The sequence below is a fragment of the Oerskovia jenensis genome, from assembly GCF_016907235.1.
Taxonomy (GTDB): domain Bacteria; phylum Actinomycetota; class Actinomycetes; order Actinomycetales; family Cellulomonadaceae; genus Oerskovia; species Oerskovia jenensis.
The window spans coordinates 2,291,173-2,348,618 of record NZ_JAFBBO010000001.1 but is presented as its reverse complement, the minus strand read 5'-3'; the positions used below and the strand labels follow the sequence as shown (position 1 = coordinate 2,348,618).

The window sequence follows — 57,446 nt, the reverse complement described above, 5'->3', positions numbered from 1 at the left end:
CGTCGTCCCCGGAGAAGATCGCGAGCGGCCCGTGCGCCGACGCCGTCGGCTCGGCCGAGGGGGCGGGAGCGGGGAGCGGGACGGCCGGGCCGGGGGCGTGCACACCGACGCCGGGGGCCCCGGCGGCACCGTTGACGACCGGCAGGATCATGGTCGAGGACGGCGACTCGACCGGGCTGCCGCCTCCGCTGCCGACGTCGCGCAGCGAGCGACGCGTCGGACCCGACGGGGGGCTCGTGGGTGACGGTGCCGAGGGGGACGCGACCTCGTGCCCCGACGTCACGGGCACGACCGCGGTGGGGAAGTGGAGCGGGATGCCGCCGCCGGGGGTCTGCCGCGACCACGCCTCGGCCCCTGAGGGCGGCGGGGGAGGCGGTGTCGGAGCCGCCTCGACCCAGAAGACCCAGCCCGCGGGGGCAGCCGGCCAGGCGGGATCCGGGTGCCAGTCGGACGAAGGGGAGAAACCGGGAGGTACCAACCAGCCGGGCGGCGGGTTGAAGTGTACGGCCATGGGTGATCTCCTTCGACGGTTCCTGCGCGCTCACTATGCTGCAGAACGGCCCGAAGACGCTAATTCCGTCCTGTCTCGGGAGGGGACGGCCCACCCGGCGAACGACGAGACGGCGCCGGGATGTGGGCGGCGCCGGGTACAAAGGAACTGGGTCGGGCCCGAGCGCGGCGGGCGACGATCGACAGGTCGTCAGTGATCGACACCGTCCGTGAGTGATCCCGAGGAGTCGCCGTGTTCCTGATGGACCAGCAGGACCCGTCCACCGAGCCGCTGCTCGTCTTCTCGGCGAGCGACCTCGTGGCCGCGAGCGAGTGCGAGTACCGCCTCCTGCGCACGCTCGACGAGAAGGTCGGCCGCGCCGCGCACCCCGCGACCGAGGTCGACGACATGCTCGAACGCACCGCGACCCTCGGGGACGTGCACGAGCAGCAGGTCCTCGCGGGCTTCGTCGACCTCGTGGGGGCCGACGCGATCCGCGAGATCCCCGTGCCGCGCACCGTGCGGCGCGCAGACCTCGAGGCCGCGCACGTCGCGACGCTCGACGCCCTGCACGACGGCGTCGACGTCGTCTACCAGGGCTCGTTCTTCGACGGCCGCTTCCACGGCCGCGCGGACTTCCTGATCCGCACGGACAGCCGGGCGGCCCGTGCCGGGCACCACGCGGCCGGCCCGACGACGTCGGGCACCCTGGGCGTCCCGGGAACCGGCGGCCCGGAGTACGCCGTGTACGACGCCAAGCTCGCGCGCCGCGCGAAGGTGCCCGCGCTGCTCCAGCTCGCGGCCTACGCCGACCAGCTCCTCGCGGCCGGGGTCGAGACGTCCCCGGTGCTGCACCTGATCCTCGGGACGAGAGCCGTGACCGATCACCGGCTCGCGGACGTCCTGCCCGTCTTCCGCGAGCGGCGCACCGAGCTGCTGCGGCTCCTGGACGCGCACCGGGCGAGCGGCGAGCCCGTGGCCTGGGACGCGCCCGGCCTGCGCCAGTGCGGCACGTGCGCGTACTGCGCGCAGCAGGTCACCGAGCACGACGACGTGCTGCGCGTCGCCGGGCTGCGCAGCACCCAGCGCGTCCGGCTCCGCGCGGCCGGCATCACGACCATGACCCAGCTCGCGAGCGCGACCACGCCGCCCCAGGGCCTCGCCGCGCGCACGTTCGAGACGCTGCGCGTCCAGGCCAGGCTCCAGGCCGGGCTCGTCGACGTGCCGGTCGACGGGGGAGGGGTGCCCGACGTCGGGCCCGGCCCCAGCGGGTCGGTCACGTGGAGCACGCCTGCGGACGGGGGCGACGGCGGAGCCGGCCCCGAGGGCACGGCCGAGCCCGAGCGGCACACGCTGTCCTACGTCGTCGTCGACCCGACCCCGCTGCGGGACCTGCCGCGCCCGGACCCGGGCGACGTGTTCTTCGACTTCGAGGGCGACCCGTTGTGGTCCGCGCCCGACGCCTCGCCCGAGGGCATCGTCTGGAACATCGACTACCTGTTCGGGCTCGTCGAGCGACCGGGCAGCCCCGGCGAGAAGCCGCCCTTCACCGCGTTCTGGGCGCACGACCTCGACCAGGAGAGGCAGGCGCTCGTCGACTTCGTCGACTACCTCGCCAAGCGCCGCGCGCAGTACCCGGGGCTGCACGTCTACCACTACGCACCGTACGAGAAGACGCACCTGCTCTCGATCGCGGCCCGGCACGGCGTGTACGAGCAGGAGGTCGACGACCTCCTGCGCGAGGGCGTCCTCGTGGACCTCTACTCGACCGTGCGGCACTCGCTCAAGGTCTCGGCGCCGTCGTACTCGATCAAGAAGCTCGAACCCCTCTACATGGGCGACCAGCTCCGCGGCGGGGACGTCACGGACGCCGCCGCGTCCGTCGTGGCGTACGCGACGTACTGCGCGGCGCGCGACGCGGGCCGCACCGAGGAGGCCGAGCGCCTGCTGCACGGCATCGCCGACTACAACGAGTACGACTGCCTCTCGACCCTGCGCCTGCACGAGTTCCTCCTGGGGCTCGCGGGCCGCGCCGCTCCCGCGACCTCGGCCCCTGGCCCGGTCGCCGCCCCCCTCGGCACCGGCTGGGAGGACGACCTGCCGCCCGCGCTCGAGCTCTCCGACGCGGAGGTCGCGCGGCGCGCCAAGCGTGCCGAGGCCGAGCAGGTCGAGCTCGACGTCCGAGCGCTCGCGGGCGGCGTGGACGGTCGCTCGGGGGAGGGACGGACCGACGACGAGGAGGCAGTCGCGCTCCTGGGTGCGGGCGTCGGGTACTACTGGCGCGAGGCCAAGCCGTTCTGGCAGGAGTTCTTCGCCCGCCTCAAGGAGCCGGTCGACCAGTGGCAGACGCCGCGCGCGTACTTCCTGGTGGAGCGCGCCGAGGTGATCGAGGACTGGGCGAGGGCCACGCCGCGCAGCAACCCGTCGCGGCGCCTGCGCCTGTACGGCGAGCTGCCGGACGGCTCGGAGCTCAAGGCCGGGTACGACGGCGCCACCGCGCTCTTCGAGGGACCGGCACCCGACGGGATCGAACCCGCCCGCGGTGCGGCGCGGTGGTCGACGGGGAGCGTGCGCGTCCACGGCGTCGAGCGCGGACGGCTGGGGAACGGGCGCGAGGTCGACGTCCTCGACGTGCGCCTGCCCGTGCCCAAGGGGGTCTCGCCGCACGACGTGCTGCCCATGGCGCTCACGGTCGGGCAGGTGCTGCCGACGCCGCAGCAGGAGGCGTCGATCCGGGCGCTGGCCACGGCCGTGCAGGCGCAGAACCCCGGCGGGCCCCAGGCGCCCCTGGTGCTCCCGGACCACCCGGCGATCGACCTGCTCCGCCGTCGCCCGCCCCGCACGGTGTCCGGCGCCCCGCTGCCCGTGGTGGGTCACGGGCCGGAGCGCTACGTCGACGCCGTGACCGACGCGGTCAGGGACCTCGACGGTTCCTACCTCGGCGTCCAGGGACCGCCCGGCACGGGCAAGACCCACCTCGCCTCGAAGGTCATAGGCCGCCTCGTGGCCGAGGGGTGGCGCGTGGGCGTCGTCGCGCAGTCGCACGACGTCGTCGAGAACGTCCTCGCGGGGGTCATCACCAAGGGGGGTGTGCCCGCGGACCGCGTGGGCAAGAAGGCCTCGGGACCCAAGGGGCGCGACGTGTCGACGGTCGGGCGGGACGGGGGTCCCCTGCCCGACGACGTCGCGGCGGCCTCCCTGCCCGACGGCTCGCGGCTCGTGCCCTGGCGCCTCGTCGACTCCCCGCAGACCGCGGCCTTCGTCGCCGAGGGGCCCTGCGTCGTCGGCGGGACGGCCTGGGACTTCGCGCACGCCGAACGGTTCGGCGACGGCGAGCTCGACCTGCTCGTGATCGACGAGGCCGGGCAGTTCTCGCTCGCCAACACCGTCGCGGTCTCCCGGGCCGCGCAGAGGCTCCTGCTGCTCGGCGACCCGCAGCAGCTCCCGCAGGTCTCGCAGGGACAGCACCCCGAGCCCGTCGACCAGTCGGCGCTCGGTTGGCTGACCCGCGCAGGCGGCGGCCACGACGTGCTGCCGCCCGAGTTCGGGTACTTCCTGGCCCGCTCGTGGCGCATGCACCCCGCGCTGTGCGACGCGGTGTCCGAGCTCGCGTACGAGGGGCTGCTGCACGCCGAGGCCGCAGCGGGCGAGCGGCTCCTCGTGGGCGTCGAGCCCGGGGTGCACGTCGTCGAGGTCGAGCACGCGGGCAACGCGGTCTCCTCGGTCGAGGAGGCCCAGGAGATCGTGCGACAGGTCAAGGCGCTGCTCGGGACGACCTGGTACCCGGGAGGGCCCGGTGGGCCGGACGGCGCCGCACGTGCCTCACGAGAACTCACGGAGGACGACTTCGTCGTCGTGGCCCCCTACAACGCGCAGGTGTGGACCGTGCGCCACGCGCTCCAGGCCGCGGGGCTGGGGGACGTGCGGGTGGGCACGGTCGACAAGTTCCAGGGCAAGGAGGCGCCGGTCGCGATCGTCTCGATGACGGCCTCGGCCCGCGAGGACGTGCCGCGCGGAATGGAGTTCCTGCTCTCGCGCAACCGCGTCAACGTCGCGGTCTCGCGCGGCCAGTGGTGCGCCGTCGTGGTCCGCTCGCCCCGGCTCACGGACTACCTGCCGAACCACCCCGAGGAGCTCGCCGAGCTGGGTGCGTTCATCGGGCTGTGCCGGTCGGGCGTGGCGCCGCTCCGCTGAGTGCGGGGTAGTTGTCGTCGTGTCGGGCTTCCGACGACAACTACCCCGCACTCAGGCGGTCGGCGGCGTGAGGTCGGTCCAGGTGCTGGTGCCCGTGGGGGAGAGGGTGCGGACCCTCGGTCCAGGGTGCAGCCGGGCGTCCGCGACGTAGCGCGCGGCGAGCTCGGCGTCGGCCGCGTGGTCGCCGTGGTCGGCCCGGACGAGCAGGTCCGCGATCTCGTCGACCAGTGCGAGGTCGAGTCCCTCGAGGGTGTCGTCCTGGCTCATCGCCCCCCAGGTGTCCCAGAGGAGCAGCTCGTCACCCTGGCGGTGGGCGAGCTCGAACAGGACGTAGTCGTGGACGAACCAGTCGCCCCGGATCGGCAGCCCCGGGTCGACCCCGAACAGGTCGACGTCCACGAGCCCGGCCCGGAAGGCGAGCCAGGCGATCGACGCGGGGACGAAGGGCAGGGCCAGGTCCTCGGCGACGTCCCCCGTGCCTCGCGGCAGGTCCAGGGGGTCGAACGGGAAGGTGGCGGTGCCGGCCGTGAGCTCGGGGTCCCAGCGCACCCACCGCCCGTCGTCCCAGTGCTCCACGACGACGTGGTCGTGGTGGAAGCCCGCGGTGAAGTACCCGGCGAAGCCCACGCGGGTGCGCGCCGGGACGCCGTGCTCGCGCAGGACCCCGACCGCGAGGAGCGAGTGGTCCCGGCAGCAGCCCGCGACCCGGTCGCTCGCCGCGCGGGGGTCGATGAGCGTGGTCCCGTTCCGCGCGTGGTCGAGGTCGAGGATCGTCGCGAGCCATCGGCTGTTCACGTCGGCGGCGCGCTCCGGTGGGAGCGAGGCGGCCTCGCCGCGGTAGTGCGCGATCACGTTGCACACCACCTGGCCCAGCGGACCAGGTTCGGTCGGGACCCCTCGCAGGAGGACGGCACGGTCGCCGGGGGACGAGTAGGCCGAGTGGGCCGCGTAGTGCGCGACCTCGGCGGGAGTGGCCGAGGTGTCGCGTCGGGCGATCGTGCCCGGGACAGGGACGGACGGCGTGGCGCGGGACGTGGGCAGGTCGGTCATCGAGTCCTCCGGAACGGTTGGGCGACCAGGCAGACGGCGTCCTCGGCGTGCCCGGGACGCAGGGTCGGGTAGATCTCGCGGGCGCTGCCCACCGGTGTGCCGTGCTGCTGGACCCACCAGCCCACGGCGTCGTAGGCGCGCAGGATCCGCGGGTACCGGCACTGCTCGGCCGTGACGGGAGCGAACGCGAGCTCCCGGGACGGCTCGACCCGGGTCCCGATCTCCTCGGTCGGCTCGACGGTGCCGCTGAACGGGAGGCACACCTCGACCTGGCCGTCGTCGTCCGGGCTCACGATCCCGCGGTACAGCACGTGGAACTCGTCACCGGGGGTCGCGCCCGACCGCTCGACGTGGCGTCGCAGCCCGATCACCGAGAAGTTGATGGCCGCGAGAAGCGCGTGCTGGTCGACGTGCGACGTGATCACCGCGAGCTTGAGCGGAGGATCGGTGCGGACCTGGACGGGGAAGCCCGTCCCGGCACCCGCCGCGCCATCGGCCGGGCCGAGCACGCCGAAGGGCTCGTGCGGGCTCCCGGCGCCCTCCGGAGCGGACAGCAGGTGCGCGAGGTACTCGACCACGGCGCGGCGTTCCACGACCTCGGCCTCGCGCGCGGCCCACCAGCCGCGGAGCCGCTGCTCGGCGTCGGGCGACGCCTTGTCGAGCAGGTGCGCGACGTCGGTGAGCGGCATCCCGACCCGCCGCAGGAGGGCGACGAGCCGCGCGCGCTCGAGCTGCGCCGGGAGGTAGTACCGGTAGCCGGTCCCGCCGTCGACGAAGGCCGGGCGCAGGAGCCCGCTGTCGTCGTACAGGCGCAGAGCCTTCGCGGAGAGGCCGGACCGGCGGGAGAACTCGCCGGTGGTCAGGGCCGTGGAGTCGGGCACCGTGCCAGTCTCGACCCTGCCCCTGGGGCAAGGTCAACGCTCGGGTCGGAGGTGTGGTGCCGCCGCACGCCGCACTCAGCGGGCCTGGACGGCCGAGGGACTCAGAAGTCCCCGAAGCCGCCGAAGTCCCCACCACCGAAGTCGCCGAACCCGCCGAAGTCGCCGCCTGCCTCGGTGAAGTCGCCGCCGCCGCTGTCGCCGGCCCCCGTGTCGCCGGCTCCCGGGTCCGTCTCGCCGCCGGCCTCGGCCGCGCCGGGGTCGCCCTCGCCCGAGGTCCCGCCGTCGCCGGCGAAGTCCGCGGCCGGGTCTCCGAACATCGGGCCGAACAGCATGTTGGCGACCGCTGAACCGATCACGACGCCCGCGATGGTGCCGAGCATGCTGGACCCGATCATCGAGCCCATCCCCGGTCCGCCCTGGCCGCCCTGCCTGCCGCCGAACGACCGCTCGAGCGTGCCGGGGTTGCGCATCTCGGCGCGGGTGGCCATGCGGGCGAGCGACTGCGGGTCGTCGGAGGTCGCGCGCTCGGCGGGCGGCAGGTTCTCGCCGAGGTCGGTCAGCACCCGGCGCCGCTGCTCGGGTGTCAGCCGCTCGAACGCCTCGGCGTGAGCCTGCTCGACGGCCTCGGGGGGAGCCGTGCGCAGCAGGTAGCGGTAGCGGTCGATCGCGACGTCGTCCTCGCTGCGCCCCGGACCCGTCGGAGCGGGGGGAGGGGTGCCGTACACGGGGGATTCGTGGCCGTCGTAGGTCGCGTGGCGGCGCGGCGTCCCCTCGTCCTGCGGAGTGCGGCCGAGGAGGCGGTCGAGGAATCCCATGAGCGTGTCCTTCTGGTCGAACCGTCGAGGGCGGACGCCCTCACCGGTTCAACGTGGCGGCCGGCCGGCACGTTCCGCCGGGTGCATGGTTCGGCGGAGAGGCGCCCGGCGAGTCGCAGAAGAGTCACGCAGTCAGCGAGGCGCGGGCTCCGGCACGCTGCCCACCCCACCCAGGAGCCGGACGTTGAGCGCCCGCCCCGCGAGCTCGAGCGCGTGGTACTGCTCGTGCACGCGCACGGTGGTGCCGGGGTCGAGGTCGAGCCCCGTGTGGTGCCACACCCGGCACGCTCCCTCGCCCGTCGCGTACTCGACGACGACCTCCTCGCCCCCGTCGCGCGCCCGCACCGCGAGCACGACGCCCTCGCGCCAGCCCCAGGGCCGGTTGCGGAGCATGCGCCCGTGGACGTCGTGGAGGAGGTGGCCGGGGTCGAACTGTCGGCACACGACGGACGGGGTGCAGGCGACGACCGTCGCCCGGCGTTCCATGACGCGCTCGGCCATGGTGCTCCTTCTCTCCGTGCCCGACGGCGGAGCTCGCCTCCGTGCCGGTACGCACCCGGGACGGTCCCCGGGCGAGGGGCACGAGGAGGCGCCCTACGGCGTCGGGCCTCGCTCTTCCCCCACGATCGTGGGGGCGGGTCTTCCTCCGGGAGCACCGTGCGCGTCGCGCGGTTGCCGGACCAGCACGCCGGAGGGCGGTTCGCTGGTCCTCTGGACCGTTCTCAGTTCTACCACGGCGTCACCGACCGGGCACAGGGGTACCTGGTCCTGGACGCACGAGTGCCCCCGACCGGCGAACCGGTCGGGGGCACTCGTTCAATGATCAGCTACGCCCGGAGGCGAGTGAGATCAGAGCGGGCGGATGTTCTCCGCCTGCGGGCCCTTGGGGCCCTGCGTCACGTCGAACTCGACGCGCTGGTTCTCCTCGAGCGAGCGGAAGCCCTGCGTCTGGATGGCGGAGTAGTGCGCGAACACGTCGGCGCTGCCGTCCTCAGGTGCGATGAAGCCGTAGCCCTTTTCGCCGTTGAACCACTTCACGGTTCCCAATGCCATGGGGATCTCCTTCTAGAGTTTCAAACAGCTCCATGATCTGGAGCCGAACATCACGGTGTTCGTCGTCAACTCTTGGGTAACAAGGTTCGCGGTGGCATGGGGCCGTTGCGCAAGGACAAGCGAGGCACTGCAATCTCACCGGCTACGGTACAGGGGTTACCCCGACTGTGCTAGCCCTGATGCTAACGATTGAAGTACGCATGCCCGCCAACCAGGTCAGGGCCGAGCAAATCGGGCACGGTCACGAGCGTGTAGCCGGCGGCCCGCAGGCCGTCCACGATGCCCGGGACGGCGTCCACGGTCGAGGCGTGGATGTCGTGCATCAGCAGGATAGCCCCAGGTCGCACGCCTGCGAGGGCCCGTTCCGAGGTCTGGACCGAGTCCTTGTTCTTCCAGTCCTCGGTGTCCACGTTCCACAGGATCGACGGCTCGTTGCGCTGGGAGAGGACACTCGTCACAGTGTCGCTCGTGGCGCCGTACGGAGGGCGCACGAGGGTCGGTCGGACACCCGACGCGGCCTCGACCGCGTCCGCCGTCGACGTGAGCTCGTCGGTGATCTGGTCCGTGCCGAGCTTCGAGAGATCCGGGTGGGACCAGGTGTGGTTCCCCACGACGTGCCCTTCCGCGACCTCGCGGCGAACCACGTCAGGGTGCGTGCCGACCGAGCGGCCGACGAGGAAGAACGTGGCCTTGACCTGCTTCTCGGCGAGGGTGTCGAGCAGGCGGGACGTGTGCTTGCCCGGACCGTCGTCGAAGGTCAGCGCCACGCAGCTGAGCACCGAGCAGTCCGGGGCACCGGGGGACGCCGGCGGGACGGGCTGGGTCGTCACGGGCGGCGGCTCGACCGGGGGCGGCGCGATCCCCGTGAACGGGGTGCCGCTCGCCGCGGCGTCCGCGATCTGCTTCCCGACCGCGGACAGGACCGTGCGCGTCGCGTCGGGCTCGATGCGCACCGCCAGCTCGCCGTCCGAGCGGGCCGAGACGAGGCCGGGGGAGAAGACCAGGGTCGCGGCGCCGTCGGGCCCCAGACGGACGTCCCGGAACGTGTCCTCCGCGGCGGGCACGGGGTCCTCGAACCCGAGCCCCGCGGCGTCGAGCGAGGCGTCGACCCACTGCGCGGCCTGCTTGCGGCCGTCGGCCGTGAAGAGGTCCGACGACCACGTCGTGGTGGCACGCGGGATGTCGGTGTAGAACGTCTGCGCGCCGACCTCGCCGTTCGCCCCGCCCGTGAAGGCGTACGTCGTGGCGCGAACCCCCAGCACGTCACCCTGCGCGAGGACCAGGTCCCACCCCACGTTGAGCTCGTTGCCCACCCCGTCGGGGTCGATCGCGGCGTCGTAGACCTTCTCGGTCTGGTCGACGAACGTGCCGAAGGCGCGCGAGAGCGAGTGCTCGCCCGGGATCGAGACGGTCGAGATCGAGCGTGCGTCACCGGCGTCCGCGGTCGACTCCTGGTGGACCGTGAGGTTCTCGACCGACGCCGGGTCCAGGACCGTGGGCGGGTCGACCCGCTCGGCGGGGAGCGGGGACGCCGTCGGTGACGGGGCACCCGTGGGGGAAGCCTCCCCGGACGGGTCCGCCGAGGCGCGCGTCAGGTAGAACATGACCCCCGCGACCACGACCAGGAGGGGAACGAGCACGGCGAGGACCCAGACGGCTCGGTTCCGCGGGCGCGCGGGAGCGGAGCCGCCCGGCGTCAGGTCACGGGACGGAGGAAGCGACTGGGGCATCGAACCACCGTGCCACCCGTACCCGGTGCTCGTCGCGACCGGCACGGTGTATGAGAGCAGCGCCACAGTCGCGTGCGACACCTTCTCGCACGGTCGTCGCAACGACTCCACGGCCTTCACCGACCGGTCACCGTTGCCCGGCCCCTCCGTGGCCGCTCCGGCGCGACCACCAGGGGCCCGCCGGACGGGTGGTGCGCGCGGCGGACGTCGAGGTAGAACTGGGTGATGGTCTCTCCCACGCAGGTCCCCGACGTCGTCCTCAACAACGGAGTCACCGTCCCGCAGGTCGGGCTCGGCGTCTTCAAGGTGCCCGACGACGCGACCCAGGCGAACGTCGAGCAGGCGCTCGAGGCCGGCTACCGGCACATCGACACCGCGGCGGGCTACTACAACGAGGCCGGCGTCGGTGCCGCGCTGCGCGCGAGCGGTCTGCGGCGCGACGAGATCTTCGTGACGACCAAGCTCCGCAACGGCGACCAGGGGTTCGAGTCGGCGCTGCAGGCGTTCGAGGACTCGCGCGAGGAGCTCGACGTCGAGGTCGTCGACCTCTACCTCGTCCACTGGCCCGTCCCCAGCAAGGACCTCTACGTCGAGACCTGGCGGGCCTTCGAGAAGCTCTACAGCGACGGTGCGGTCCGCGCGATCGGCGTCTCCAACTTCCTGCCCGAGCACCTCTCGCGCCTGCTCGCCGAGACCGACGTGGTGCCCGCCGTCAACCAGATCGAGGTCCACCCGACCTACCAGCAGCGCGCCACGCAGGCCGCGACCCTCGCTGCGGGGATCGCGGTCGAGGCGTACTCCCCGCTCGGCCGCGGCGCCGACCTCGACCACCCTGCGGTCGGCGCGATCGCGGCATCCCACGGCGTCACGCCCGCCCAGGCGATCCTGCGCTGGCACGTCCAGAGCGACCGGATCGTGATCCCCAAGTCCGTGAACCCCGAGCGCCTCGCGGCCAACATCGACCTGTTCGGCTTCGAGCTCTCGCCCGACCAGGTCGCGGCGATCGACGCGCTCGACTCGGACGCCCGGCTCGGCTCCGACCCGGCGACGGCCGCGTTCTCGCAGTACCCGTCCTGAACTGGCCGCGGGGCCGCGGGCTGCGGGTTCGCGGTCTGCGGGGCCGCGGTCTGCGGGCCGCGGGTGGCCGGGTGGCGAGGCCGCCGGTCGGCCGACCTGCCGGAGCCCGGCACCGGATCGAGACGTTCCCGTGACGGCGCCGTAACGCGGGACGGAGTCTCGCGTAACCGTGCCCGCGTACGTTCCAGGCACTCAGGTCGTCGGACCCGGGGCCCGGGACCTCGGGCGCCTTGTCCGGTTCGCCGGGTGTGCCTCCCCGGTTGCAATTGTGCATCTGGGGTTTCGCGCTCGTCCGACCTGTGCCATCGTCAGCACGTTATTCAGTGCTGAATATCAGGTGATCCACCGCGGGTGCGAGGTCTCTGAGCACCCTGGGTGCGATCTGGGCGCACGGAGGTTCGGAATGCAACGCACAGCACGTCGAACGACGGGTGGGCTGGCTCTCGCGCTGGCCGCCACCCTCGCCATCACCGCATGCGGTACCCAGTCTCAGGGGGACAACGGAAGCTCGACGGAGTCGTCGAGCGAGTCAGGGTCGGCCGATCTGAAGATCGTGCCGTCCGTCCAGATCGACATCGACGGCAAGGAGGTCCCGGTCGAGACCTCGGGCGACCCCGTCGACCCGGCCGGAGACGGCACGGCAGAGTGTGCCGAGGGCACCTCGATCGCCGTGGCCGGCGCCTTGACCGGCCCCAACGCGGCGCTCGGGCAGAACATCCTCTACGGCGCCAAGGTCGCGGTGGACGCGTTCAACGCCGCGAACGCGGGCTGCCAGGTCACGATCAAGGAGTTCGACACCGAGGGCGACCCGCAGAAGGCCACCCAGGTCGCGCCGCAGATCGTCGGCGACCCGAGCATCATCGCCCTCCTCGGCCCGGCGTTCTCGGGCGAGACCTCGGCAACGGGCGACGTCTTCAGCCAGGCGGGGCTCCCGTCGCTGTCGGCGTCCGCCACCAACCCCGACATCACCAAGAACGGCTGGAAGACGTTCTTCCGCGGTCTCGCGAACGACGCGGTCCAGGGCCCGGCCGTCGCCAAGTACATGGTGGACACGCTCGGCTACGAGAAGGTCTGCGTGGTCCAGGACAACTCGGACTACGGCGTGGGTCTCGCGAAGGAGATCACCGCAGGGCTCGGCGACGCGGTCGACGACTCGTGCTCGGCCGAGGTCAAGGTCGGTGACAAGGACTTCGCGGCCGCGACGCAGCTCATCTCGAGCTCGGACGCCGACGCGGTCTTCTACGCGGGCTACTACGCCGAGGCCGCGCCGTTCGCGCAGCAGCTGCGTGACGCGGGCGTCGACATCCCGTTCGTGTCCGCGGACGGGACCAACGACCCGCAGTTCGTGACCCAGGCGGGCGCGGCGTCCAAGGGCGCGATCCTCTCGTGCCCGTGCGGCCCGGCCCCTGACGAGTTCGCCTCGGCCTACGAGGCGCTCAACGGTCAGGCTCCCGGCGTCTACTCGGTCGAGGGCTACGACCTCGCGACGATCATGCTCACGGGCATCGCGTCGGGCGTCACGGACCGTGCCGGGATGCTCGACTTCGTGACGAACTACGACGGGGAGGGCCTGGCCCGCACCTACAAGTGGGACGACACGGGCGAGCTCTCGTCCGCGCTGATCTGGATCTACGAGGTCCAGTAGCCGGTCGGCGCCTGCCGGTCCGGAGCGCCGCCCCCTTCCCGGCCGAGGACGGCCGGGTCGGGGGCGGTGTGCCCTGACGGCAGGTGCCGAGCGGGCCGTGGTGCGTCCGCCTCCTCGCGAGGAGGGCGCGCCGCGGTCGGTCGACCGCCCTCCCACCGGCTCGAAGGAGCACCCATGTCGATGCTCGTCCACGACGTCCTCGCCGCAGACCCACTCATCGGATTCGACCTCGCGGCCCTGGGCCGCAACTTCTGGGCCCTCACCGTCGACGGCCTGACCTACGGCGCGGTCTACGCGCTCGTCGCGGTGGGCTACACGCTCGTCTACGGCGTGCTGCGCCTCATCAACTTCGCCCACTCCGAGATCTTCATGCTCGGCATGTTCGGGCAGTACGCCACGCTCCTCGCCCTGGGCTTCTACCCGAGCGGTGACGCGTTCGACAAGGGCATCCTGCTCACGGTGGTCTACCTGGGGATCGCGATGATCGGCGGCATGGTGGTCGCGGGAGGGGCCGCCGTCGGGCTCGAACGCGTGGCCTACAGACCGCTGCGCAAACGCGGGGCCCCGTCGCTCGTCTTCCTCATCACCGCGATCGGCGCGTCGTTCGTGATCCAGGAGTTCGTGCACTTCGTGCTCCCGGCCCTGACGGGTGGGGAGCTGGGCGGCGTGAACGCCGAGCAGCCCATCCGCCTCGTCGAGCCCGAGGTGCAGTTCACGCTCTTCGGCGCCAACGTCACCAACGTCACGCTCATCATCATCCTGTCGGCGCTGATCCTGGCGCTCGCGACCGACATGTTCATCAACCGGACCAAGTTCGGCCGCGGCATCCGCGCGGTCGCGCAGGACCCCGTGACGGCGACCCTCATGGGGGTCTCGCGCGAGCGCATCATCATGCTGACGTTCCTCATCGGTGGCGTCCTGGCCGGGGCCGCGGCGCTGCTGTACACGTTGCGCGTCCCCAACGGGATCATCTACTCGGGCGGCTTCATCCTGGGGATCAAGGCGTTCTCGGCGGCGGTCCTCGGTGGGATCGGCAACCTGCGCGGGGCGCTGCTCGGCGGCCTGCTGCTGGGGGTCATGGAGAACTACGGCCAGGTCGTGTTCGGGACGGAGTGGCGCGACGTGGTCGCGTTCGTCCTGCTGATCGTGGTCCTGATGTTCCGGCCGACCGGCATCCTCGGCGAGTCCTTGGGGAGGGCACGAGCATGAGCACCAGCACTCCTGCGCAGAACGACGGGGTCCCCGGCGGCAAGGCCGCGACGAACGGCACGACCCAGCCTGCACGTCCTCGCCCCGAGCTCCCGCCCGCAGGGCAGACGCCCGTGGCCCAGCGTCCGCACGGCGGCGTGGGGGACCGGTTCCGGCTGTGGTGGGACGCGCTCGCGCGGCCCGCGCAGTGGGGGTTCGGGGTCCCGTTCATCCTGTTCATCGCGCTCCTGCCGATCCTGAACATCCCGGTCCTGACCACGGTCGGCACCAACTTCGGGGCCGTGATGGCGCAGTTCGGGATGTATGCGCTCATCGCGATCGGCCTGAACGTCGTGGTGGGGCAGGCGGGCCTGCTCGACCTCGGCTACGTGGGCTTCTACGCGATCGGCGCGTACACGCTCGCGATCATGACGAGCCCCGACAGCCCGTGGAACGTGACGCAGCCCGAGGGCTGGCTCTCGGACGACTGGGCGTGGCTCGCGATCCTGCCGGTGGCGGTCGCGATCACGGCCATGTCGGGCCTGGTCCTGGGGTCCCCGACGCTGCGTCTGCGGGGTGACTACCTCGCGATTGTGACGCTCGGCTTCGGCGAGATCGTGCGCCTGCTCGCGGACAACCTCGACGAGGTCACGGGCGGTGGACAGGGGCTCAAGTCGGTCGCCTACCCGCGGCTCGGGGTCACCGAGGAGCTGCCGAACGGGGTGTTCTCGGCGGGCAACGTCGGGACGACGCTCAACTCGGGCGTGTGGTGGTTCTGGCTGTCGCTCGTCTTCATCATCATCTCGCTCCTGCTCGTGGGAAACCTCGAGCGTTCGCGCGTGGGGCGGGCGTGGGTCGCGATCCGCGAGGACGAGGACGCGGCCGAGATCATGGGCGTGCCGACGTTCCGGTTCAAGCTGTGGGCGTTCGTCATCGGGGCGTCGATCGGCGGCGTCTCGGGCGCGATCTACGCGGGCCAGGTCCAGTTCGTCATCCCGACGAACTTCAACATCATCAACTCGGTGCTGTTCCTGTGCGCGGTCGTGCTCGGCGGCCAGGGCAACAAGCTGGGCGTGATCCTGGGGGCGTTCATCATCGTGTACCTGCCGAACTTCTTCCTGGGGCGTACGTCCCTGTTCGGCATCCCCATCGACGGCAACGAGATCGCGAACTACAAGTACCTGTTCTTCGGGGTCGCTCTCATGGTGCTCATGATCTTCCGTCCGCAGGGGCTCATACCCGTCCGGCAGAAGCTCCTCACGTACGGGCGGGAGCTGTACGTCGCGGCGCGCCGCACGCTCGCCAAGGTGCCCGACGGCGGCCCGCAGGCCGCGTACGCGACGTCGGCTCCGGCGTCGGGCACGGGGAACGGGGCCGGGCGCGGTGCCCCCGGGGGCGGGACCGACGGTCCCGCCGGGAACGGTCCCGGGGACCACGACGAGACCACCGACGGGAGGAACCGATGAGCAACGATCCTGGTGGCATGGGGGCCGGCGGCGACGTCGGCGACGCACACCTGTCGCTGTCCGCGGACGCGGGCGAGCCCCTGGCCGAGAAGTACCTGCCCGGTGCCGGGCTCGCCGAGCCCGTGATGGTCGACGTGACCGAGGTGCGGCCCGAGCTCGCGGACTCCGCGCTGGTCGACGCGATCGTCGCGGCCGACCGCACGGTCCGCACCGAGGTGGGCGAGCCGCTGCTGCGCATGGAGGACGTGTCGGTCGTGTTCGGCGGCCTGACCGCGCTCGACGCCGTGACGTTCGACATCCGCCGTGGCGAGATCCTGGGGCTCATCGGTCCCAACGGGGCCGGGAAGACCACGGCCTTCAACGCCATGACGGGCGTCTACCGTCCTACCAAGGGGCTCGTGCGGTTCGACGGGCAGGTCCTGGGCAAGGCCAAGCGCAACGAGATCACGCGCCTCGGCATCGCCCGGACCTTCCAGAACATCCGCCTGTTCAACGAGATGACGGCCCTGGAGAACGTGGTCGTGGGGACCGACGCGCGGCACCGGACCTCGGTGCCGGGCGCGCTGCTGCGCACCCGGCGCCACCGGCAGGAGGAGCGCGACGCGATCGACCGGTCCATGGCGATCCTCGAGTTCGTCGGGGTCGGGGCGCGCGCCACCGAGAAGGCGCGCAACCTGTCCTACGGCGAGCAGCGGCGCCTGGAGATCGCGCGGGCGCTCGCGACCGAGCCCAAGCTGCTGTGCCTCGACGAGCCCGCGGCGGGCTTCAACCCGGCGGAGAAGGAGGCCCTCATGGACCTCATCCGTCACATCCGTGACGACGGGTACACGGTCCTGCTCATCGAGCACGACATGCGCCTCGTGCGGGGCGTGACGGACCGCATCGTGGTGCTCGAGTTCGGCAAGGTCATCGCCGAGGGCACCCCCGAGGACGTCACGGCCGACCCCAAGGTCATCGCCGCCTACCTGGGCGTGCCCGACGAAGAGCTCGAGGGAGACACCGATGCCCCTGCTTGAGATCACCGACATGACGGTCGCGTACGGGCGGATCGAGGCCGTGCGCGGGGTGTCGATCACGGTCGAGGAGGGCGAGCTCGTGACCCTCATCGGGGCCAACGGTGCGGGGAAGACGACGACCATGCGCGCGGTCTCGGGCATCCGGCCGCTGTCGCGCGGGAAGATCGTGTTCGACGGCAAGGACATCACGCGCATGAAGCCGCACCTGCGGGTTCTGGAAGGGATCGTGCAGGCGCCCGAGGGGCGCGGGATCTTCCCCGGCATGACGGTCCTGGAGAACCTCGAGATGGGCGCCTACGGGCGCACGTTCGAGAACAAGGCCGTGCACGACGAGACCCTGGCCCGGGTCTTCGAGCTGTTCCCGCGGCTCGAGGACCGCACGTCGCAGGTGGGCGGGACCATGTCCGGGGGCGAGCAGCAGATGCTCGCGATCGGGCGCGCGCTCATGGCCCGGCCACGGCTCATGCTGCTCGACGAGCCGTCGATGGGCCTGGCGCCCATGGTCATCCAGCAGATCTTCCGGATCGTCTCGGAGATCAACGCGCAGGGCACCACGGTGCTGCTCGTGGAGCAGAACGCGCGGCAGGCGCTGTCACGCTCGCACCGCGCGTACGTGCTCGAGACGGGGGAGGTCGTGCGGTCCGGGGGCGGCCGGGAGCTGCTCGCGGACCCGAGCATCAAGGAGGCGTACCTCGGGGTGGCCTGAGCGGTGGTGCGCCCCCTGTGCACACTGTCCCCAGGTCTGTGGATAACTTTGTGGACAGGCATGGGGACAACGTGTGGACGACGGGCGGCACCTTCGGGAGCCGCCCGTCTCGCCGCCGGCTCACGGCCGGGCTCACCGGCGGGCTCACCGCCGGGCGGGCAGAGGATGAGCGGACCGTGGGTGCCCCGCGAGCGCCCGGCGGCGACGGCTTCTCAGGAGCCGAGTCGCTCTTTGGCAGACAGCACCCGGAGCACTGCGGCGTCGACCTTCGCCGCGAACGCCGGGTCGCCCTGCGCGCGCTCGACGAGCGCAGTCGCCATCGCGGGGATCACCGTCGGGTCGGCCGACGCGAGCACCATGTCGCCCCCCGCGGCGACGGTCAGGACGGCCCTGTCTCCCGGTGACCACGCCTGGACCTGCTCGGCCTTCGACACGTCGTCGGTGATGACGACGCCCCCGAACCCCAGCTCACCGCGCAGCAGCCCGTCCACGACCACGGGCGAGAACGCAGCGGGGAGGCCGGCGTCGATCTCGTCGTAGATCGCGGTCGACGTCATGACGAACGCGGCCCCGGCCGCGATGCCCGACCGGAAGGCCGCGATCGACGGGTCGTCGCGCGTGGTCACGGCGTCCCGCACGTCCGCCGTCGTGTCGGTGTTGCCCCCGACGCGACCCAGCCCGGGGAAGTGCTTGATCGCGACGTCGACGCCACTGGCCTCCATGCCCGCGCTGAACGCGTTCGCGTGCGACGTCACGCTCTCGACCCCGAACCCGTAGTTCCGCTCGAAGTACCCGATCGGTGCGTTGGTCGCCGCCGTCTCGGGGCTCGTCACGACGTCCATGACGGGCGCGAGGTTGAGGTCGATGCCCACGTCCGCGAGCTCCTTGCCCCACGCGGTGGCCTGGCTCTGGAGCTCCGCGGGGGCCAGCGTGGACTGCTCCAGGGCGCTCGGCATGTCGGAGAAGCCCGGGCCGCGGAGCACCTGGACCCTGCCGCCCTCCTGGTCGGTCGAGACGAACAGCGGGGTCCCGTGCGTCGTCTCGTCGGACACGAGCGCCGTGAACGAGTCGACGAGGTTCTTGACCGGCGCCGCGCCGGCCTGGGTGCGTCCTGCGAGGAAGACGTTGCCCACGTGGTGCTGGCGGATCGCGTCGTAGCTCGCCTGGTCGACCTTCCCCACGTTCACCCCGACCATCAGGAGCTGGCCCACCTTCTGCTCGAGGCTCCACCCGGCGAGGGGGGCCGGGGCGTCGGTGGTCGGGTCGGGTGCGGGGGTGGGGGTGGGCGTCTCGGTCGCGGTGGGGCGGGGCGTGCCCGACGGCGGAGCGCTCGTCGGGGAGGGCGACCCGCCTCCCGGGGAGCACGCGGCGAGCAGCAGGACGGTGGTGAGCAGGGCGGCGCTCGTGGCGCCTCGACGGGACGACCTCATGCGTCGACCCTAGGACGGGTCCAGGGTGCACCGCGTCGCAGGGTGGCACCGGGGGCGTGTTCTTCGCGTCACGTGCCGGGGTGCGGGGTGCTCCGCTGCCGAGCATGCGGTTGTCGTCGGCCGAGCATGCGGTTGGCGTCCGGAATCCGCCGATTCCGGACGCCAACCGCATGCTCGGCGACGGGAGCTGCGCCGCACGGGGAGGCGCGCCGGGCGGGGAGTGGCCGGGCGTCAGCCGGCGAGGTGTCGGCCCACGGGGTAGGGGGTCGCGATCGGCCGGCCCACGGTCAGGGCATCGCGCATCGCCGGGTCGAGGTCGGTGAACACCGCATCGGCCTGCGTCCCCGTCGCGTCGAGGACGGAGCTGAAGAAGCAGCGCGCCGACGCAGCCAGGATCACGTCGAGGATCTCGCCGTCGTCGAGCCCGAGGTCGCGCAGCTCGGTGAGGTCGGGCTCGGTCATGTCGGCGGCCCCGGCGGCGACCTTGTCCGCGAGGTCCATGACGGCGCGGTCGATCGGGGAGAGCTGGACGGTGTCGTGCCCCTCGGCGACCTCGCGCACGGCGTCGGCACCGACGTGGTGGTCGGCGAGGACCGCGCCGTGTGCGAGCGCGCAGTACGTCGACCGGAGCCGCAGCGCCGCCGCGAGGGTCGCGAGCTCGTACCGGCGCGGCGACATGGACGCCTTGATCGCGCCGTTGAGCCCGATCCACGCGTCGAGCACCGCGGGCCGGTTCGCGAGGAGCCGCGTGAGGTTCGCGACGTACCCCAGCGACTCCTGGTCCTTCGCGAACGCTGCCGCGACAGCGCCACTGGGCTCGCTCTCGTCGGCCTCTCGGATCCAGCTCATGGCAGGTCTCCTTCCCGGGCGGCTGTGCGCTCGCGGTAGGGAGCACCGCGCCCCGGGGCTGTCCTTCCAGGCTGGCACGGCGGCAGCGGGACCGGAAGGTGTCCCGCGCCGAGCTTGTGGTTCCCGTCGCTCGAGCATGCGGTGGGCATCCTGAATCGGCCGAAAGGCGACGCCCACCGCATGTTCGGCACCGGTCCAGGGGAAATCACCCACCCCCGATCTCGCCGACGCACCCAGGCGGGTCTACCGTCGAAAGCAGGTACGCCCGTCGCTCGACCGGGGGGATCTCATGTGGGCGATCCGTGGACGCGTCATGGCACTGTCGGACGACCGGTCGGTCGCGCCGACCGAGTCCGCGGTCTTCACGGGCCGCGTGTGGATCGACGACGACGGTCGCGTCGCCGCCGTCACGCGCAGCACGGCGAAGGGCCCCCCACGCTTCGAGGGCTGCCCGGTGGTCGACGTCGGGACGTCGCTCGTCCTGCCGGGGCTGATCGACCTCCACAACCACCTCGCGTACGACACGCTGCCCCTGTGGGTCGAGCCGTCGCAGACCGTCCCGTTCGCGCACCACGACTCGTGGCCCCGTGCGAAGACGTACGCCGCGAGCACCACGTGGCCTGCGTACGCGTTCATCACCGCGAGCCCGCAGGAGCTCCTCGCGTACGTCGAGACCAAGGCGATCGTGGGCGGCACGACCTCGGTCCAGGGCTCACCGCCCATGAACCGTCCACGTGACGGCTGGCTCGTGCGCGAGATCGACGACGAGAGCTTCGGGACGGGCGACCGCACCATGGTCCTCACGTCGGTCCTGACGGCCAAGCCCACCGACCTCGCCGACCGCGCCAACCGCATGCGCGCGGGCTCGCTCTTCGTCTACCACTGCGCGGAGGGGCAGCCCGGCAGCCTGGTCGCCCGCGAGTACACCGACGCGGAGGCCGCCGGCTGCCTCCAGCCGCGCTTCGTCGCGGTGCACGCGACCGCGGTCGACGCGGCCGGCTTCGCCCGCTGGACGAACCCCGGTGCCGTCGTCTGGTCCCCCTTCTCCAACCTCTGGCTCTACGGCGTCACCACGGACGTCCCCGCGGCGAGGGCAGCGGGGCTCGACGTGTGCCTGGGGGCCGACTGGGCGCCGTCGGGCTCGAAGAACGTCCTGGGCGAGCTCAAGGCCGCGCGCCTCGCGGCCGACCACGCCGGGTGGGACCTCGACGACGAGGCGCTCGTGCGCATGGCGACCTGCGTGCCCGGCGACGTCCTCGCCCGGGCCTGGGGGCGGCAGACCGGACGGCTCCAGTCCGGGGCGCTCGCGGACGTCCTCGTGCTGCACGCCGAGCGCGGCGCCGACCCGTTCGCCACGGTGGTCGCCGCGACCGAGGAGGACGTGGACCTCGTCGTGATCGACGGCGTCGCGCGCTACGGGACTCCCGCACTCATGCAGGAGGCGAGCGCGCCCGACCGCACGGCCCTCACGGTCGGCTCGCGCGACATGCGCCTGAGCCTCACGCGCCCCGACGACGGCACGACCCCGTGGGCGTGGACCGACGTCGTCGACCGTCTCGAGGAGGTCCGTGCCGACCCCGCCGGGCAGATCACCACGGCCCAGGCGCAGGCCTCCGCGTGGGCGGGCAGCCTGGGGGACCCGGGCGCGCCGCTGCGCCTCGCGCTCGACATGCCCACGGGCGTCGGCCCCGTCGGGGGCCTGCCGCGCGACCTCGGCCAGATCGAGGTCCCGCCGCTCGAGACCCTCGCGCCCGACGACGCCTGGCTCACCCAGGTCGTCGGGCGCGGCTTCCACGGCGGCGTCCTCGACGGCCTGCGCGCCTACTACGACTGAAGGGGGCGAGCCCCATGGCCCGCGCTTCCGACGCTCCCGCCGACGGGGCTCCGCTCGATCCCGCGCAGGTCCGCGTCGAGCGTCTCCTCGCCGAGGCCGTCACGGCCGAGAGCCTCGCGGACGTCCCGGTCGCCCTCCACCTCGACGGCGGGGAGCGCCTCCAGGTCGTCGACACGTTCGTCACGGTCCTCGGCGGGCTCTACTCGCACCTGCCGGCCAAGCGCGCCGCGTACGCGACCGATCCCGTGCAGGCCCTCGTGCTGCTGCGCCGCCGCGCGGTCGACCTGACCGACGCCGAGTTCCACCTCGCCCTCACGGGCATCCTCAACGGTCTGCGCGACGCGCACACCCGCTACGTCGGACCCGCCGCGGGCCGTGGGCAGGTCGCGACCCTGCCGTTCCTCGTCGAGGCCCACGGGAGCGAGCAGGACCCGCACTTCCTCGTCACGAAGGTCGACCCCCGCGCCGCGAAGGACCGCTCGTTCGTCGCGGGCGTCGAGGTCGTCGCCTGGAACGGCGTGCCCATCGCCCGCGCCGTCGAGGTCCACGCCGACCGCGAGACCGGCGGGCGTCCCGACGCGCGGCGTGCCCGAGCCCTCGAGTCCCTCACGTTCCGCGCGCTCGACTACGGGCCGCCACCCGACGAGCACTGGGTCGTCGTCGAGTACCGGACGGCGAAGGGCGCGACCCACGAGACCCGCTTCGACTGGACCGTGGTGCGCCCCGGCAAGGCCGGGACAGCGGTCGCCAAGGCCACCCGGACCGCACTCAAGGTCGCGGTCGACCCCGCGGCCGACGCCGTGCGCCGCGCCAAGAAGCTGACCTTCGTGCCCGAGCTGTGGGCCACCGAGGACGAGCCGGCGCCCGCGACACCGCCACCCGCGCCCGCGCGGGCCACCCGGTCGGCCACCGCCCGCGCCGGGGCGGCGGACGACGGGCGAGCGGCGCCGTCGGGCCGGACGGACGACTGGATCCCCACCCCGCTCCAGGACGTGCTCGCCGCGCGGGCGCTCGACGCCGACCACGGCCTGCTGCGCCTGTGGTCGTTCGACGTGGGCGACGACAACGCCTACCTCGACGAGGTGGTCAGGCTCCTCGGCCTGCTCCCCCCGGGCGGTGTGATCGTGGACCTGCGCGGCAACCCCGGCGGTCTCGTCTGGGCCGCCGAGCGGGCGCTGCAGCTCTTCGGCGGGACGCGCATCGTGCCCACGCGGTTCAGCCTCGTCGCCACGCCCCTCACGCGGCTCATGGCCTCGAGCCCCTTCAACCGCCTCGAGCTCGAGGCGTGGAACTCCTCCCTGCAGGACGCCGTGTCCACGGGTGAGCAGTACGCCCAGCCCCTGCCCCTCACGGACGAGAGCTGGTGCAACGACCGCGGCCGGGTCTACCCGGGACCCGCGGTCGCGGTCGTCGACCCGAACACCTACTCGTCGGGCGACCTGTTCGCGGCCGGGTGGGTCGACAACGACGTCGGCCCGCTCGTCGCGGTCGGGCAGGCCACCGGGGGTGGCGGAGCCAACGTCTGGACGCTGTCCCAGGTGCGCGACGCGCTCGCGGGCACCGAGCGCGCGCTCGCGCCCATGCCCGCCGGGACGTCACTGACCGTCGCGGTGCGGCGGACCATCCGCTCGGGCCGGGGCGACGGCATCCCGGTCGAGGACCTCGGGATCGCGGGCGTCCCGTACGACATGACGCGCGACGACCTGCTGCGGGGCAACGTCGACCTCCAGGCGTTCTGCCTGGGGCTGCTCCGCGGCAGGTGATCGGGACGACAGGAGGAGACATGAGCACCGACCACGACCCCGGGCCGCCACCCGAGATCGCCGCGATCTTCGAGCGGCTCCCGAGCTACGGCGAGCACGCCGCGCTGTTCTGGCACGACTGGGGGCCCGTGTTCTACCGCGGCCGCCTCGACCGGTCCGCGCGCCTGCTCGTCGTCGCGTCCGACCCCGGACCGACCGAGCGCATCGCGGGCCGCTCGCTCGTCGGCAACGCCGGGCAGCGCGTCCAGGGTTTCCTCACCAAGCTCGGGCTGACGCGCAGCTACGTGTGCCTCAACGCCTACGCGTACGCGACGCTGCCCTCGCGCGCGGACGAGGCCGCGCGCGAGATCCTGCGCGACCCCGACCACACGCGCTGGCGCAACGAGCTGTTCGACGCCGTCACGGGGCCAGGGCTCCAGGCGATCGTCGCGTTCGGCGCGCAGGCACGTGACGCGCTGGGGCGCTGGGACGGGTTGCCCGACGTCCCTGTGCGCAAGGTCCCGCACCCCTCGAGCCGCGACCCCGAGGCGCTGCTCACCGCGTGGCGCGGCGCGGTCGGCGACCTGCGGGGCGTCGTGACCCCGGACCCCGACGGCGACGCGACAGGCCCGACCTACGGCGCGACCTTCGAGGAGGGCGACTACGCGCCGATCCCGCGCGGCGACCTGCCGTACGGGATGCCCACGTTCTACGGGGACGACGCCTGGATCCGCGCGCTCGGCGAGAACGGCGCCGTCCAGCGGCCGCGCAGCGACGCCCTCCACACGATCGAGTGGAGGGCGCCGGGAGGAGCGGTCTGAGCGAGATCGGGGTCCGGCGGGGCCCGAAGCCCGGCCCCTGCGGCCCCTACGGCTCGCCGCCCGGGATCAGCACCCGGACGCCGCGGCGCTCGAGGACGGTCGTCGTCGTCTCGTCGAGGGTCCGCAGGGTCGCCTCGTCGAAGCCGTTCCCGACCGAGCGCACCAGGAGCGTCGCGGAGCCCGACGTCAGGTAGCGCAACGCCTCGCGCTGCCAGGCGGCGTTCCGGTCGCGCGGCACGGGGTGCCCCGCGGCGTCCTTCCCCCCGACGTCGTACGCGTACCCCGACAGGTCCACGGGCAGCTCGCACCCGCGCGCCAGGTCGCGGCTCAGGACGTCGGTCAGCGCGAGCAGCGCGGGGGAGTCGGCACGGACGCACCCGTCGCCCGGCAGGTGGGACCGCACCGCGGCGGCCGGGAAAGGCACGACGCGCTGCGTCGCCGTCACCCCGGCGCCGAGGGTGAAGCCCAGGCACACGAGCGCCGCGACCGGCTCGCGCCAGCCCCCCGGCACGAGCGAGACCGCGCCCGCGACGACCAGCACGAGCGCCGGGACGACGAACGCCGCGTACTGCTGGTACGCCGACGGCGACGCCACCAGCACGACGGTCTGGACCACGAGCAGCGCGACCCACAGGCGGCCGCGACGACCGACCCAGGCAGCGACCGCCGCCACGAGCACCACGGACAGCACGGCCCAGACCAGGGCGAGCTGCGCCGTCGGGGTGCGGACCCACTCCGCGTTCCCCGTGCCCGCGATCCACGTGAGCCGCTGGAGGACCCCCGTGTCCGTCTCGCGCGGTCGCCCGAGCTGGTCGAGCACGACCATGCGGAACATGTCCGAGCCCGCGGCCAGCGCGAACGGCGCCATCACGACCACGACCGCCCCGACCGCCCCCGCGCCCGCCCGCACCGCGACCCGCCACCCCGCCGTCACGAGCAACCAGACCACCACGACCGCGAGCGGCACGACGCCCCAGATCTTGACGCTCACGCCGAGCCCCAGGACCGCGCCGCCCGCCCACAGCCAGCCCGTCCCGGAGGCTGTGGCGGGGTGCCGGTCCGCATCGAGGCCGCGCAGCACCAGGACGACCCCGCCCAGCAGGCACAGCGACCCCAGCGGCTCGAGCAGCGTGATGCGCTCGGCCCACGCCGCGGCGTACGACACGGCGTACAGGACCCCGCCCACGACCATCGCGGCCGTGCCCCACCGGCGCGCGACCCGCGTCACCAGCACGGCGTTCGCGGCCCCGACGAGCAGGAAGCCCACGCGCGCGGCGGCCAGGGCGTCGCTGTCGCTCGTCCACCCGGTGAGCGCCGCGAAGGGTGTCAGGGCGAGCATCGAGCCGGGCGGGTGCAGGAGCAGGAAGTCGCGGTAGGGCAGGAGGCCGTGCACGAACGCGACGGCCGAGGAGAAGTACACGCCGTCGTCGTAGCCGTGATATCCGCGCAGGCCGACCGTCTGGCCCACGAGGTGCCACCGCACGAGGAACGCGAGCGCCCCGACCCCCGCGGCGACGGCCCAGCCCAGCGCACGGCTCGGCCGGCGGTCCGGGCGAGGGGTGCGGGGTGCGGGGGTCACTTCCTCGAGTCTGCCGGGGGACCTGGAGGACCGCATCTCCCGCCGGCCGGGCGCGAGTGCAGAGCAGCTGCCGTCAGGAGCGCCGATCGACGACACGTACTGCGCACCCAGCGCCAGGACCGGGGTGGGGCCGGCCGGCGCGGCGTCAGAGGTTGAGGAGCGCGCCCGCGCCGATGCCCGCGAGGATGCCGACGGCCATGGTCGAGACCGTCAGGGCGACGGGGTGTGCGGGCGTGGTGTGCAGGCGCTGCCAGACGCTCGGGGCAGGGGAGGCGGTCTGGGCGTGGTGGATCTCGCGGCGCGAGAGCCCGGCCGTGACGGGGGCGGGCTCGGTGGCGTGCTGGGTGCTCATGGTTCGTCCTCCGGGGTTGTGCGTTCACCACGGTAGACACGGTTGCGGGTCCCACGTGACGCGAGATGCGAGTGAAGAGAGTCACGTGGCTCCCGGTGGCGGGGCGTACGGGGGTGGGGTATCCCAGGTGCTATCGAGCCGCCGTGCTGCCGCGGACCACGAGGCTCGTCGCGAGTCCTGCACGACGTGAGATGCCGGTGAAGAGCCTCACGCCACCCCGAGTGCTGGGGCGTCCGGTTGGGGTATCGATCTGCGAAACCGGAGAGAACACGGTTTGGCCTTGCGGTTGACTAGACACGCGTGCACGTCGACCGTGAGTGCTGTGGGACGGGGCATCTACCAAACTGCGACGACCTTCATAAGCCGCCCTATACGTCGTCACTCGGATCGTGCATACTAGGCGCCATGGCCGAACTGGATTCTCAACCAAAGACCCTTCAGACGATCTACAGCTGGTTCAGTCAGAACAAGCTCTACGTAAATCGACGGTACCAGCGCAAGCTTGTATGGACTCTGCCAGAAAAGCAGAAGCTAGTGAGTTCAGTCTTGCGCGAACTCCCAATTCCGGCAGTCTTGCTTGCCGAACGAGAAGGGGGAGCATACGAAATTATCGACGGCTTGCAGAGACTCCATACGCTCATGTCGTTCGTCGAAACTTCCTTTCCAACAGAAGAAGGGGACCTCTTCGACGTTAAGCGTTTCCTGACTGCCCACGAGCGTCAGAAAGCGGTAGGCTTTTCCAAGCCTGCCGGTGAATACGGTCTACTAGGCGCCCGGGAGATCGCAACCTTCCTCGACTACCCGCTATCGATCTCTATCATGCGGGGCGCGTCGGAGGCAGAAGTTGATGATGTGTTTTCGAGAATCAATACCTATGGTCATCTGCTCAGCAACCAGGAGCGGCGACAAGCAGGGGTTCAAGGAGATTTCCCAAAGCTTGTTCGGGAGTTGGCGAGCGAACTAAGAGGAGATGTCTCGGAAGAAACGCTCGAGTTGGCCCAAATGCCAATGATCAGTATCGACTTGCCGAAAATGAAGCACGGCTACGCCGTTCAGGCGGACCAAGTGTTCTGGGTCGCGCAGGGAATTCTGAACGGTGGAAATCTCCGCGATAGCATGGATGAGCAGTGCGTTGCAGACATTGTTGCGAGCATTGTAGGCGGGCAGATCCTTGATAGTTCGAAAGATGCCTTGGATAGCGTCTATAATGCGGGAGACGCCGAGAGCGAGCGGATTTCGTTGGCCCTGGACTCCTACGGGGCGTCTCGCATCAAGGACGAGTTCAAGTACTGCATTCAGGAGGTGCAGAATATTGCGGCTGCGGGCGGCTCGGAGAAGTTGAGAAAGGTCCTCTTCAGGGGGTCCTCAAACAACCCGTTCCCGAACGTTTTCACCGTATTGCTGATTGCGCTTCACGAGTCGCTCGTTACTGAAAAGCGCACCATTGCAGACCATGCCGGAGTTAAGCGTGCTCTCGCAAACTTGAGTGACAGGTTCGACTCGTCAAGAAAGAGTACAATCTCCGACGAGCGGCGAAAGAATGTGAACATTGTTAAAGGCTTGATTGCGAGTTCGCTCGTGGATGGAGCGCCCGATGGGGTGTATTCGAATCCGTCGATGATTGACCTGGATGCAATAATCAGGCGATCGCAGGTCGAAACGGCGCGCTACGAACTCAAGCAGGGAATCCTCGCGTTGGCGGAATCTCGCGATGTGAATTCTTCCGTAATGGAAAAGGTGATAAAGACAATTTGCGGCATTGCGAATTGCGGTCCTGAGGCTGGTGGTGTTGTCTTGATCGGCGTCGCTGACAAGCCTGCAGACGTGCAGCGAATCGCTGAACTGGACGGCGTTACGCCCATTCAGGTCGGAGGGAGAAGTGTGGTCGGCATTACCCGGGAAGCTGGATTGCTCGGAGAAACTGTGGAGCAGTACGTCGGCCGCTGGAAGCACTCGATTAGGAATTCTGGACTTTCCGAACCTCTGCGTTCTGAAGTCCTCAGCGCATTTGATTTTAACGACTACCTGGGGCTGGGTGTGCTGGTTCTCCGAGTTCCAGTTCAGCGTACTCTATCCTACGTCGATGATAGGGTCTATGTGCGATCGCATGACGACACGGTTGAATTGACATCCCCTCCCGAGATCGCGGCTGCGGCTACCAGATTCCGGTGAATCATGTGTGGGGTCGTGTCAACCTCGCGATTCCCGGTCGTCTAATAGGCGCTGGTTGCGTGAGTATTCGAGCGCAAAGTCAAACCTGCGATCAGATGTTCGCGCGGTGGGGTCGCGTTGCCTGAACTGCTTAGGTTATTCAGTGCCGTAGCTTGACTACCCCTTGATTTATCATCATCGGCCCGTCGCGGGCGTCAGCCCGCGACGGGCCGTCCAGTGCTGCCGCGGACCACGAGGCTCGTCGCGAGGTCCATGCGCGTGTTCGTGACGTCGCCGTCGCGCGCCTTGAGGACGAGCCGCGCGGCCTCCTGGCCCATCTCCTGGAGGGGCTGGTGGATCGTGGTCAGCGCGGGGCTCGACCAGCGGGCCACGGGGACGTCGTCGTACCCGACGATCGAGAGGTCCTCGGGGACGCGCAGCCCGTGCCGACGTGCGGCCTCGAGCACGCCCAGGGCCTGGAGGTCCGAGCCCGCGAAGATCGCGGTGGGCGGCTCGGGCAGGCTCAGGAGCTCCTCGGCGCGGTCGGTGCCGCCCTGGGGGTGGAAGTCGCCGAACCGCACGAGGTCGGGGTCCGCCGTGATCCCGGCCGTGCCGAGGGCCGACCGGTAGCCGTCGAGGCGGGCGAGCGAGCACATCATGTCCTCGGGGCCCGTGATGACGCCGATGCGGCGGTGGCCGAGCTCGATGAGGTGGCGCGTGGCCATGAGCCCGCCCTGCCAGTTCGCGGAGCCGACCGACGGGACGTCGGGCTCGGGGTCGCCGGCGGGGTCGATGACCGCGAACGGGATGGCCCGGGAACGGAGCTGCTCCTTGACGGCCGCGGGCAGCGTCGAGAAGACGAGCACGACGCCGAGCGGCCGGCGGGCGAGGACGCCCTCGATCCACTCGGGCCCGGGGGCGTGCCGGGTGCCCGACTCGGTCAGCACGACGCTCGCGCCGTGCTCGCGCGCGACGTCCTCGACGCCACGGATGAGCTCCATGGCCCAGATGCTCTCGAGCTCGTGGAACACGATCTCGATGAGGGGGGCCGAGGCCGTGGGGCTCTTGCGGCGCCGGTAGCCGTGCTGGACGAGCAGCGCCTCGACCCGGTCACGGGTCCCCGCGGACACGTCGGTGCGCCCGTTGAGCACCTTGGACACGGTCGAGAGGGACACCTGGGCCTCGGCCGCCACGGCGGCCAGGGTGACCCGGCCGGGAAGAACGTCGTCGGTCATGCGGGTCAGCGTAGCGCCTCGGACGGAAAGTTTCGACGGATGATCTTCGGGGCCGTGACGGCGAGTTCCCCGGCTTCTCGCAGCGGATAACGGTTCGGACTCGGTGTTGACCGCGAAGATTTCGCGTCTTAGAGTCCAGGGCAACCGAGTACTTTCGGCGCAGACGCCGAAACTTTCGAAAGGGTTCGATGATGAACACAAGAACGCGGAAGTCGCTCACGGCCGCGGCCGTGGCGTCGGCGCTGGTCCTCCCGCTCGCGGCGTGCGCGAGCGGGGACTCCGGTGGGTCGAGCCGCCCCGAGAACGAGATCCACGTGATGGTCTACGGGGACGCGACAAACAAGGTCGAGCAGCAGATGGTCGACACGTTCAACCAGACCTCGGACGTCAAGGTCGTCCTCGACACCATCCCGGGCGCCGACTACCAGCAGAAGCTCCAGACGATCATCGACACCAACGCGGCGCCGGACGTCTTCTTCAACTGGGGCGGCGGCTCGATCGAGCCCTTCGTCGACGCCGACCTGCTGCTCCCCCTCGACGACTTCATCGCCGAGGACCCCCAGCTCAAGGACGCGTTCCTGCCCGCGGTGTTCAACTCGGCCGTGATCGACGGAAAGTCGTACGGCATCCCCATGCGTGGCACGCAGCCCGTCATGCTGTTCCACAACAAGCAGGTCCTCGCGGACGCAGGGCTGGAGGCCCCCCAGACCTGGGACGAGCTCCTCGCCGCGGTCGAGACCCTCAAGGCCCAGGGCGTGACCCCGATCGCGCTCGGCGGCGCCGACCAGTGGCCGACCCTCATGTGGTACCAGTACGCGTTCGACCGCGTCGCGGGCCCCGAGCTCTTCGAGAAGGCACTCGCGGGCGAGACCGACGTGTGGGACTCGGCCGAGAGCCACGAGGCGCTCGACACGCTGTCCGAGCTCATCGACGCCGGCGCGTTCGGCACCAACTTCGACTCCGTGAAGTTCACCGACGGCGGCTCGCCCGCGCTCCTGCGCACGGGCAAGGCGGCGTTCGAGCTCATGGGCTCGTGGAACTACTCGACGCACTACGACGTGGACCCCGAGTGGACCGACGCCAACCTCGGCTACACGGCCTTCCCCGCGATCGACGGCGGCAAGGGGGACGCGGCCAACATCACGGGCAACACCAACAACTTCTACTCGGTGCTCGCCACGACCCGCTACCCGGACGCCGTGCGCGACTTCCTCACGCTCATGTACTCGGACGAGTTCGTCGAGGCGCAGCTCGCGATCGGCAACCTGCCGACCACGACCAACACCGAGCAGTTCCTGGACCAGGCCGCGAGCCCCGACTACGCCGCCTTCCAGTTCGACCTCGTGAAGAACGCGCCGCACTTCCAGATGTCCTGGGACCAGGCGTTCCCCCCGGCTGCCGGCACCCCGCTCAAGATCGCGGTCCAGCAGTTCTTCAGCGGCCAGATCGACGCCGACGGCTTCATCGCTGCGATGAAGTCCCTGCCGGCCTCGCGCTGACCCGGTCCCCCGGACGGAGATCGTCATGACCACCCGCGCACCCCAGGGGCGCACGCGCCCGGGCGCCGCCGACCTCCAGGTCGGTCGCCCGGGCGTGGTCTGGGCCCTGCCCGCCGCCCTGTTCTTCGGGCTCTTCGCCCTCCTGCCCATGGTCCTCGTGCTCGTGCTGTCGTTCACGCAGTGGAGCGGTCTGGGCAGCCCCGAGTTCGTCGGGACCGAGAACTGGTCCCGCCTCCTCGACGACCCCGTGATGCTCAAGAGCATCGGGCTCTCGCTCGTGCTCACGGCGCTCGGCGTCGTGACCCAGACCCCGGTCGCGATGCTGCTGGGCGTGTGGGCCGCGGGCCACCAGTGGAACCGTGCGGTCCTGTCGGCGATCTTCTTCGTGCCGCTGCTGCTGTCCGCGGCCGCCGTGTCGGTCCTGTGGCGCGCGGTGCTCGACCCGAACTTCGGCGTCCCGGCCCAGATGGAGTGGCTGTTCGGCGACGGCAACCTGTTCGGGAACCAGTCGACCGCGATCGCGGTCCTGGTGTTCGTGAGCCTGTGGCAGTTCACGCCGCTGCACGCCCTGATCTACCAGGGCGCCGCGAAGGCCGTGCCGCCCATGCTCTACGAGGCGGCCGAGATCGACGGCGCCGGGCGCGTGCGCTCGTTCTTCGCGATCACGCTCCCGCAGCTGCGCAACACCATGATCACGTCGGTCATCCTCATGGTCGTCGGTGGCCTCACCACGTTCGACACGGTCCTCATCCTGACCAACGGCGGGCCCGGCACGGACACGACCATCACGGCCTTCTACATGTACCAGAAGGCGTTCCGCGGCTTCGACTTCGGGCTCGCGTCCGTGATCGCCGTGGTCCTGGTCGTCGCCGCGACCGCGATCTCCCTGGTCATGGTCCGCCTGTCCGGGTACGACAAGATGCGCAGCGAGCTGGAGGGCGTGTGATGAGCAACGACCTGAGCGTCACCCCCGCGGAGCAGGTCTCCGGCCCGACGACGTCGCCCGGCTCGGGTGGTGCGTCCCGCCCGGGCGCGACGAGCGCGGGCGTCCCGCTGCGCCGTCGGGCACGCAGAGGCAGCCGCAACCGGCCCAACTGGGGCGCGGGCATCGCGGTCACGATCTGGCTCCTGATCGTCGCGATCCCCCTCTACGTGCTGGTCACCGCGTCGTTCCAGACGCAGGCCGGGTACGCAGAGGGCGGCCCCCTGTCCCTGCCGACCACGTTCACGCTCGACAACTTCACCAACGCGTTCGACCAGGGCTTCGGTCGCTACTTCCTCAACACGCTCGTCGTGACGGTCGCCGTGGTCGGGATCGTGGTGCTGCTCGTGCCGCCGCTGTCGTACGCGATCGTGCGCAACCGCTCGCGGGCCACCACGGGCATCTTCCGGATGTTCCTCCTGGGCCTCGCGGTCCCCGCGAGCGCCGTGATCGTGCCGATCTTCTACGTGATCTCGGTCGTGGGCCTGTACGACAACCTGATCGGCGTGATCCTGCCGACCGCGGCGTTCTGCCTGCCGATCTGCACGATCATCCTCAGCGGCTCGATGCGCGACATCACCAACGAGCTCTACGAGGCGATGGCCCTCGACGGTGCGTCGCCCAAGCGGGTGTTCCTGCAGCTCGTGCTGCCGCTGTCCAAGGGCGGCGTCGCGACGATCGTCGTCTACTCGGCCCTGCAGGCGTGGAACGGGTTCCTGTTCCCCCTGATCCTCACCCAGTCCGAGTCGACCAAGGTCATCACGCTCGGCCTCTTCAACTTCCAGACGCAGTACGGCGTCAACATCCCCGGCCTCCTCGCGGCGGTCGTCATGTCGATGATCCCGATCCTGCTCGTGTACCTGTTCGCCCGGCGTGCCCTGGTCCAGGGCCTCATGGGCGTCGGCGGAAAGTAGCTCCACGATGACTCCTCAGACGAACCAGACAGCACTGCCCACGTGGTCCGACCCGACGGTCGGCACCGCGACCCGCGTCAAGGCGCTCATGGCCGAGATGACGCTGCGCGAGAAGGTCGCCCAGCTCTTCGGGGTGTGGGTCGGCGCGTCGGCCGAGGGCGGCGAGGTCGCCCCCCACCAGCACGACATGGAGGACGGCGTCGACCTCGACGCGATCCTGCCCGACGGGCTGGGGCAGCTCACCCGGCCGTTCGGGACCAACCCGGTCGACCCGGCCCTGGGCGCACTGTCGCTGCTGCGCACGCAGGAGCGCGTGCGGTCGGCGAACCGGTTCGGCATCCCTGCCGTGGCGCACGAGGAGTGCCTCGCGGGCTTCGCCGCGTGGGGTGCGACGGCCTACCCCGTGCCGCTGTCGTGGGGCGCGACGTTCGACCCCGCGCTCGTGCGCCGCATGGCGACCCGGATCGGGCAGGACATGCGCTCGGTCGGGGTGCACCAGGGCCTGGCCCCCGTGCTCGATGTCGTGCGCGACGCCCGCTGGGGTCGCGTCGAGGAGACCATCGGCGAGGACCCGTACCTCGTGGGCACCGTCGCCACGGCCTACGTCCAGGGCCTGGAGTCCGCCGGGATCGTCGCGACGCTCAAGCACTTCGCGGGGTACTCGGCCTCGCGCGGCGGTCGCAACCACGCGCCCGTCTCGATGGGGGCGCGCGAGCGCGCCGACGTGATCCTGCCGCCGTTCGAGATGGCCGTCCGCGAGGGTGGCGTGCGCTCGGTCATGCACGCCTACACCGACACCGACGGCATCCCCTCGGCCGCAGACCGCGAGCTCCTGACGGGGCTGCTGCGCGAGGAGTGGGGCTTCGACGGGACCGTGGTCGCGGACTACTTCGGGATCGCGTTCCTCAAGATCATGCACGGCGTGGCGGGCGACTGGGCAGAGGCCGCCGCGGCGGCGCTCGCGGCCGGGGTCGACGTCGAGCTGCCGACCGTCAAGACGTTCGGCGAGCCGCTCGTCGCGGCCCTCGAGGCCGGGGACGTCGACGTCGCGCTCGTGGACCGCGCCCTGGAGCGCGTGCTGCGCCAGAAGGTCGAGCTCGGCCTGCTCGACGCCGACTGGGACCCCGTCCCCGCGGTGCTGCGCGACGTGCCCGCGGACGTGCTCGCCGGGGTGGCGGCCGGCTCCGACGACCCGGCCGCCGCCCTGCGCGGGACCGTCGACCTCGACGGACCCGCGAACCGCGCGCTGGCCCGCGAGGTCGCCGAGCAGGCCGTGGTCCTGCTCGCGAACGACGGCGTGCTGCCGCTCGGCCCGGACGTGCGCCGGATCGCGCTCGTGGGCCCCACGGCCGAGGACCCCATGGCCGTGCTCGGCTGCTACTCGTTCCCCGCGCACGTGGGCCTGGCCCACCCCGAGATCCCGCTCGGGCTCTCGTTGCCCATGCTCGCCGAGTCCCTGCGCGCCGAGCTGCCGGGCGTCACGGTCGACGTGCTGCCCGCGATCACGCTCGACGGCACGAGCGACCCGTCCTCGACCGGGGCCGTGAGCACGGCCGAGGTCGCGGCCGCCGACGCCGCAGGCATCGCGGCAGCGGTCGAGCTCGCCCGCGAGGCCGACGTCGTCGTGGTCGCCCTCGGCGACCGGGCAGGGCTGTTCGGTCGCGGCACGAGCGGTGAGGGCTGCGACGCCGAGTCGCTGCGCCTGCCCGGCGCCCAGCAGGACCTGCTCGACGCGCTGCTCGCGAGCGGCCGCCCCGTGGTCGCGACGATCCTCTCGGGTCGCCCCTACGCGCTCGGCGCGGCCGCGACCCCGGCGCCCGGTGAGCCCGGCGCCGCGGCGATCGTCCAGGCGTTCTTCGCGGGCGAGGAGGGGACCCCCGCAGTCGCGGGCGTCCTGTCGGGGCGCGTGGCGCCGTCGGGCCGGCTGCCCGTGAGCGTGCCCGGGACCGAGGGCGCCCAGCCCACGTCCTACCTGGCCGCGACGCTCGCACAGGCGACCGACGTGTCGAACATCGACCCGACCGCGGCCTTCGCGTTCGGCCACGGGCTCACGTACACGAGCTTCGACTGGTCGGACCTCGTGGTGAGCGCGGCCGAGGCCACGACCGACGGGGCCTTCGAGGCGTCGTTCGTCGTGCGGAACACGGGCGGGCGCGACGGCGTCGAGGTCGTACAGCTCTACGCGCACGACCCCGTGGCGTCGGTCGTGCGGCCCGTGCAGCGGCTCGTCGGGTACGTGCGCATGCCGCTCGCCGCGGGCGCCTCGGCGCGCGTGAGCGCGACCGTGCCCGCCGACGTGCTCTCCTTCACGGGGCGCGACGGGCGCCGGATCGTCGAGCCCGGCGCGATCGAGCTGCGGTTCGGGGCGTCGAGCGCCGACGTGCGGCTCGTGGCCCCGGTGTCGCTCGTGGGCGACGTGCGCGTGGTCGACCACACGCGCGAGCTGCACGCGCCGCTCGTGGTGGGCGAGGTCTGAGGTGACGGACCCGAGGCCGGTCAGGCGGCTGACCCCCGTGCCGACCTCGGGTCCGGCGGTCGGGGCCTTGCCCGCCGGGACCACGTTCACGAACCCCGTCCTGCCCGGGACGCACCCCGACCCGAGCGTCTGCCGGGTCCCCGGGGTCACCCGGGCGGACGGGACCGTCGCGCCCGACGACTACTACCTCGTCACCTCGACGTTCGAGTACTTCCCGGGCCTGCCGGTCTTCCACAGCCACGACCTCGTGGCGTGGACCCAGGTGGGCCACGCGATCCACCGCACCGACCAGGTGGACCTGTCGAGCGTGCCGTCCTCGGGCGGGCTGTACGCCGCGACGATCCGGCACCACGACGGGACCTTCTACGTCGTCACGACGCTCGTCCACACCCCGGGCCAGGGTGGGCACCTGCTCGTGACCGCGACCGACCCCGCCGGGCCGTGGTCCGACCCCGTGTGGCTCGAGGGCGAGGGGATCGACCCGTCGCTCTTCGTCGACGACTCGACCGGGCGCGTGTGGCTCACCGCGACGCGCCTGGCCGACCCGGGGGAGTGGGAGGGCCAGACCGAGGTGTGGCTGCGCGAGCTCGACCTCGCGGCCGGGGCGCTCGTCGGTCCCGAGCACGTCCTGTGGCGCGGGGCGCTGCACGGCGCGGTCTGGGCCGAGGGCCCGCACCTGTACCGGGTGGGCGACCACTACTACCTGCTCGCCTCCGAGGGCGGTACCGAGCACCGCCACGCGGTCTCGGTCGCGCGCGCCGACGCCGTGACCGGCCCGTACACGGGCAACCCCGCGAACCCGGTCCTCACGCACCGCCACCTGGGCCGGGACTTCCCCGTGGTCGGGGTCGGGCACGCGGACCTCGTGGAGACCGCCGCGGGCGAGTGGTGGATGGTCCTGCTCGGCAGCCGCCCCTACGGCGGCTACTTCCCCAACCTGGGGCGCGAGACGTTCCTCGCGCCTGTGGTCTGGGAGGACGGGTGGCCCGTGGTCGCGCCGGGCGTGGGCCACGTCGCGGGGAGGTTCCCCCGGCCCGACGTCGGAGCGCGGCTTCCGGGGGCGGGTTCGCCCGCGCTGTCGCGGCCTTCCGCGGAGGTGGGCCGGCTCGCCGAAGCGGGCGCGTCTGGCGAGGTGGGCCAGCCTTCCGTGGTGGGCGCCGTCGTCGTGCACGAGACGTTCGACGGCCCCGGCGAGGGGCTCGACCTCGCGTGGAACCAGGTGCGGACCGGGGAGCGCTTCTGGTCCCTGACCGAGCGGCCCTGGCACCTGCGGCTCCCGCTGCTGCCCGCGACGCTGTCCGACGTCGCGACCCCCGCGTTCCTGGGGCGCCGCCAGCAGCACACGGACATGGACCTGACCGTGCGCGTCGACGTCGACCCCGCCGGGCCCGACGAGTGGGCCGGGCTCGCGGTGCGCCAGTCCGAGGACGCGTGGATCGCGGCGGTCGTGACGCGGGCGGCGTCCGCCGATGACTCCATAGGTGACTCCGCAGGGGCGACGGGCGGGCGCGAGCTGCTCGTGGTCGAGCGCTTCGGCGGCGAGGAGGTCGTCGTGGGGCGCGCGGCGCTCGGGCCGCTGGGGCTGGCCGAGGGACCCGTGGACGTGGTGCTGCACGCCGTCGGGCAGGAGTACGGGTTCGGGGTCCGGACGCTGCGCGGATTCCACGCCGTCGCGACCGTGCACGGCGGACGGCTCAGCTCGCCCGAGGCGGGCGGGTTCCTGGGCGTGTGGGTCGGTCCGTACGCGACGGGCCGCGGGACGACGACCGCGACGGTCGCGGACGTCGAGTGCGTGGAGTACCGAGGGCGCAGAGCATCTGCAGGCCGCAGGACCCGTGCTAACGCTCGGCCCCGACCGGCAGATCGTCCATGACATCCCCTTGAAGCGATATCCCTTCGAAGGTATGCTCAGTGGGTGCTGATCGACTGGACCGCGGCCTTCGACCGGTACTTCGCCGAACTCGAGAAGCGGGCTGACCAGGGAGACGGTGACGCCCGCGCGGTGCTCGATCTCCTCGTCGCTCAGCTCGGCTACGTGCAAGACCTGGAGAGCGAGCCACAGGAAGACACCAAGACGCTCAAGTGGGTGCGCCAGTCGAAGAAGCACCCCGTCTGGCGCCTGTCGCACCCCTACCGGCAAGGCATCGCGCTCCGAACCATCGTCTGGTTCACGCCAGACGGCCGTGCCGTGGTCGCCTTGTTCAGCAACGACAAGGCAGCGATGGGCGACGTCTTCTACGACAGTGTTGGACCACGGGCCGACCAGATCATCGACCAGTGGCTACGAGAGCGGAGTGGTGAACCATGAGTCAGAATCGCATGCGCGACGATTTCGTCCGCGGCAATGACCGCTTGACGGGATATCTACGGACCCCCGAACGTGCCCAGGCCGTCGCAGCGATCCGCAAGGAGATGGACACCGAGGATCGCGCCTACGCCCTCAATCTCGCGGCGATCCGCAAGGCCGCCGATCTCACGCAGAAGCAGCTCGGTGAACGACTGGGAGTCGGACAGAACACGGTCTCGCGCACCGAACGGCGCAGCGACGTCTTGTGGTCCACGCTCGTCGACTATCTCAGCGCAGCAGGCGGATCCGACATCACGCTCGCCGTCACGATCAACGGTCAACGCATAGAGCTCGACCTCGACGCATCACACCACACCCGCAACTAGTCGCCACGCCGCCAGCCCTCGGGGATCGCTGCGGCGCCCCGGGCGCAGGCCGTGATCTCGTGCCAGCGGAACCGGTCGACGAAGGCGCTGACGGACGGGATCTTCACGAGCGCCGAGAACACCGCGAAGCCGACCGCCCCGCCGGTGACGTTGAAGATCAGGTCGTTCACGTCCGCGATGTGCCCTCCGCCCACCAGGTGCGCCGTCACGAGCTGGGTGACCTCGATCGTCAGGCTGAGGACCGCCGCTGCCGCCACGGCCCGTCTCCACGAGGCCCGGGGCACGAGCAGCGGCACGAGGACGCCGACCGGGACGAAGACCAGGACGTTCATGACCGCATCGGCGACCTCGTAGTCCACGAACGGCACGACGGCGAGATGGCTGCCCCAGGGGGCGCTGCTGACGGGCTTGTCCAGGAAGACCGGGAAGACGGTGTTCGCGACGATCCCGGCGACGTAGACGCAGAGCGCGAGGGCGACCGCGGCTCGCGGCACGGAGAAGCGCCCGCTGCGGATCAGTGACCACATCAACCCCGCGAGCACCGCCGCGGCCAGAGGGACGACGACCGGGAGGACCGGGACCTGGTGGAACACGAGCGACCTGCGCCTTCTCCGAGACCTGCGCGGCGGCTCGTGCCGCGGCTCCGCACCACAGTGCCCGCCGTGCGTCGGGCTCGGCATCCGTCCGTGGTCGGATCCCGGGGGACGGTGAGTACGACCCTCGTCCCCTGGGGGCGTGTGCGCGCGGCGCCCGGATCAGCGGGACGGCACGTCGGGCGGGTCGAGCAGGCGGCGGAGGCGGGTCTTCTTCTCGTTCTCGCGCACGATCCAGGCCACGTCCGGGTCGTCCGATCCGCGCAGCGCGGCGAAGCGCGCCAGACCGGCTGCCGGGTCGCCCGCGACGGCGACGCTCCAGCAGTACCCGAGGGCCTGGCGCAACGCCCGGACGCCGGGGTCGCGGCGGGCGTCGGACGGGAGCGCGTGGATCGAGGCGGTCGCGGCCGCGCAGGCGTCCAGGGCGGCCGTCGCGGTGGCGGGGGTGCGCAGGAGGCGCGGCTCGCAGATCCCGGCGACCGCGGCGCGGCGGACCAGCGGGTCCTGGTCGTCGCCCCAGGAAGCCGCGAGCGAGCGGAGGGTCGCGGGCTCGGCGTCACCGATGCGCTGCAGCGCCATCGCGACGGCCTCGCGGACGCGCCACGACCCCTCGGCCGCGCGGACGGGCAGCAGGTCGGTCAGGTCGGTGCGTGCACGGGCGGGGACGTCGACGACGAGCCGACCGAGGCCGACCGTCCCGCAGCAGCGCAGGTACTCGTCGGGGGAGTCGGCCAGGGCGAGCACGAGACCTTCTGGTGCGACGTCCGCGAAGGCACCCATGAGCTCGAGGTTCGCCCGAGGCCCGGGCAGCCCCGAGCGGGCGGTGAGGTAGGCGCGCACGGCGGCCGCATCGCCGTCGAGCGCGCGCAAGGCGGCCCGGTGTTCCTCACGCACGCTCATGACCAGCACGCTAGGGCTCCCGCCCCTGCTGGGGTAGGGCCGTTCGGCCGGGGCTCAGCCGTCGAAGGACCTGTCGCGGCCCCGTCGCTCAGGTGCGTACCGCGTCGTCGGAGGATTCTGGCTCGTGCGACGGCCACCGTCGTGCAGCCCAGATCGGGGCACCGGTCAGGAGGGCACCGACCGCGGCACCGATCGAGCTGGTGAGCCAGTCGTTCGTGTCGCACGAGCGACCGGCGCACAACGCGATCAACCGGCACAGCCGTGGCGACCGGACCCTCCCGCCCGACGCCGACGGCGACCTGCGCGGCCACGAGCTTGACGGCGCTTCTCCTGGCGATGAGCGAGAGCCGTCTGGCAGCGGGCTGTGCGGCCGCAGCGACGCTGCTGCTCCTCGGTGCGCTCGGCACCGTCGGATCGACGCAGGTCCACGCAGCGCTGCGCAGAACGTTCCGCTAGGCGTAGGACCACGTAAGGTCGCTGCGCATGAGCGAGGTCGAGATCACCGCGAGTCTCCTTCGCGACGTTCTGCGCGAACAACACCCGGACCTGTCCGAGCTGCCGCTTCGCGAGGTGGAGGGCGGCTGGGGCAACCAGATGTGGCGCCTGGGGGACGAGCTCGCTGTGCGCGTCCAGCGCATGGACACCACCCACGACCACCAGCTCAAGGAGAGGCGGTGGCTGCCGCTGCTCGCGCCCGACCTGCCGCTACCCGTTCCCGTCCCTGTCCGGGAGGGCGCACCGTCCGAGCGTCTCCCCAAGATCTGGACGGTCGTGACGTGGGTGCCGGGCCGACCGCTGGACCACGGGTCGATCACGCGCGCCGAGCACGCTGCGGACACGCTGGCGACGTTCCTGCGGTCGCTGCACGTACCGGCGCCCGTCGACGCGCCCGTCGACCCCGCCCGCGGCACGCGTCCCGGGGACAGCACGGACGGCTTCGACCACTTCTTCGACGCCGTCGACGCCGAGGCGATCGGTCGCGACGCAGACGGCGTCCGGGCTGTCTGGGACGACGCCGTCGCGGCTGCCGCCTGGCAGGGCCCGCCGGTGTGGGTGCACGGCGACCTGCATCCCGCGAACGTCGTCGTCTCGGACGGGACGCTGGCGGGCGTCGTCGACTTCGGTGAGCTGTTCGCCGGCGACCCGGCGTGGGACCTGGCGGCTGCGTGGGTGCTCCTGCCGGCGGGCTCGGCCGAACGCTTCTTCGCCGCCTACGCGATGGCGGACGAGGAGACGATCCGACGGGCCCGTGGGCTCGCCGCGCTCAAGAGTCTCTTCCTGATGCTCATGGGCCAGAACGGGGACCGCGGGCTCCCCGGCGGGAAGCCCGGGTGGGGTCCTGCGGGACGGGCGGCCCTCGACCGGGTCCTGAGCGAGCATCGGACCCGGTTCCACGACTGAGGGCCAGCCCCGGAGAATCACGGCGACGCGAGCGGGGCCTCACGCAGCAGAGCGAGGTCCCGGCGGACGTAGCGCAGGTGCGCCCACTCCTCCTCCAGGATCACGCGCACGCAGTCCCCGACGCTGGGGTGCCAGTCCTCGCCGCCCCACGGGTCGTCGCGTTCCTCCGCGAGCAGGTCCGGGGTGGCCGTGGCCAGGAACTCGGTCACGGCTCCTTGCCGCTCGGCCCGCACCGCGAGGATCTCCTCGTACGTCGGTGTGTCCGTGCGGAAGATCGACATGTCGAAGCCCATCTCGGCGGCGCCGGTGAAGATCTGCCCGATCTCGTGGAACGGCTGCTGCCTCCGCAGGATCCCGCCGCCGAGCCAGGCGTCGGTCGCCAGGACGAGGTGCCGCAGGGTCTGGGCCAAGGACCACTCGTCCTCCACGTGGGCGTCCACCAGGTGCGGTGGCGTACCGTCCACCGTCTCCTGCCACGCGGCCTGCACGGCGACCCACCCCTCGCGCAGCCCGTCGACGGTCTGCGCCTTCTGCAGCTCGCGGCCGGGGAACTGCCGGTTGAGCTCGGCGTCCACGAACGGCACCATGTCGACCCCGTTGACGATCAGGCGGCCGAAGAACAGGTCGTGGCTGTCGACGTCGAGCCCGTCCAGGTCGACGCCGCGCATCGTCACGCCGCTGACGTCGGAGAACCGCAGGGTGGCGCCCTTGAAGCTGGCCCTGACGAAGGTCGCGCCCTCGAACTCCTTCGTCCCGGAATAGGTCGTCATCGCTCCACCATGACGGACCCGTGGCGGTCCTGCCCGGTGACGACCAGGTCAGCCGACGACCAGCCGCAGCCGGTTCGCCCCGACCCTCACCGTGATCTCCTGGCCCCACGTCGCGACGAGCCGGTCCGACTCGACGCCGTCGCCGAAGACCACGAGCTGGTCCGACTCGACCGTGAGCCGGAGCTCGCCGTCCGCGTCGAGCAGCCCTTCGGTCAGGTCCGCGCCCGTCGCGGGCGACGGCCACGCCTCGCGCACGAACCAGGCGAGCAGGGGGGCGGTGGGCCCGGGGAGGCGCCGCCCGCCGCGCTCGCGCGCGATCGACGCGCACCAGCCCGTGGCCCCTGCGCCGGTCGCGACGATCACGCCCGACGACGACTGCCGCTCGACGCGGACGGACCCGCGCTCCCTGCCGCGACCGACCGCCGGTCCTTGACTTCCGCCCGGCCCGTCCGCGGTGATCCGGTACCGCGCCGACTGGTGCGACGGGTGCCCCACGAAGACCTCGTTGAGCGCGGACAGGTGCTGCCCGTCGTCGAGGTGCGCCACGACCGTCGTGAGGTCCTCGGTCCGCCAGCCGAGGCCGCCGAGGGGCGCGGCGCCGTCGGGCGGGGGGCCAGCAGAACGCGGGCTGCCGGCCGCGCTCCCGGTCCTCCCTGCGCGGGTCAGCAGCCCGACGGCGGTGGCGACGTCGAGCCGGACGAGCGCGCCCGCGTTGGTCCCCGGCTCGGGGTCGACTCCCAGCACCGGCTGGTCCGTGAGGTACTTCGCGACGTTCGCGACGAGCCCGTCCTGCCCGACCACGACCACGACGTCCTCGGGGGCCACGAGGAACCGGCCGAGGTCGGCGCGCTCGACGTCGGCCCGCCGCCAGCCCTCGGGGATCGCGGCGGCGACCAGGGCGCGGGCCTCGGCCACGGCGTCGTGCCGTTCCTGGACCGCGGCGAGCGTGCGGCCGCGCGTGCGGAGGAAGAACTCGGCCTGACCGCGGGTCGCGTGCCGGTCGAGGAGCTCGTCGAGCTCGGTCCGCCGGTGCACGACGACGACGCGTCGCTGGAGGGGCACGTCAGGCTCCCCGGCCGGCGGTGGCGCCGGTGGCCGGACCGCCCGCGGCTCCCGTGAACGCGGCGAGCGCCCCGCTGAGCAGGTCGGGCGTGATGGTCAGGCTGCCGATCTTGGGCAGCGCCCCGGCGAGGTCGCGCATCGCCACGGCCAGGATGGTCGACTGGTCCATGCCCTCGTAGACGTCCATGACGGTCCGGAACTTGGCATTGTTCGCCTCGCCGAGCCGGCGGATCTCCTCGGCCTGTGCGGCCGACGTGAGGTCGCGACGCTCGGCGGCGGCCCGGGCCTCGACGAGCGCCGCGGCGGCGGTCTCCTCGGCCTCGCGCCGGAGGTTGGCCCCCTCCTGCGCGACGAGCCGCTCCCGGCGGGTCGCGAGCTCGATCTGGCTCGCGAGCTCGTTCTCCGAGATGGTGCGCTCGCGCTCGACGGCCAGCGCCCGCCGCTCGTAGGTCGACCGGTCGGCCTCGGCCTGGACGTGCTCGCGCAGCGGGGTCTGCAGGGCGCGCTCGACGTCGCCGTCGGGGCGGACCGCGAGCACGTGGACCCCGAGGACCTCGATGCCGGTCGAGGCCAGCCGGGCGTCCGAGCCCAGTGCCTCCACGAGCTGGGCCCGGACCTGGCTCACGCCCTGCTCGAGCGCGGTCGTCAGGGGGACCGCCGCGAGGTGGTCGATCGCGTGGCTCTGCGCGAGCTGGCCGATGATCGTCGCGACCTGGTCGCGCCCCGTGGTCGTTGCGGCCCCGGTGTCGGGGTCGATCCCGAAGTCGAGCCGCTGCGAGACGACGGCCGGGTCCGCGAACCGGTAGGTCACGTTGACCTGGACCGTGACGTCCTGGTGGTCGCGCGTCGTGGCGTGGAAGAGGACGGGCAGCTCCTGGTCGTCGACCGGGACCTCGCTGAGCACCGACGTGCCGGGACGGAACCAGAAGGCCTGGCCGATCCCGCGGTGCGCGACCCGTCCTGCCTTGAGGTGGATCACGGCGCCCGTGGGGCTGCCGAGGAAGTGCCGCAGCCAGGGGTAGCGCTTGATGGTGGCCATGAGGGGCTCCGTCCGTCGTGGTTGTTTATGTCACTCTGACGATAAGCCTCGATCGTCGTTAGCGTCAACCTGACGATAAGAAGGTAGGGTGGGGGCATGAGCGAGCACCCGGAGACCCCGCCGTCCGCCGCCCGGATCCCCGTCACGGTCGACGTCGTCGCGCTCACGGTCCGCGACGGCACGCTCCAGGTCCTGCTCGTGACGCGGCTCCTCGACCCCTTCCGGGACCGCCTCGCCCTGCCGGGCGGGTTCGTCCTGCCGGGCGAGTCCCTGCCGCAGGCCGCCGCCCGCGAGCTCGCCGAGGAGACGGGCGTCGCGGTCCCCGGCCACCTCGAACAGCTCCGTACCTACGGCCCGCTCGGCCGCGACCCGCGCGGCCCGGTGCTGACCGTCGCGCACCTCCTGCTCGCGCCCACCTATGGCCTGCCGACCGCGGGCAGCGACGCCGCGCAGGTCGGCTGGCACCCGGTCGAGGAGGCGCTCGCGGACGTGGACGGCCTCGCGTTCGACCATCACCGCATCCTGCGCGACGGCGTCGAGCGCGCCCGCGCCAAGCTCGAGTACTCCACGCTCGCGACGGCCTTCTGCGGCCCCGAGTTCACGATCGCCCAGCTCCGCGCGGTCTACGAGGCCGTGTGGGGCACGCGCCTCGACCCGCGCAACTTCCACCGCAAGGCCGTGGGCACCCCGGGCTTCCTCGTCGAGACGGGGGAGTCGACCTCGGGCGGGACGGGCCGGCCCGCCGCGCTCTACCGGCTCGCGCCCGAGGCGGAGCGCTCCGCCGGGGCGCGCGACGTCGTCGGGCAGGACGAGGCGCCCGCGTCCGTGCCCGCCGTGCTCAACCCGCCCCTCATGCGACCCGCCGGGTGATCGCCTAGGAGGCGCCAGGCTCTGCTGATCACTCCGCCGGCTCGCGCGCTCCTGCCGCGTAGAGGTCGGCGAGCCGGCGCAGCAGGTCGCGCAGCTCGGGCGGGTCGAGCACCTCGAACGGGGTGTCGACCGTCGCGAGGAAGCCCGCGACGTCGATCAGCGAGTCCGAGCCGGTCTCCAGGACGCACGTGCCGTCGTCGGACCCCGTGAGGATGCCCGCTGTCGGGGTGACGCGTGCCGCGATCTCGGTCGCGGGCGCGAGGAAGCGGATGCGCGGCCGGTGGCGCCACGCGGTCGACCCGACGCCGCGCAGGACGTGCCGGGCCACGTCGGGCTCGGGCGGCTCACGCGGGGCGAAGCGCGGCCCGCCCGGCGTGCGCGGGTTCATGCGGTCGGCGCGGAAGGTCCGCCAGTCCTCGCGCGCCGTGTCCCACGCGAGCAGGTACCAGCGGCGGCCCGTGTAGACGAGACGGTGCGGCTCGACGTCGCGCAGCGTCGCCAGGCCGTCGCGCCCGACGTAGTCGAAGCGGACGCGCTCGCTGCGGCCGATCGCGGTCGAGACGGCCGTGAGGACCTCGGCGTCGAGCGACAGCAGCCGCAGGAGTCGCACCGAGGTATCCAACATTCCTCGATCCTCGCAGGCATCGAGGAATCGCACGTTCCACAATCCTCCGTAGCGTGGGTCGTGTCAGAAGCACGAACCGCTGCTGGACCGCACGGCACGAGGAGCCCGACGATGAGCGACACGACCGGCACGACCCCGACCACCCCCCGCACCGCCGCGACGACCCCGCGCGGCCTGACGACCGTGAGCTTCTGGTCCGACGACGTCCCCGCCGCGGTCGCCTGGTACACCGAGGTGTTCGGCGTCGACCCGTACTACGTCATGCCGCCCGCGCCGGCCCCCGCCGCGTACGTCGAGTTCCGCGTGGGCGACTACCAGCACGAGCTCGGGATCATCGACCGTTCGTACGCGCCCGCGGGCGCCGCGACGGCGCCCGGCGGGGCGGTCGTCTACTGGCACGTCGACGACGTCGCGGCGACCTACGAGCGACTGCTCGCGCTGGGCGGGACCGAGTACCAGCCCGTGACCCCGCAGGGCGACGGCGGGTTCGTGACCGCGGCCGTCGTGGACCCGTTCGGGAACGTGCTCGGCGTCATGGAGAACCCGCACTACCTCGCGGTGCTGGCGGGGCGCGAGGGGTGAGCGCTCGGGTTCGGTGCCGGCGGTCCTCAAGGGTGGTCGCCGGGGCCGGGGCCGTCCGGATATCGAGCCGATTCCGCCCGCCAGACGGCGCCCACAGAGCACTTTCGAAGGAGCTTCGAACGTCAGATGAACACCAGGTGAACAGTCGCCGAAAACTCGCCGACTTGGTTCAGACCCCTGTCATCCAGCGTCCACCATGGAGTACGTGACCGAGACGATCCTGCTCGCGCTCGTGGTAGTGACGGCCCTGGCCTTCGACTTCACGAACGGCTTCCACGACACCGGCAACGCGATGGCCACGTCCATCGCTACACGTGCCCTCAAGCCCAAGACCGCCGTCGCGCTGTCTGCAGTCCTCAACCTGGTCGGGGCGTTCCTGTCCCTGGCCGTGGCGGCGACCATCGCCAAGGGGATCGTGGACGCGAACGTCATCACCCTCGAGGTGGTGCTCGCCGGTCTGGTGGGTGGCATCACCTGGAACCTGCTGACCTGGTTGCTGGGTATCCCGTCGAGCTCGTCGCACGCCCTCATCGGCGGCATCGTGGGCTCGGTCCTGGCTGCGGTCGGGACGAGCGGGGTCCTGTGGGCCGGGGTGCTGTCCAAGGTGATGATCCCCGCCCTCCTCGCTCCCGTGATCGCGATCGGGGTCGCCGCGCTCGGCACCTTCCTGGTCGCGCGCATCACCAAGAACCTGCCGCAGGACACCACGAGCCGCGGGTTCCGCTGGGGCCAGATCGGCTCCGCCTCGCTCGTCTCCCTCGCGCACGGCACGAACGACGCGCAGAAGTCGATGGGCATCATCCTGCTCGCACTCATCGCGGGTGGCGCCGTCCCGTCCGACGCCGGGGTCCCGTTCTGGGTCGTCCTGTCCTGTGCGTTCTTCATGGCGCTGGGGACCTACCTGGGCGGCTGGCGCGTCATCCGCACGCTCGGCAAGGGTCTGGTCGAGATCGACTCGCGCCAGGGCATGGCCGCCGAGACCTCCTCGGCCGCGGTCATCCTCCTCTCGAGCCACTTCGGCTTCTCGCTGTCGACGACGCACGTCGCGACCGGTTCGATCCTCGGCTCGGGCGTCGGCATGCCGGGCGCGAAGGTCCGCTGGGGCGTCGCGGGCAAGATGCTCGCCGCCTGGGGCCTGACGCTGCCGGCGGCCGGCATCGTCGGTGCGCTGTGCTTCTGGATCCAGGACGTCATCGGTGGCGTCGGCGGGACCGTCGCGGTCTTCGCGATCCTCATCGGTGTCTCGACCGCGATCTGGGTCGCGTCGCGCCGCAAGCCGGTCGACGCCTCGAACGTCAACGACGAGTGGGACGGGGAGGGCGAGGCCTCCGTGGTCGACGCCGCCGAGTCCTTCACGGCCGTCGCCGTCGAGGTCACGGCCGAGGCCGAGGCCACGATCGCCGCGACCACCGCAGCGAACGCCACGTCCCCGACCACCACCGCCCGTGAGGGAGTCCACGCATGAGCGAGTTCATCCACTTCGACGCACTGCTCCAGGTCGTCGTCGCCGGCGCGATCGTCGGCGCGGGCCTGCCCGCGCTGTTCGCACTGGGCGTCCGCCTGCTCGCCCCGTCGCAGGGTGCGGCGCTCGCGGTGGAGGGTGCGCCGTCGGGCACGGAAGCAGGCCCGACGACGGCGCGCCCCACGGGCCTTCGTCTCACCGGCGCGGTGGTGTGCTTCGGCACGGTGCTGGCCGCGTGCGCGGTCGGCATCTGGTTCCTCGCGTCCGGCGGCCACTGACCTCCCGCACGACCCCCCGACCAGAGGCCGCCCCGTCGTTCGACGACGGGGCGGCCTTCGTCGTCCGTGGCGGGTGTCAGGAAGCGTGCGACACCTGAAGCTCCCAGGTGGGGGGCTTTCACCCTGTCCTCCGGGAACCCACGACGTGATGAGGCGAACACCACATCCGTGCGGTGGTGGTCGAAATACCACGGTCGCCCCACCTTGTCCCGCATTTCGCGGGGAGGAAGTGCGACCGTGTCGCATCATGTGACCGGGAGCACGAGAATCTCCCGTCATACCGACCGCGGCGTCTGGTCTTCTGGGTAGTTGGACATCTGTTCAGGTCACCAGAAGGAGCGTCATGAGCACCCCCCACCGGGTTCGTCGAGCGGGTTCCCCGTTCAGCCGGGCCGTCGCCGCCGCCACCACCGCGGTCCTCGCCCTGACGGGAGCGCTCGCGCTGGGCGCGGGTCCGCTCGCGACCTCCGCCGCGGCGCAGCTCCCGCAGTGCCCGGCGCCGGGAGAGATGCCGAACGTCTCGACGGGTGTCCCGATCTTCACCGACAGCAACGTGGCGGTCTGGGTCGGGGGGAACTACTCGGCGCTCCACAGCGCGGCCGAGTCGGAGGGCGTCCTGGTCGTCGAGGGTGACGCGACGTTCGACGCCCCGGGGAACTTCAGCATCGGCGCCGTCGGTGCCGGGTCGCAGATCGCGCCTCCTGACGGGTCGACCATGCTGCACGTGGGCGGCGACATGAGCGTGGGCGGGGAGACCGGCATCACGGTCGGGTCGACGCAGCCGAACGGCGGCGGGGTGAACGTCGGCGGCACGCTGACGATCGACGGTTCGCTCAGCACCACCGGGGCGTCGTCCAGCGCGCCGGTCCAGCAGGGCATCGGGGCTCCGGCCGCGCTCGCGCCCTGGGCCGACTTCCGCACGGTCGTCGAGGACACCTCGGCCACGATCGCCTCGTGGGGCGGGACGGCCGTGACGCGCTCCGGCAACCAGCTCACCTTCACGGGGTCCGGGACGGACGACCCGCAGGTGTTCACGATCCCCGCGACGCTGCTCGACGGCGCCAAGGAGATGTACTTCGTCGGGATCCCCGACAAGGTCTCGATCGCGATCAACGTGACCGGCACCGAGCCCGTCGACATCGCGCCGAACTACTGGTCCGGCAACGGGACGGGGTTCATCAACGACTTCAACACCCCCGGGTTCGGCAACTGGGCCGCGCGCACCCTCTGGAACTTCGTCGAGACCCCGAGCCTGAGCATCGGGCGCGGCGACCAGTTCCTCGGGACCATCCTCGCGCCCGCGGCCGACGCCACCATCTCGACCGCGACGAACGGGCGTGTGATTGTCGGCGGCGACCTGAGCTTCGGCATCGACGGCCTCACGACCGGGCTCGAGATGCACAGCTACCCGTGGACCGGCCCCGGCCCGTTCACGTGCCTCACGGTCGAGCCCGGTGGGTTCACGGTCGCCAAGCGCGTCGTCGGCGACGGCGCGGACCTCGTGCCGGCCGGCACCCAGTTCGCGGTCGCCTACTCGTACACCGCGAACGGGACGCCCGTCACCGGCACCCTCACGGTGACGGCCGACGGCACGGTCGTGGACGGCCCTGCCGACCTCCCTGCCGGGACGGTCGTCACGCTCTCCGAGCCCGACCTGCCCGGCGTCCCCGGGGTCGAGTGGGGCACGCCGTCGTTCTCCCCCTCGGGCACCGTCACGATCGGCGGGTCCGGGAAGATCGCCGTGACGCTCACCAACACCGCGTCGGCGCAGGTCGGCGGGTTCTCGATCGCGAAGGCGCTGACCGGGCTCGCAGCCGGGCAGGTGCCCGCGGACACCGAGTTCACGGTCGCCTACACCGTCACGGTCGACGGCACCGCGACCCAGGGGACCATGAAGGTCCTCGCCGACGGCACCGTGGTCGACGGTCCGCAGGACCTGCCGGTCGGCGCGGTCGTGACCTTCACCGAGATCGACCTGCCGGTGGTCCCGGGCGTGGTGTGGGGAGCACCCTCGTTCGACCCCGCCTCCGTGACGATCGCCGACGGCGAGAGCTCCCGGGTCACGCTGACGAACACGGCCGACGCCGCAGTGGTCCCCGTGGGGGGCTTCGCGCTCCAGAAGGTCGTCGCGAACGCCCCGGCGGGCATGGTGCCCGCCGACACCGAGTTCACGGTCGCCTACTCCTACGAGCTCGACGGCGCACCGCTGTCCGGCACCCTGACGGTGCGCGCCGACGGCGCCGTCGTCGACGGTCCGCAGAACCTCCCGGCCGGCACGGTCGTCACGTTCGGCGAGGTGAGCCTGCCCGACGTCGACGGCGTCGTGTGGGGAGCGCCGGTGTTCAGCCCGGCGAGCCTCGTGGTCGGCGCGAACGAGAACGCCAAGGTCACGCTGACGAACACCGCCGAGGAAGCACGGGCGGGCGGCTTCTCGATGGCCAAGTCCGTCACGGGCGAGGCCGCGGACCAGGTGCCCGCCGGCACGGAGTTCACCGTTCGCTACGCCTACGACCTGGACGGTGTGCCCACCACGGGCACGATGACCGTGAAGGCCGACGGGACCGTCGTCGACGGCCCGCAGAACCTCCGCGAGGGCACGGTCGTGACGTTCGAGGAGATCGCGCTCCCCGCGGTCGACGGCGTCGTGTGGGGCACCCCGGTGTTCAGCCCGGCGAGCCTCGTGATCGGTGCGGACGAGAAGGCCGCGGTCACGTTGACCAACACGGCGCTCGACGCCCCGGCAGGTGGCTTCTCGCTCGCGAAGGCCGTCACCGGGCTCGCAGCGGACACGGTGCCCGACGCGACCGAGTTCACCGTCCGTTACACGTACGACCTGGGTGGTGTGACGACCACGGGCACCCTCGCGGTGACCGCGGACGGGACCGTCGTCGACGGCCCGCAGAACCTTCCGGTCGGCACGGTCGTGACGTTCACCGAGCTCGCCCCGCCGTCGGTCGACGGCGTGGTCTGGGGCACGCCCGTCTTCAGCCCGGCCTCGGTCACGATCGCCGACGGCGAGAACGCCCTGGTGACGGTGACGAACACCGCGAACGCGGTCGTCGTCCCGCTCGGCGGCTTCTCGATGGCCAAGGAGCTCACGGGTGAGGCCGTGGGCCGCGTCCCGGCCGGCACCGAGTTCACCGCGACCTACGAGTACACGATCGACGGCGCCACGCTCGGCGGGACCCTGACGCTCCCCGCCGACGGGAGGGTCGTCGACGGCCCGCAGAACCTCGTCGCGGGCACCGTGGTGACGTTCACCGAGATCACGCCCGCCCACGTGGTCGGCGTCGAGTGGGGCACGCCGGTCTTCAGCCCGGCGAGCGTCACGATCGGCAGCGGCGAGAACACCGCCGTCACGCTCACGAACACGGCGAACCTCGCCGTGGGGACGTTCTCGGTCGCGAAGGTCGTCACGGGCGAGGCGGCCGGTCTGGTCCCGGCCGGGACCTCGTTCACGGTCGAGTACTCGTACGAGCAGGACGGCCAGGCGCAGACCGGCACCCTCGCGGGTCTGACCGACGGCACGTCCGTGCCCTTCCCGGGCGACCTCGTCGAGGGGACCGTCGTGACGCTCGGCGAGGTGAACCTGCCGGACCTCGACGGCGTCGTGTGGGGGACCCCGGTCTTCAGCCCCGACGTCGTCACGATCGGCGCCGACGAGACCGTCGAGGTCACCCTGACCAACACGGCGAGCACCGCCCCCGCGGGCGGTTTCTCGCTGGCCAAGACGGTCGTGGGCGAGACCGCCGGCCAGGTTCCGGGGGACACCGCGTTCACCGTGACCTACTCCTACGACCTGGCCGGCACGCCGACCACGGGCACGGCCACGGTCACGGCGGACGGCACCGTCGTGGACGGCCCGCAGAACCTCCCGGTCGGGACGGTCGTGACGTTCGACGAGATCGACCTGCCCTCGATCGACGGCGTCGTGTGGGGGACCCCGGTCTTCAGCCCGGCGACCGTCACGGTCGCGGACGGCGAGAACACCGCGGTCACGCTGACCAACACCGCGAACGCCGAGCCTGCGGGCGGGTTCTCGCTCACGAAGGTCGTCGAGGGCTCCGGAGCCTCGGTCGTCCCGGCCGGCACCGAGTTCACGGCCGCCTACTCCTACGAGCTCGACGGTCAGACCGTGGCAGGGACCGTGACGGTCCTCGGTGACGGGTCGGTGGTCGACGGCCCGCAGAACCTCCCGGTCGGCACGGTCGTGACGTTCACCGAGATCGACCTGCCCGCGGTCGCGGGCGTGGTCTGGGGCACCCCGGTGTTCAGCCCGGCCCAGGTCACGGTCGCGGACGGCGAGAACGCGGCGGTCACCCTGACCAACACGGCCGACGTCGTGGCCTCCCAGGTCGGCGGGTTCACGATCACCAAGGTGGTCGAGGGGAAGAACGCGGCGAAGGTCCCCGCGGACACGCAGTTCACGGTCGCGATCTCCGGGACCGTCAACGGCGAGCACACCGAGGGCACCCTGACGGTCCGCGCAGACGGCACCGTCGTCGAGGGCCCGGCGAACCTCCCCGCGAGGACGGTCGTCGACCTCGCGGAGGTCGACCTGCCGAAGATCGCGGGCGTGAGCTGGGGGACGCCGGTCTTCACGGTCGGCGGGGAGAAGGTCACGTCGGTCACGATCGGCGCGGGCGAGACCGTCGCGGTGACCCTGACCAACACCGCGGACAGCGGCCTCGCGGCCACGGGAGCGGGCGTCGCGGGCATCGCCGCCGTCGCGCTGCTGCTGGTCGGCGGGGGTGGCGCGCTCCTCGTGGGTGCGCGACGCCGTCGGGCCTGAGGTCCTGACCGGACCATCGCCCGAGCGTGCCCCGGAGCGGGCGTGACCTACCCGGTCACGCCCGCTCCGGCGTTCACGCGAGCGCCGCGCGGACTGCCGCGGCGAACGCGTCGACGTCCTGCTCCGAGGTGTCCCACGAGCACATCCAGCGCACCTCGACGCGCTCGTCGCCCGTGACGGGATCGGGGGCGGCGGCCGCCCAGTCGTAGAAGGCGAAGTCCGCGCGCAGTGCCTCGGCTGCGGCGCGCGGCAGCACCGCGAACACCGCGTTCGCCTGGGTGGGCTGGGAGAACGCGAGGCCCGACGGCGCCGCGTGCCTCCCGCCGTCGGGGACCTCTCCCTCGCTCGCCGCGGGCGAGAGCGCGGCCCGCAGGCGCGCGGCCATCGCGTTGGCGTGCGCCGCGTTCGCGCGCCACAGGTCGTCCTCGAGCAGCGCCGTGAGCTGCGCCGAGACGAAGCGCATCTTGGACGCGAGCTGCATGGTCATCTTGCGGACGAAGTCGACGCCCTGGGCCGCGTCGGGGTCCAGGACCACCACGGCCTCGCCGAACAGCAGGCCGTTCTTGGTGCCGCCGAACGACACGACGTCCACGCCGACGTCGGTCGTGGTCGCACGCAACGACACCCCGAGGGCGGCTGCCGCGTTCGCGAGCCGCGCCCCGTCGAGATGGACGCGCAGGCCCGCGGCGTGCGCGCGGTCGCTGATCGCGCGGATCTCGTCGGGCGAGTAGACCGTGCCCAGCTCGGTCGCCTGCGTGATCGACACGACGAGCGGCTGCGCGCGGTGCTGGTCGCCCAGATCGCCCACGAACCGGTCGACCGCGGCCGGGGTCAGCCTGCCCTCCGGCGCGGGGACCGTGAGGAGCTTGATCCCGCCGACACGTTCCGGGGCGGCGTTCTCGTCCTGATGGATGTGCGCGTGCTCCGACGTCACGACCGCACCCCAGCGCGGCAGCATCGACGTGAGCGCGACGACGTTGGCGCCCGTCCCGTTGAACACCGGGAACGCGGTGGCCGCGTCGCCGAAGTGGTGCCGGACGACCTCCTGGAGACGTGCGGTCCACCGGTCCGCGCCGTACGAACCGGCGTGACCCTCGTTGGCTGCGGTCAGGGACGCGAGGACCGTCGGGTGGGCCGGGGCGTAGTTGTCGGACGCGAACGAAGGCGGGGTCGAAGGCACCCGGCCAGGGTAGACCCGGGTCCGCGCGACAAGCGGCACCACCGGGCGCATCCTGGAAGAGCCGGGCCGCACGACCCGGCGCGACGCAGGGGGACGCGGCGGGCGAGCAGCCCGCCCGCCCGGGCAAGGCTGCCCGGGCATCGCAGGACCACCCCGCACGACCCCCCGCCCGAGCACGAGGGGGACGACCATGAACGCCGCACCACACCCCGCACCGCAGGTGGGTGGACCGTTCGTCCGGCAGGACGTCTGGAAGCTCTACCAGCAGGGACCCGACGGCCGAGCCATCATCAACGCCTACGCCAAGGCCGTCGGCGTCCTCAAGGCCGGCCCTCCCACGGGAGCCCGATCCTGGCTGCACCAGACCCAGGTCCACGGCATGAGCCCGGACCCGCACGACGGGCTGCGCAACCAGTGCCAGCACGGCTCCTGGTACTTCCTGCCCTGGCACCGCCTCTACCTGGGCTACTTCGAGGCGATCTGCCGCGACATCATCCGCAACCGGAACGACATCCCCCAGAAGGTCAAGGACACCTGGGCCCTGCCCTACTGGGACTACGACACGACCACGACCAACACGCTGCCACCCCCCTTCCGGGACCCCATCGGCCCCGACGGCCTCGCGAACCCGCTCTACGAGGAACAGCGCAGGAACGGCGTGAACGCCGGGACGGCGACCCTGACCTCCACCGAGACCACCGCGAAGGGCTGGTTCTACCAGCCGCTCTTCACGTCGAAGCTCCCGAACACGGCCACCTTCGGCGGACCCACGACCGGGTTCAGCCACCTCGGCGGCACTATCGGCGCCCTCGAGGGGACCCCGCACGGCACGGTCCACAACTTCGTGGGCGGCAAGATGGGGAACTTCAACACCGCGGCCTCCGACGCCGTCTTCTGGCTGCACCACTCCAACATCGACCGGCTGTGGGAGGTGTGGCGGTCCCACGCCGGCCAGGGTCGCGACCCCGCGAAGAGCGTGTTCACCCAGAAGTTCGCGTTCCTCGACCCGTCCGGAGCCCGCCGGGAACCCGAGAGCTGGGAGGTGCTCGACACGAGCGCCTTCGGGTACGTGTACGCGGACACCGGCGTCCCGCCGTCGGTCCGCTCGCTGAGGCGTGAGAGGAGGCGGCCCGTGGCCGGCATCGGAGGCGCAGGTGCAGAGGAGGACGCACAGCGCGAGGACGACGTGCGGCGTCTCGAACAGGTGCCGCCCGAGGCCGTCGCGGTCAACCGCGAACCGGTGCGCCTCACGTCCCGCACGGCGGCCGTCGACATCGCGGTCGGCCCCGGCGCCGCCCGGGAGCTGACCGACCGGGCCGCGTCGCCGACAGAGCCCGAGCGGCTGCTGCTCGTGCTCGAGCACATCACGCTCGAGGGCGACGAGCAGCCGCCCACCTACGCCGTGTACGTGGGCGACACCCAGGACGACGACGCGCTCGTCGGGAACCTGCCGCTCTTCGGGGTCCGCGAGTCGCAGGAGTCCGACGCCGAGCACGGGCTGTCGTACGTCTTCGACATCACCGACGTCGCGGCCGACCTCGGCGCGAAGGGCGCCTGGGACCCCGATCACCTGCACCTGACGTTCCACCCCGTCGTGCACGACGAGCAGGAGGTGCAGGCGGCGCCCGAGGTCGTCGTCCGGACCGTCCGGCTCATGGTCCAGTGACCGTCGCGGCCGGGCGTCCTCCGCGCCCGGTCGCGCGGGTGGCGGCGGCGCGACCGGCCGACGGGCGCTCGTCGGCCGGTCGCGCCGCCGCGCGAGGGCGCGGTGTCCGAGGGCGCGGTGCCCGGGGGCTGGGCGTCGAGGTGCGGCGGTTCCTCGCCCGTCGTCCCGAGTGGCCGGTCCTGGTGGCGGCTGCCGTCGCGTGGATCGTTCTCCTCGGTCCCTGGCTGTGGACGCCCGGCCCCGGCGCTCGCGGACCGGGACCCACGGTGGCGCACCATGCGTCCCCGGGAGGGGCGGCGACTGCGGGGTGGGCCGACGCGTGGCTCGACCCTGCGTCCTTCGCGACGGGCTGGGCGGGTGTCGCCCAGGGGGTCGGGTCCGGGGCCGCGGCCTGGGGGCACTGGGGGCTCATGGTCGTCGCGATGATGCTGCCCGGGCTGGTCCCGTCCGTGCGGCACGCGGCGTTCGCCTCGCCGCGCAGGCGACGGCACCGGACCACGGCACTGTTCGTCGGGGCCTACCTCGCGCTGTGGATGATCGTGGGCCTCGGGGTGACGCTCGTCGTCGGCCTGCTGCGCCCCGGGGTCATGGCGGCTGCCGCGGTGCTCGTCGCGGCATCGGCGTGGGAGCTGACTCCGGTCGTCCGGCGAGCCCTGGCCCGGTGCCACCGCTCGGTCCCGCTGGGCATCGAGGGCAGGACCGCGGACGTCGCGGCGCTGCGGTTCGGCTGGTTCCACGCCCGCGCGTGCGTGATCACGTGCGCGCCGTTCATGGTGGCGCTGACCTTCGCCGGGCACCCGCTCTGGCTCACGCTCGGGATCGCGACCGTGACCTGCCTCCAGAAGCTCGGGGCCGACGCCGAACGCTGGGTGCATCCCGTGGTCGTCCTCGGGGCGCTGTCGGCCGTGGTCCTGGTCGGGACGAGCTGAGCGTCACGCTCAGCGGCATGCTCAGCGGGCGGGGACGTCACCGTCGACGTAGTACCAGCGCCCGTCCTCGCGGACGAACGAGCTGACCTCGTGCAGCGACCCCCGCTCCCGCGTCCCGGCGGACCGGTAGTGGGCGACGAACTCCACGACGCCCGTCCGGTCGAGCGGGCCGCCCGCGCTCGTCGCGACGACGTCCAGCCGGCGCCACGTCACGTCGTCGTCGAGGTCCAGGTCCGCGGGGCGCGTCGAGGGGTGCCAGGTCGCGAGCAGGTAGTCCGCGTCGCCGACCGCGAACGCGGCGTAGCGCGAGCGCATGAGGGCCTCGGCGGTCGGGGCGCTCGCCGCGAGGCCCGACACCTCGGAACCGCCGACCGTGCCGGTCGAGGGACCCGTGGCGAGCCCGCGGTGGTACCGCCCGCAGCACGCCCCGTACGTCTCTCCGGACAGGCAGGGGCAGCGGGCGTCGTCGGGCAGGGGCGAGGTCGCGGTCACCCGACCATCCTTCCGTAGGGTGTGAGCCGTGCGCCTCCTCCGCTGGACCTTCGCCGTCTACCTCGCCGCCGTCCTGGTCGTGACGTGCTGGCCGTCCCCGCAGTCGACGGCCGCGCCCGGGTGGGCGCTCGCGGTCCTGGAGGTCTTCCGGTCGGCGGGCCTGCCGATGTCCTACGAGTTCCTCGAGGCCGCCTCGAACGTGGTGATGTTCGTGCCGTTCGGTGCGCTGGGGCTGCTCGTGCTCTCCGGGGCACGTCCCGAGGTGCCGCTTCGGCGCGGCGTCGGGACCGTGGTCCTGGCGGGGTTCGTGCTGTCGATCGCGATCGAGCTGTCGCAGCTCGTGATCCCGGGCCGGTACTCGACCGTGCAGGACGTCGTGATGAACACCACGGGGGCTGTGGTGGGTGCCGTCGTCGTGGCGGGAATTCTGGGCGCCCGGCGCCCGTTGACCCGAAGTTAGTGTCGCGACGACACTAAAATTCTCGCATCGTCACCCGGAGGTCCCCATGTCCACCCCGCACGTCACCGGAACGCCCGTCTTCGCCGGCAAGGTCGCGCTCGTCACCGCCTCGGGCGCCGGCATCGGAGAGGCGGTCGCGAAGCGGCTCGCCGCCCAGGGGGCGGCCGTCGTCGTCTCCGACGTCGACGACGAGGCAGGGGCACGAGTCGTCGCCGACATCGAGGCCGCGGGGGGACGTGCTGCCTACCGTCGCGCGAACGTCTCCGACCCCGCGGACGTGAGCGCGCTCGTCGCGTTCGCCGTCGAGACGTTCGGCGGGCTGCACCTCGCGGTCAACAACGCGGGCGTGGGCACCCGGCCCTTCCGCCTCGACGAGATGCCCGAGGACGGCTGGGACCGCACGCTCGACGTCACGTTGCGCGGGACGTTCCTGTCCATGAAGGCCGAGATCGCCCACATGCTCGGCCACGGCGGCGGCAGCATCGTCAACATCGCGT

At 72.1% G+C, this 57,446-nt stretch carries 48 protein-coding genes and 1 riboswitch (2 of these 49 only partly in view); of the genes, 28 read left to right on the top strand and 20 right to left on the bottom strand.

Going from position 1 to position 57,446, the window contains the following annotated elements:
• Nucleotides 1-511 carry the 5' end (the start) of an excalibur calcium-binding domain-containing protein gene (locus JOD49_RS20120; RefSeq protein ID WP_239525192.1) on the bottom strand. The gene continues 512 nt to the left of window position 1, outside the view, so only the first 511 of its 1,023 coding nucleotides appear in the window; its start codon is at nt 509-511; its stop codon lies beyond the left edge, outside the window.
• A 240-nt stretch (nt 512-751) separates the two neighbouring features.
• Here JOD49_RS20120 and JOD49_RS10545 point away from each other — a divergent pair, with 240 nt between their 5' ends.
• A complete protein-coding gene (locus JOD49_RS10545; RefSeq protein ID WP_205308920.1) occupies nt 752-4,684 on the top strand; it encodes an AAA domain-containing protein in 3,933 nt (1,310 codons plus the stop codon).
• A gap of 51 nt (nt 4,685-4,735) precedes the next feature.
• On the opposite strand, the gene JOD49_RS10540 is transcribed toward JOD49_RS10545, so the two are convergent.
• The 6 genes from JOD49_RS10540 to JOD49_RS10515 form a co-directional block, all read right to left on the bottom strand.
• Nucleotides 4,736-5,734 carry a transglutaminase-like domain-containing protein gene (locus tag JOD49_RS10540; protein ID WP_205307151.1) on the bottom strand — a complete coding sequence of 333 codons (999 nt, stop codon included), beginning with the start codon at nt 5,732-5,734 and terminating at the stop codon, nt 4,736-4,738.
• Entirely contained in the window at nt 5,731-6,615 is an 885-nt protein-coding gene (locus tag JOD49_RS10535) for a MerR family transcriptional regulator (protein WP_205307150.1), read from the bottom strand. Before JOD49_RS10535 ends, JOD49_RS10540 begins: the two co-directional genes overlap by 4 nt.
• A 101-nt stretch (nt 6,616-6,716) precedes the next feature.
• Entirely contained in the window at nt 6,717-7,430 is a 714-nt protein-coding gene (locus tag JOD49_RS10530; protein WP_205307149.1) for a hypothetical protein, read from the bottom strand.
• A gap of 132 nt (nt 7,431-7,562) precedes the next feature.
• On the bottom strand, nt 7,563-7,931 hold the full coding sequence (locus JOD49_RS10525) for a hypothetical protein (protein WP_205307148.1): 369 nt from the start codon (nt 7,929-7,931) through the stop codon (nt 7,563-7,565).
• 105 nt (nt 7,932-8,036) lie between these two features.
• Nucleotides 8,037-8,148: riboswitch (SAM riboswitch) on the bottom strand.
• A gap of 131 nt (nt 8,149-8,279) precedes the next feature.
• Entirely contained in the window at nt 8,280-8,483 is a 204-nt protein-coding gene (locus JOD49_RS10520) for a cold-shock protein (RefSeq protein ID WP_030152390.1), read from the bottom strand.
• A gap of 182 nt (nt 8,484-8,665) precedes the next feature.
• On the bottom strand, nt 8,666-10,123 hold the full coding sequence (locus tag JOD49_RS10515) for a polysaccharide deacetylase family protein (RefSeq protein WP_205307147.1): 1,458 nt from the start codon (nt 10,121-10,123) through the stop codon (nt 8,666-8,668).
• A 315-nt stretch (nt 10,124-10,438) separates the two neighbouring features.
• Between JOD49_RS10515 and JOD49_RS10510 the strand changes: the two genes are divergently transcribed.
• The 6 genes from JOD49_RS10510 to JOD49_RS10485 all read left to right on the top strand — a co-directional run bounded on the left by JOD49_RS10510 (nt 10,439) and on the right by JOD49_RS10485 (nt 17,311).
• The gene (locus tag JOD49_RS10510; RefSeq protein WP_205307146.1) at nt 10,439-11,290 is read left to right on the top strand and encodes an aldo/keto reductase; all 852 of its coding nucleotides are present in this window, start codon (nt 10,439-10,441) and stop codon (nt 11,288-11,290) included.
• 553 nt (nt 11,291-11,843) lie between these two features.
• The gene (locus tag JOD49_RS10505) at nt 11,844-12,935 is read left to right on the top strand and encodes a branched-chain amino acid ABC transporter substrate-binding protein (RefSeq protein ID WP_307822489.1); all 1,092 of its coding nucleotides are present in this window, start codon (nt 11,844-11,846) and stop codon (nt 12,933-12,935) included.
• Nucleotides 12,936-13,109: 174 nt separating this feature from the next.
• The gene (locus JOD49_RS10500; RefSeq protein ID WP_205307144.1) at nt 13,110-14,144 is read left to right on the top strand and encodes a branched-chain amino acid ABC transporter permease; all 1,035 of its coding nucleotides are present in this window, start codon (nt 13,110-13,112) and stop codon (nt 14,142-14,144) included.
• Nucleotides 14,141-15,589, top strand: coding sequence for a branched-chain amino acid ABC transporter permease (locus JOD49_RS10495; RefSeq protein ID WP_205307143.1), 1,449 nt, complete (start codon nt 14,141-14,143; stop codon nt 15,587-15,589). Before JOD49_RS10500 ends, JOD49_RS10495 begins: the two co-directional genes overlap by 4 nt.
• Before the next feature lie 125 nt (nt 15,590-15,714).
• Nucleotides 15,715-16,605: an ABC transporter ATP-binding protein gene (locus JOD49_RS10490; RefSeq protein ID WP_239526284.1), complete on the top strand. Its 891-nt coding sequence runs from the start codon at nt 15,715-15,717 to the stop codon at nt 16,603-16,605.
• Nucleotides 16,592-17,311 carry an ABC transporter ATP-binding protein gene (locus JOD49_RS10485; RefSeq protein WP_056653240.1) on the top strand — a complete coding sequence of 240 codons (720 nt, stop codon included), beginning with the start codon at nt 16,592-16,594 and terminating at the stop codon, nt 17,309-17,311. Before JOD49_RS10490 ends, JOD49_RS10485 begins: the two co-directional genes overlap by 14 nt.
• 212 nt (nt 17,312-17,523) lie before the next feature.
• On the opposite strand, the gene JOD49_RS10480 is transcribed toward JOD49_RS10485, so the two are convergent.
• The gene (locus JOD49_RS10480) at nt 17,524-18,741 is read right to left on the bottom strand and encodes a glycoside hydrolase family 3 N-terminal domain-containing protein (RefSeq protein WP_205307142.1); all 1,218 of its coding nucleotides are present in this window, start codon (nt 18,739-18,741) and stop codon (nt 17,524-17,526) included.
• A 231-nt stretch (nt 18,742-18,972) separates the two neighbouring features.
• Nucleotides 18,973-19,590, bottom strand: coding sequence for a carboxymuconolactone decarboxylase family protein (locus tag JOD49_RS10475; RefSeq protein ID WP_205307141.1), 618 nt, complete (start codon nt 19,588-19,590; stop codon nt 18,973-18,975).
• Between the two features lie 313 nt (nt 19,591-19,903).
• Between JOD49_RS10475 and JOD49_RS10470 the strand changes: the two genes are divergently transcribed.
• Genes JOD49_RS10470 through JOD49_RS10460 form a run of 3 tightly spaced genes read left to right on the top strand, consistent with a single transcriptional unit; the run spans nt 19,904 to nt 23,987 of the window.
• Nucleotides 19,904-21,424: an amidohydrolase family protein gene (locus JOD49_RS10470; RefSeq protein ID WP_205307140.1), complete on the top strand. Its 1,521-nt coding sequence runs from the start codon at nt 19,904-19,906 to the stop codon at nt 21,422-21,424.
• 14 nt (nt 21,425-21,438) lie between these two features.
• The gene (locus tag JOD49_RS10465) at nt 21,439-23,187 is read left to right on the top strand and encodes a S41 family peptidase (RefSeq protein WP_205307139.1); all 1,749 of its coding nucleotides are present in this window, start codon (nt 21,439-21,441) and stop codon (nt 23,185-23,187) included.
• Nucleotides 23,188-23,207: 20 nt separating this feature from the next.
• Nucleotides 23,208-23,987 (top strand): uracil-DNA glycosylase family protein, encoded by a 780-nt coding sequence (locus JOD49_RS10460; protein ID WP_205307138.1) that lies wholly within the window; start codon nt 23,208-23,210, stop codon nt 23,985-23,987.
• A gap of 46 nt (nt 23,988-24,033) precedes the next feature.
• Here JOD49_RS10460 and JOD49_RS10455 read toward each other — a convergent pair whose 3' ends face one another.
• Both JOD49_RS10455 and JOD49_RS10450 read right to left on the bottom strand, forming a co-directional pair.
• Nucleotides 24,034-25,566 carry a glycosyltransferase 87 family protein gene (locus tag JOD49_RS10455; protein ID WP_205307137.1) on the bottom strand — a complete coding sequence of 511 codons (1,533 nt, stop codon included), beginning with the start codon at nt 25,564-25,566 and terminating at the stop codon, nt 24,034-24,036.
• Nucleotides 25,567-25,711: 145 nt separating this feature from the next.
• Nucleotides 25,712-25,918 carry a hypothetical protein gene (locus JOD49_RS10450; RefSeq protein ID WP_205307136.1) on the bottom strand — a complete coding sequence of 69 codons (207 nt, stop codon included), beginning with the start codon at nt 25,916-25,918 and terminating at the stop codon, nt 25,712-25,714.
• 405 nt (nt 25,919-26,323) lie between these two features.
• Here JOD49_RS10450 and JOD49_RS10445 point away from each other — a divergent pair, with 405 nt between their 5' ends.
• The gene (locus JOD49_RS10445) at nt 26,324-28,090 is read left to right on the top strand and encodes a GmrSD restriction endonuclease domain-containing protein (RefSeq protein ID WP_205307135.1); all 1,767 of its coding nucleotides are present in this window, start codon (nt 26,324-26,326) and stop codon (nt 28,088-28,090) included.
• A gap of 194 nt (nt 28,091-28,284) precedes the next feature.
• Here the strand turns inward: JOD49_RS10445 and JOD49_RS10440 are convergent, their stop codons facing one another.
• On the bottom strand, nt 28,285-29,304 hold the full coding sequence (locus tag JOD49_RS10440; RefSeq protein ID WP_205307134.1) for a LacI family DNA-binding transcriptional regulator: 1,020 nt from the start codon (nt 29,302-29,304) through the stop codon (nt 28,285-28,287).
• A 191-nt stretch (nt 29,305-29,495) separates the two neighbouring features.
• Between JOD49_RS10440 and JOD49_RS10435 the strand changes: the two genes are divergently transcribed.
• From JOD49_RS10435 to JOD49_RS10405, 7 genes are read left to right on the top strand one after another with little or no spacing between them, the layout of a single operon-like run.
• Nucleotides 29,496-30,803, top strand: coding sequence for an ABC transporter substrate-binding protein (locus tag JOD49_RS10435; RefSeq protein ID WP_205307133.1), 1,308 nt, complete (start codon nt 29,496-29,498; stop codon nt 30,801-30,803).
• Between the two features lie 25 nt (nt 30,804-30,828).
• Nucleotides 30,829-31,749, top strand: a complete 921-nt coding sequence (locus tag JOD49_RS10430) for a carbohydrate ABC transporter permease (protein WP_205307132.1) — start codon at nt 30,829-30,831, stop codon at nt 31,747-31,749.
• A complete protein-coding gene (locus JOD49_RS20115) occupies nt 31,749-32,699 on the top strand; it encodes a carbohydrate ABC transporter permease (RefSeq protein WP_239525191.1) in 951 nt (316 codons plus the stop codon). The genes JOD49_RS10430 and JOD49_RS20115 overlap by 1 nt, the downstream gene beginning before the upstream one ends.
• Nucleotides 32,700-32,706: 7 nt before the next feature.
• The gene (locus tag JOD49_RS10420; protein ID WP_205307131.1) at nt 32,707-35,175 is read left to right on the top strand and encodes a beta-xylosidase/alpha-l-arabinosidase; all 2,469 of its coding nucleotides are present in this window, start codon (nt 32,707-32,709) and stop codon (nt 35,173-35,175) included.
• A 37-nt stretch (nt 35,176-35,212) separates the two neighbouring features.
• Nucleotides 35,213-37,048 carry a glycoside hydrolase family 43 protein gene (locus tag JOD49_RS10415; RefSeq protein ID WP_307822487.1) on the top strand — a complete coding sequence of 612 codons (1,836 nt, stop codon included), beginning with the start codon at nt 35,213-35,215 and terminating at the stop codon, nt 37,046-37,048.
• Between the two features lie 42 nt (nt 37,049-37,090).
• Nucleotides 37,091-37,483, top strand: coding sequence for a hypothetical protein (locus JOD49_RS10410; RefSeq protein ID WP_205307130.1), 393 nt, complete (start codon nt 37,091-37,093; stop codon nt 37,481-37,483).
• The gene (locus JOD49_RS10405; RefSeq protein ID WP_239525190.1) at nt 37,480-37,848 is read left to right on the top strand and encodes a helix-turn-helix domain-containing protein; all 369 of its coding nucleotides are present in this window, start codon (nt 37,480-37,482) and stop codon (nt 37,846-37,848) included. The genes JOD49_RS10410 and JOD49_RS10405 overlap by 4 nt, the downstream gene beginning before the upstream one ends.
• Here the strand turns inward: JOD49_RS10405 and JOD49_RS10400 are convergent.
• Complete coding sequence (locus JOD49_RS10400) at nt 37,845-38,441, bottom strand: VanZ family protein (RefSeq protein ID WP_205307129.1); 597 nt, start codon at nt 38,439-38,441, stop codon at nt 37,845-37,847. The two genes, JOD49_RS10405 and JOD49_RS10400, sit on opposite strands and share 4 nt — an antisense overlap.
• Before the next feature lie 162 nt (nt 38,442-38,603).
• The gene (locus tag JOD49_RS10395; RefSeq protein ID WP_205307128.1) at nt 38,604-39,341 is read right to left on the bottom strand and encodes a HEAT repeat domain-containing protein; all 738 of its coding nucleotides are present in this window, start codon (nt 39,339-39,341) and stop codon (nt 38,604-38,606) included.
• A gap of 483 nt (nt 39,342-39,824) precedes the next feature.
• Here JOD49_RS10395 and JOD49_RS10390 point away from each other — a divergent pair, with 483 nt between their 5' ends.
• Nucleotides 39,825-40,742: a phosphotransferase gene (locus JOD49_RS10390; protein WP_205307127.1), complete on the top strand. Its 918-nt coding sequence runs from the start codon at nt 39,825-39,827 to the stop codon at nt 40,740-40,742.
• 17 nt (nt 40,743-40,759) lie between these two features.
• Here the strand turns inward: JOD49_RS10390 and JOD49_RS10385 are convergent, their stop codons facing one another.
• The 3 genes from JOD49_RS10385 to JOD49_RS10375 are packed head-to-tail and all read right to left on the bottom strand — an operon-like array spanning nt 40,760 to nt 43,613.
• Nucleotides 40,760-41,512, bottom strand: a complete 753-nt coding sequence (locus JOD49_RS10385) for a DinB family protein (RefSeq protein WP_205307126.1) — start codon at nt 41,510-41,512, stop codon at nt 40,760-40,762.
• Nucleotides 41,513-41,560: 48 nt separating this feature from the next.
• The gene (locus JOD49_RS10380) at nt 41,561-42,574 is read right to left on the bottom strand and encodes a diacylglycerol kinase catalytic domain-containing protein (RefSeq protein ID WP_205307125.1); all 1,014 of its coding nucleotides are present in this window, start codon (nt 42,572-42,574) and stop codon (nt 41,561-41,563) included.
• Between the two features lies 1 nt (nt 42,575).
• The gene (locus tag JOD49_RS10375) at nt 42,576-43,613 is read right to left on the bottom strand and encodes an SPFH domain-containing protein (RefSeq protein ID WP_205307124.1); all 1,038 of its coding nucleotides are present in this window, start codon (nt 43,611-43,613) and stop codon (nt 42,576-42,578) included.
• 96 nt (nt 43,614-43,709) lie between these two features.
• Between JOD49_RS10375 and JOD49_RS10370 the strand changes: the two genes are divergently transcribed.
• Entirely contained in the window at nt 43,710-44,483 is a 774-nt protein-coding gene (locus JOD49_RS10370) for an NUDIX hydrolase (RefSeq protein ID WP_205307123.1), read from the top strand.
• 28 nt (nt 44,484-44,511) lie between these two features.
• Here JOD49_RS10370 and JOD49_RS10365 read toward each other — a convergent pair whose 3' ends face one another.
• Nucleotides 44,512-45,108 (bottom strand): WYL domain-containing protein, encoded by a 597-nt coding sequence (locus JOD49_RS10365; protein ID WP_205307122.1) that lies wholly within the window; start codon nt 45,106-45,108, stop codon nt 44,512-44,514.
• Between the two features lie 111 nt (nt 45,109-45,219).
• Between JOD49_RS10365 and JOD49_RS10360 the strand changes: the two genes are divergently transcribed.
• From JOD49_RS10360 to JOD49_RS10345, 4 genes are all read left to right on the top strand, one after another.
• A complete protein-coding gene (locus JOD49_RS10360; protein WP_205307121.1) occupies nt 45,220-45,690 on the top strand; it encodes a VOC family protein in 471 nt (156 codons plus the stop codon).
• A 196-nt stretch (nt 45,691-45,886) separates the two neighbouring features.
• Nucleotides 45,887-47,155, top strand: a complete 1,269-nt coding sequence (locus tag JOD49_RS10355) for an inorganic phosphate transporter (RefSeq protein WP_205307120.1) — start codon at nt 45,887-45,889, stop codon at nt 47,153-47,155.
• Nucleotides 47,152-47,430 carry a hypothetical protein gene (locus tag JOD49_RS10350; RefSeq protein ID WP_205307119.1) on the top strand — a complete coding sequence of 93 codons (279 nt, stop codon included), beginning with the start codon at nt 47,152-47,154 and terminating at the stop codon, nt 47,428-47,430. The genes JOD49_RS10355 and JOD49_RS10350 overlap by 4 nt, the downstream gene beginning before the upstream one ends.
• A gap of 343 nt (nt 47,431-47,773) precedes the next feature.
• Nucleotides 47,774-52,222, top strand: a complete 4,449-nt coding sequence (locus tag JOD49_RS10345) for a DUF5979 domain-containing protein (protein ID WP_205307118.1) — start codon at nt 47,774-47,776, stop codon at nt 52,220-52,222.
• Nucleotides 52,223-52,295: 73 nt separating this feature from the next.
• Here the strand turns inward: JOD49_RS10345 and JOD49_RS10340 are convergent, their stop codons facing one another.
• The gene (locus JOD49_RS10340; RefSeq protein ID WP_307822484.1) at nt 52,296-53,402 is read right to left on the bottom strand and encodes a threonine aldolase family protein; all 1,107 of its coding nucleotides are present in this window, start codon (nt 53,400-53,402) and stop codon (nt 52,296-52,298) included.
• A gap of 190 nt (nt 53,403-53,592) precedes the next feature.
• On the opposite strand from JOD49_RS10340, the gene JOD49_RS10335 reads away from it, so the two are divergent.
• Both JOD49_RS10335 and JOD49_RS10330 read left to right on the top strand, forming a co-directional pair.
• Nucleotides 53,593-55,068 (top strand): tyrosinase family protein, encoded by a 1,476-nt coding sequence (locus JOD49_RS10335; protein ID WP_205307116.1) that lies wholly within the window; start codon nt 53,593-53,595, stop codon nt 55,066-55,068.
• Between the two features lie 266 nt (nt 55,069-55,334).
• On the top strand, nt 55,335-55,997 hold the full coding sequence (locus JOD49_RS10330; protein WP_205307115.1) for a copper chaperone: 663 nt from the start codon (nt 55,335-55,337) through the stop codon (nt 55,995-55,997).
• 21 nt (nt 55,998-56,018) lie between these two features.
• Here JOD49_RS10330 and JOD49_RS10325 read toward each other — a convergent pair whose 3' ends face one another.
• The gene (locus JOD49_RS10325) at nt 56,019-56,489 is read right to left on the bottom strand and encodes a YchJ family protein (RefSeq protein WP_307822483.1); all 471 of its coding nucleotides are present in this window, start codon (nt 56,487-56,489) and stop codon (nt 56,019-56,021) included.
• A 28-nt stretch (nt 56,490-56,517) separates the two neighbouring features.
• Between JOD49_RS10325 and JOD49_RS10320 the strand changes: the two genes are divergently transcribed.
• Entirely contained in the window at nt 56,518-56,949 is a 432-nt protein-coding gene (locus tag JOD49_RS10320; protein ID WP_205307114.1) for a VanZ family protein, read from the top strand.
• A 46-nt stretch (nt 56,950-56,995) separates the two neighbouring features.
• On the top strand, nt 56,996-57,446 hold the 5' portion of the coding sequence (locus tag JOD49_RS10315; RefSeq protein WP_205307113.1) for an SDR family NAD(P)-dependent oxidoreductase. The gene runs 323 nt beyond the window's last position; the window shows 451 of its 774 coding nt (coding positions 1-451); the start codon lies at nt 56,996-56,998; its stop codon lies off the right edge, out of view.

Coding starts and splice junctions, on each gene's coding strand:
- JOD49_RS10435 (WP_205307133.1), top strand. CDS start 29,496: ATGAACACAAGAACGCGGAAGTCGCTCACGGCCGCGGCCGTGGCGTCG.
- JOD49_RS10520 (WP_030152390.1), bottom strand. CDS start 8,483: ATGGCATTGGGAACCGTGAAGTGGTTCAACGGCGAAAAGGGCTACGGC.
- JOD49_RS10450 (WP_205307136.1), bottom strand. CDS start 25,918: ATGAGCACCCAGCACGCCACCGAGCCCGCCCCCGTCACGGCCGGGCTC.
- JOD49_RS20115 (WP_239525191.1), top strand. CDS start 31,749: ATGAGCAACGACCTGAGCGTCACCCCCGCGGAGCAGGTCTCCGGCCCG.
- JOD49_RS10370 (WP_205307123.1), top strand. CDS start 43,710: ATGAGCGAGCACCCGGAGACCCCGCCGTCCGCCGCCCGGATCCCCGTC.
- JOD49_RS10440 (WP_205307134.1), bottom strand. CDS start 29,304: ATGACCGACGACGTTCTTCCCGGCCGGGTCACCCTGGCCGCCGTGGCG.
- JOD49_RS10395 (WP_205307128.1), bottom strand. CDS start 39,341: ATGAGCGTGCGTGAGGAACACCGGGCCGCCTTGCGCGCGCTCGACGGC.
- JOD49_RS10475 (WP_205307141.1), bottom strand. CDS start 19,590: ATGAGCTGGATCCGAGAGGCCGACGAGAGCGAGCCCAGTGGCGCTGTC.
- JOD49_RS10350 (WP_205307119.1), top strand. CDS start 47,152: ATGAGCGAGTTCATCCACTTCGACGCACTGCTCCAGGTCGTCGTCGCC.
- JOD49_RS10465 (WP_205307139.1), top strand. CDS start 21,439: ATGGCCCGCGCTTCCGACGCTCCCGCCGACGGGGCTCCGCTCGATCCC.
- JOD49_RS10430 (WP_205307132.1), top strand. CDS start 30,829: ATGACCACCCGCGCACCCCAGGGGCGCACGCGCCCGGGCGCCGCCGAC.
- JOD49_RS10480 (WP_205307142.1), bottom strand. CDS start 18,741: ATGAGGTCGTCCCGTCGAGGCGCCACGAGCGCCGCCCTGCTCACCACC.
- JOD49_RS10470 (WP_205307140.1), top strand. CDS start 19,904: ATGGCACTGTCGGACGACCGGTCGGTCGCGCCGACCGAGTCCGCGGTC.
- JOD49_RS10390 (WP_205307127.1), top strand. CDS start 39,825: ATGAGCGAGGTCGAGATCACCGCGAGTCTCCTTCGCGACGTTCTGCGC.
- JOD49_RS10405 (WP_239525190.1), top strand. CDS start 37,480: ATGAGTCAGAATCGCATGCGCGACGATTTCGTCCGCGGCAATGACCGC.
- JOD49_RS10335 (WP_205307116.1), top strand. CDS start 53,593: ATGAACGCCGCACCACACCCCGCACCGCAGGTGGGTGGACCGTTCGTC.
- JOD49_RS10375 (WP_205307124.1), bottom strand. CDS start 43,613: ATGGCCACCATCAAGCGCTACCCCTGGCTGCGGCACTTCCTCGGCAGC.
- JOD49_RS10360 (WP_205307121.1), top strand. CDS start 45,220: ATGAGCGACACGACCGGCACGACCCCGACCACCCCCCGCACCGCCGCG.
- JOD49_RS10545 (WP_205308920.1), top strand. CDS start 752: ATGGACCAGCAGGACCCGTCCACCGAGCCGCTGCTCGTCTTCTCGGCG.
- JOD49_RS10445 (WP_205307135.1), top strand. CDS start 26,324: ATGGCCGAACTGGATTCTCAACCAAAGACCCTTCAGACGATCTACAGC.
- JOD49_RS10495 (WP_205307143.1), top strand. CDS start 14,141: ATGAGCACCAGCACTCCTGCGCAGAACGACGGGGTCCCCGGCGGCAAG.
- JOD49_RS10355 (WP_205307120.1), top strand. CDS start 45,887: ATGGAGTACGTGACCGAGACGATCCTGCTCGCGCTCGTGGTAGTGACG.
- JOD49_RS10345 (WP_205307118.1), top strand. CDS start 47,774: ATGAGCACCCCCCACCGGGTTCGTCGAGCGGGTTCCCCGTTCAGCCGG.
- JOD49_RS10460 (WP_205307138.1), top strand. CDS start 23,208: ATGAGCACCGACCACGACCCCGGGCCGCCACCCGAGATCGCCGCGATC.
- JOD49_RS10510 (WP_205307146.1), top strand. CDS start 10,439: ATGGTCTCTCCCACGCAGGTCCCCGACGTCGTCCTCAACAACGGAGTC.
- JOD49_RS10500 (WP_205307144.1), top strand. CDS start 13,110: ATGTCGATGCTCGTCCACGACGTCCTCGCCGCAGACCCACTCATCGGA.
- JOD49_RS10485 (WP_056653240.1), top strand. CDS start 16,592: ATGCCCCTGCTTGAGATCACCGACATGACGGTCGCGTACGGGCGGATC.
- JOD49_RS10525 (WP_205307148.1), bottom strand. CDS start 7,931: ATGGCCGAGCGCGTCATGGAACGCCGGGCGACGGTCGTCGCCTGCACC.
- JOD49_RS10420 (WP_205307131.1), top strand. CDS start 32,707: ATGACTCCTCAGACGAACCAGACAGCACTGCCCACGTGGTCCGACCCG.
- JOD49_RS10365 (WP_205307122.1), bottom strand. CDS start 45,108: ATGTTGGATACCTCGGTGCGACTCCTGCGGCTGCTGTCGCTCGACGCC.
- JOD49_RS10490 (WP_239526284.1), top strand. CDS start 15,715: ATGGTCGACGTGACCGAGGTGCGGCCCGAGCTCGCGGACTCCGCGCTG.
- JOD49_RS10385 (WP_205307126.1), bottom strand. CDS start 41,512: ATGACGACCTATTCCGGGACGAAGGAGTTCGAGGGCGCGACCTTCGTC.
- JOD49_RS10540 (WP_205307151.1), bottom strand. CDS start 5,734: ATGACCGACCTGCCCACGTCCCGCGCCACGCCGTCCGTCCCTGTCCCG.
- JOD49_RS10530 (WP_205307149.1), bottom strand. CDS start 7,430: ATGGGATTCCTCGACCGCCTCCTCGGCCGCACTCCGCAGGACGAGGGG.